The sequence below is a fragment of the Campylobacter troglodytis genome (genome assembly GCF_006864425.1).
Classification (GTDB): Bacteria; Campylobacterota; Campylobacteria; order Campylobacterales; family Campylobacteraceae; genus Campylobacter_D; species Campylobacter_D troglodytis.
In genome coordinates this window covers 1-50,695 of sequence record NZ_QHLI01000014.1, presented here as the reverse complement: position 1 = coordinate 50,695, position 50,695 = coordinate 1, and the positions used below count along the sequence as shown (strand labels likewise).

General features: G+C 36.0%; 43 protein-coding genes and 2 pseudogenes. 13 read left to right on the top strand and 32 right to left on the bottom strand.

Annotation, left to right across the window (positions count from 1 at the left end):
• Window positions 1–557: 557 nt before the first annotated feature.
• The 5 genes from DMC01_RS04540 to DMC01_RS04520 all read left to right on the top strand — a co-directional run bounded on the left by DMC01_RS04540 (window position 558) and on the right by DMC01_RS04520 (window position 2,820).
• Window positions 558–875: a hypothetical protein gene (locus DMC01_RS04540; protein WP_142693107.1), complete on the top strand. Its 318-nt coding sequence runs from the start codon at window positions 558–560 to the stop codon at window positions 873–875.
• A 47-nt stretch (window positions 876–922) separates the two neighbouring features.
• The gene (locus tag DMC01_RS04535; protein WP_142693106.1) at window positions 923–1,465 is read left to right on the top strand and encodes a hypothetical protein; all 543 of its coding nucleotides are present in this window, start codon (window positions 923–925) and stop codon (window positions 1,463–1,465) included.
• 14 nt (window positions 1,466–1,479) lie between these two features.
• Entirely contained in the window at window positions 1,480–1,692 is a 213-nt protein-coding gene (locus DMC01_RS04530) for a hypothetical protein (RefSeq protein ID WP_142693105.1), read from the top strand.
• Between the two features lie 47 nt (window positions 1,693–1,739).
• Complete coding sequence (locus tag DMC01_RS04525; RefSeq protein WP_142693104.1) at window positions 1,740–2,204, top strand: hypothetical protein; 465 nt, start codon at window positions 1,740–1,742, stop codon at window positions 2,202–2,204.
• A 370-nt stretch (window positions 2,205–2,574) separates the two neighbouring features.
• Complete coding sequence (locus DMC01_RS04520) at window positions 2,575–2,820, top strand: hypothetical protein (RefSeq protein ID WP_142693103.1); 246 nt, start codon at window positions 2,575–2,577, stop codon at window positions 2,818–2,820.
• 376 nt (window positions 2,821–3,196) lie between these two features.
• Here DMC01_RS04520 and DMC01_RS04515 read toward each other — a convergent pair.
• From DMC01_RS04515 to DMC01_RS04465, 13 genes and pseudogenes are all read right to left on the bottom strand, one after another.
• A pseudogene (locus DMC01_RS04515) lies at window positions 3,197–3,898 on the bottom strand (IS1595 family transposase).
• Window positions 3,899–4,003: 105 nt separating this feature from the next.
• On the bottom strand, window positions 4,004–4,783 hold the full coding sequence (locus tag DMC01_RS04510; protein WP_142693102.1) for an enoyl-ACP reductase: 780 nt from the start codon (window positions 4,781–4,783) through the stop codon (window positions 4,004–4,006).
• Between the two features lie 40 nt (window positions 4,784–4,823).
• Entirely contained in the window at window positions 4,824–5,420 is a 597-nt protein-coding gene (locus DMC01_RS04505; RefSeq protein ID WP_142693101.1) for a methyltransferase family protein, read from the bottom strand.
• Window positions 5,421–6,035: 615 nt separating this feature from the next.
• The gene (locus tag DMC01_RS04500; RefSeq protein ID WP_142693100.1) at window positions 6,036–7,235 is read right to left on the bottom strand and encodes a serine/threonine protein phosphatase; all 1,200 of its coding nucleotides are present in this window, start codon (window positions 7,233–7,235) and stop codon (window positions 6,036–6,038) included.
• 690 nt (window positions 7,236–7,925) lie between these two features.
• Window positions 7,926–8,735: an alpha/beta hydrolase gene (locus tag DMC01_RS04495; RefSeq protein WP_142693099.1), complete on the bottom strand. Its 810-nt coding sequence runs from the start codon at window positions 8,733–8,735 to the stop codon at window positions 7,926–7,928.
• 131 nt (window positions 8,736–8,866) lie between these two features.
• The gene (locus tag DMC01_RS13240) at window positions 8,867–9,028 is read right to left on the bottom strand and encodes a hypothetical protein (protein WP_185908698.1); all 162 of its coding nucleotides are present in this window, start codon (window positions 9,026–9,028) and stop codon (window positions 8,867–8,869) included.
• A 187-nt stretch (window positions 9,029–9,215) separates the two neighbouring features.
• Entirely contained in the window at window positions 9,216–10,385 is a 1,170-nt protein-coding gene (locus DMC01_RS04490) for a tetrahydrodipicolinate N-succinyltransferase N-terminal domain-containing protein (RefSeq protein ID WP_142693109.1), read from the bottom strand.
• A gap of 214 nt (window positions 10,386–10,599) precedes the next feature.
• The gene (locus DMC01_RS04485; protein WP_142693098.1) at window positions 10,600–11,685 is read right to left on the bottom strand and encodes an Mrp/NBP35 family ATP-binding protein; all 1,086 of its coding nucleotides are present in this window, start codon (window positions 11,683–11,685) and stop codon (window positions 10,600–10,602) included.
• A gap of 274 nt (window positions 11,686–11,959) precedes the next feature.
• Window positions 11,960–12,082, bottom strand: coding sequence for a hypothetical protein (locus DMC01_RS15820; RefSeq protein ID WP_282432250.1), 123 nt, complete (start codon window positions 12,080–12,082; stop codon window positions 11,960–11,962).
• A 490-nt stretch (window positions 12,083–12,572) separates the two neighbouring features.
• Window positions 12,573–13,727, bottom strand: a complete 1,155-nt coding sequence (locus tag DMC01_RS04480; RefSeq protein ID WP_142693097.1) for a sulfate adenylyltransferase — start codon at window positions 13,725–13,727, stop codon at window positions 12,573–12,575.
• On the bottom strand, window positions 13,705–14,592 hold the full coding sequence (locus DMC01_RS04475) for a DNA-binding transcriptional response regulator (RefSeq protein WP_142693096.1): 888 nt from the start codon (window positions 14,590–14,592) through the stop codon (window positions 13,705–13,707). Before DMC01_RS04475 ends, DMC01_RS04480 begins: the two co-directional genes overlap by 23 nt.
• A 403-nt stretch (window positions 14,593–14,995) precedes the next feature.
• The gene (locus DMC01_RS04470; RefSeq protein ID WP_142693095.1) at window positions 14,996–16,123 is read right to left on the bottom strand and encodes a bifunctional 2-C-methyl-D-erythritol 4-phosphate cytidylyltransferase/2-C-methyl-D-erythritol 2,4-cyclodiphosphate synthase; all 1,128 of its coding nucleotides are present in this window, start codon (window positions 16,121–16,123) and stop codon (window positions 14,996–14,998) included.
• 350 nt (window positions 16,124–16,473) lie between these two features.
• A complete protein-coding gene (locus DMC01_RS04465) occupies window positions 16,474–18,399 on the bottom strand; it encodes an RNB domain-containing ribonuclease (protein WP_142693094.1) in 1,926 nt (641 codons plus the stop codon).
• 274 nt (window positions 18,400–18,673) lie between these two features.
• On the opposite strand from DMC01_RS04465, the gene DMC01_RS04460 reads away from it, so the two are divergent.
• From DMC01_RS04460 to DMC01_RS04445, 4 genes are all read left to right on the top strand, one after another.
• Entirely contained in the window at window positions 18,674–19,753 is a 1,080-nt protein-coding gene (locus DMC01_RS04460) for a divergent polysaccharide deacetylase family protein (protein WP_142693093.1), read from the top strand.
• The gene (locus tag DMC01_RS04455) at window positions 19,737–20,531 is read left to right on the top strand and encodes a DNA-processing protein DprA (RefSeq protein ID WP_142693092.1); all 795 of its coding nucleotides are present in this window, start codon (window positions 19,737–19,739) and stop codon (window positions 20,529–20,531) included. The genes DMC01_RS04460 and DMC01_RS04455 overlap by 17 nt, the downstream gene beginning before the upstream one ends.
• A 724-nt stretch (window positions 20,532–21,255) precedes the next feature.
• The gene (gene ruvX / locus DMC01_RS04450) at window positions 21,256–21,642 is read left to right on the top strand and encodes a Holliday junction resolvase RuvX (protein ID WP_142693091.1); all 387 of its coding nucleotides are present in this window, start codon (window positions 21,256–21,258) and stop codon (window positions 21,640–21,642) included.
• Window positions 21,629–22,525, top strand: coding sequence for an SAM-dependent methyltransferase (locus DMC01_RS04445; protein WP_142693090.1), 897 nt, complete (start codon window positions 21,629–21,631; stop codon window positions 22,523–22,525). The genes ruvX and DMC01_RS04445 overlap by 14 nt, the downstream gene beginning before the upstream one ends.
• On the opposite strand, the gene DMC01_RS04440 is transcribed toward DMC01_RS04445, so the two are convergent.
• The 7 genes from DMC01_RS04440 to DMC01_RS04410 all read right to left on the bottom strand — a co-directional run bounded on the left by DMC01_RS04440 (window position 22,522) and on the right by DMC01_RS04410 (window position 31,370).
• Window positions 22,522–23,073, bottom strand: coding sequence for a 2-oxoglutarate:acceptor oxidoreductase subunit OorC (locus DMC01_RS04440; RefSeq protein WP_142693089.1), 552 nt, complete (start codon window positions 23,071–23,073; stop codon window positions 22,522–22,524). The two genes, DMC01_RS04445 and DMC01_RS04440, sit on opposite strands and share 4 nt — an antisense overlap.
• 245 nt (window positions 23,074–23,318) lie before the next feature.
• Window positions 23,319–24,167 (bottom strand): 2-oxoglutarate ferredoxin oxidoreductase subunit beta, encoded by an 849-nt coding sequence (locus DMC01_RS04435; RefSeq protein WP_142693088.1) that lies wholly within the window; start codon window positions 24,165–24,167, stop codon window positions 23,319–23,321.
• Window positions 24,167–25,291, bottom strand: a complete 1,125-nt coding sequence (locus DMC01_RS04430; protein ID WP_142693087.1) for a 2-oxoglutarate synthase subunit alpha — start codon at window positions 25,289–25,291, stop codon at window positions 24,167–24,169. Before DMC01_RS04430 ends, DMC01_RS04435 begins: the two co-directional genes overlap by 1 nt.
• Window positions 25,292–25,300: 9 nt before the next feature.
• Window positions 25,301–25,609 (bottom strand): 4Fe-4S binding protein, encoded by a 309-nt coding sequence (locus tag DMC01_RS04425; RefSeq protein WP_142693086.1) that lies wholly within the window; start codon window positions 25,607–25,609, stop codon window positions 25,301–25,303.
• A 39-nt stretch (window positions 25,610–25,648) separates the two neighbouring features.
• A complete protein-coding gene (locus tag DMC01_RS04420; RefSeq protein WP_142693085.1) occupies window positions 25,649–26,545 on the bottom strand; it encodes a lactate/malate family dehydrogenase in 897 nt (298 codons plus the stop codon).
• Window positions 26,542–28,740: an NADP-dependent isocitrate dehydrogenase gene (locus DMC01_RS04415; protein WP_142693084.1), complete on the bottom strand. Its 2,199-nt coding sequence runs from the start codon at window positions 28,738–28,740 to the stop codon at window positions 26,542–26,544. The genes DMC01_RS04420 and DMC01_RS04415 overlap by 4 nt, the downstream gene beginning before the upstream one ends.
• 116 nt (window positions 28,741–28,856) lie before the next feature.
• The gene (locus DMC01_RS04410; protein WP_142693083.1) at window positions 28,857–31,370 is read right to left on the bottom strand and encodes a YhdP family protein; all 2,514 of its coding nucleotides are present in this window, start codon (window positions 31,368–31,370) and stop codon (window positions 28,857–28,859) included.
• Between DMC01_RS04410 and mltG the strand changes: the two genes are divergently transcribed.
• The 3 genes from mltG to DMC01_RS04395 all read left to right on the top strand — a co-directional run bounded on the left by mltG (window position 31,327) and on the right by DMC01_RS04395 (window position 34,899).
• Complete coding sequence (mltG, locus tag DMC01_RS04405; RefSeq protein ID WP_246059015.1) at window positions 31,327–32,286, top strand: endolytic transglycosylase MltG; 960 nt, start codon at window positions 31,327–31,329, stop codon at window positions 32,284–32,286. The genes DMC01_RS04410 and mltG overlap by 44 nt on opposite strands.
• 428 nt (window positions 32,287–32,714) lie before the next feature.
• Window positions 32,715–33,203, top strand: coding sequence for a phosphatidylglycerophosphatase A family protein (locus DMC01_RS04400; RefSeq protein ID WP_142693081.1), 489 nt, complete (start codon window positions 32,715–32,717; stop codon window positions 33,201–33,203).
• Between the two features lie 334 nt (window positions 33,204–33,537).
• Window positions 33,538–34,899 carry an MATE family efflux transporter gene (locus DMC01_RS04395; protein WP_142693080.1) on the top strand — a complete coding sequence of 454 codons (1,362 nt, stop codon included), beginning with the start codon at window positions 33,538–33,540 and terminating at the stop codon, window positions 34,897–34,899.
• Between the two features lie 300 nt (window positions 34,900–35,199).
• Here the strand turns inward: DMC01_RS04395 and DMC01_RS04390 are convergent, their stop codons facing one another.
• The 5 genes and pseudogenes from DMC01_RS04390 to DMC01_RS14875 all read right to left on the bottom strand — a co-directional run bounded on the left by DMC01_RS04390 (window position 35,200) and on the right by DMC01_RS14875 (window position 39,533).
• Window positions 35,200–35,577, bottom strand: a complete 378-nt coding sequence (locus DMC01_RS04390; protein WP_142693079.1) for a hypothetical protein — start codon at window positions 35,575–35,577, stop codon at window positions 35,200–35,202.
• Between the two features lie 105 nt (window positions 35,578–35,682).
• A complete protein-coding gene (gene ybeY, locus DMC01_RS04385) occupies window positions 35,683–36,339 on the bottom strand; it encodes an rRNA maturation RNase YbeY (RefSeq protein WP_142693078.1) in 657 nt (218 codons plus the stop codon).
• A complete protein-coding gene (locus tag DMC01_RS04380; RefSeq protein ID WP_142693077.1) occupies window positions 36,336–37,562 on the bottom strand; it encodes an HD domain-containing protein in 1,227 nt (408 codons plus the stop codon). The genes ybeY and DMC01_RS04380 overlap by 4 nt, the downstream gene beginning before the upstream one ends.
• 294 nt (window positions 37,563–37,856) lie before the next feature.
• On the bottom strand, window positions 37,857–38,768 hold the full coding sequence (locus DMC01_RS04375; protein WP_142693076.1) for a radical SAM/SPASM domain-containing protein: 912 nt from the start codon (window positions 38,766–38,768) through the stop codon (window positions 37,857–37,859).
• 51 nt (window positions 38,769–38,819) lie between these two features.
• A pseudogene (locus DMC01_RS14875) lies at window positions 38,820–39,533 on the bottom strand (IS1595 family transposase).
• 484 nt (window positions 39,534–40,017) lie between these two features.
• Between DMC01_RS14875 and DMC01_RS04365 the strand changes: the two are divergent.
• Entirely contained in the window at window positions 40,018–41,283 is a 1,266-nt protein-coding gene (locus DMC01_RS04365) for an MFS transporter (protein ID WP_142693075.1), read from the top strand.
• Between the two features lie 755 nt (window positions 41,284–42,038).
• Here the strand turns inward: DMC01_RS04365 and flgE are convergent.
• The 7 genes from flgE to pyrE all read right to left on the bottom strand — a co-directional run bounded on the left by flgE (window position 42,039) and on the right by pyrE (window position 50,409).
• Window positions 42,039–44,696 carry a flagellar hook protein FlgE gene (flgE, locus tag DMC01_RS04360; RefSeq protein ID WP_142693074.1) on the bottom strand — a complete coding sequence of 886 codons (2,658 nt, stop codon included), beginning with the start codon at window positions 44,694–44,696 and terminating at the stop codon, window positions 42,039–42,041.
• A 608-nt stretch (window positions 44,697–45,304) separates the two neighbouring features.
• Window positions 45,305–45,940 (bottom strand): protein-L-isoaspartate(D-aspartate) O-methyltransferase, encoded by a 636-nt coding sequence (locus DMC01_RS04355; RefSeq protein ID WP_282432249.1) that lies wholly within the window; start codon window positions 45,938–45,940, stop codon window positions 45,305–45,307.
• On the bottom strand, window positions 45,937–47,310 hold the full coding sequence (locus tag DMC01_RS04350; protein ID WP_142693073.1) for a nicotinate phosphoribosyltransferase: 1,374 nt from the start codon (window positions 47,308–47,310) through the stop codon (window positions 45,937–45,939). The genes DMC01_RS04355 and DMC01_RS04350 overlap by 4 nt, the downstream gene beginning before the upstream one ends.
• A complete protein-coding gene (locus DMC01_RS04345; protein ID WP_142693072.1) occupies window positions 47,307–47,795 on the bottom strand; it encodes a hypothetical protein in 489 nt (162 codons plus the stop codon). The genes DMC01_RS04350 and DMC01_RS04345 overlap by 4 nt, the downstream gene beginning before the upstream one ends.
• Window positions 47,785–48,807 carry a ribonucleotide-diphosphate reductase subunit beta gene (locus tag DMC01_RS04340; RefSeq protein ID WP_142693071.1) on the bottom strand — a complete coding sequence of 341 codons (1,023 nt, stop codon included), beginning with the start codon at window positions 48,805–48,807 and terminating at the stop codon, window positions 47,785–47,787. The genes DMC01_RS04345 and DMC01_RS04340 overlap by 11 nt, the downstream gene beginning before the upstream one ends.
• A gap of 1 nt (window position 48,808) precedes the next feature.
• Window positions 48,809–49,243 carry an RDD family protein gene (locus DMC01_RS04335; RefSeq protein ID WP_142693070.1) on the bottom strand — a complete coding sequence of 145 codons (435 nt, stop codon included), beginning with the start codon at window positions 49,241–49,243 and terminating at the stop codon, window positions 48,809–48,811.
• Window positions 49,244–49,800: 557 nt separating this feature from the next.
• The gene (gene pyrE / locus DMC01_RS04330) at window positions 49,801–50,409 is read right to left on the bottom strand and encodes an orotate phosphoribosyltransferase (RefSeq protein WP_142693069.1); all 609 of its coding nucleotides are present in this window, start codon (window positions 50,407–50,409) and stop codon (window positions 49,801–49,803) included.
• Window positions 50,410–50,695 lie beyond the last annotated feature (286 nt).

The following is a 50,695-nucleotide window of genomic DNA, read 5'->3' as shown; positions in this document are numbered from 1 at the left end:
GTTTTGCTGATTTTTTCACACTCTTTGGCTATCAAAAGCTTGCTGCACAATTGCATTCACACAAGGGCGTGAAACCTTGCATAAAATGGCAATTTTGCTCACACAAATGTCAGCACAAAAACACTCTAAAATCTGCCTAAATTTTCGCTCCGAAATGTAGGGCAAAAATATATACTTATTTAACATCGATTTTACCAATCTTTCAGCCGTAATTATATCAGCTAAAAGTATCAATCGCCAATTTAAAAGAAATTGAAGCTCAAAGCAAGGGTATAAATTTAAAACATTTAGAAAAAAAGAGCAAAGGCAAGATCACAAAATACACACCCATTTTTTGCTATAATCAACACTCACAAGAACTAAGCATATTTTGTTACAATCAACTTCAAACAAGCAGAACAAAATTAGAAGATAGCACTATGAGCATAAGGACAAATTTAAGTGAAGATCTTATAAAGTAAGCAAAAGAAAGTGTTTATAAATCAAGCAAAGCAAAATTTAATAAAACCTTGCTTTTTGAATTTATCCTTTTATTAAAATAATTATTTCTAAATTAAATGGTAAAGAAAATTTTACAGCCAAATATCCCCCTAACAAATAAGCACGAGGCAAACAACAAGGCCTCACAAAAAATTCAACTCACAAATGATGATGTAAATAGAGGATATATAAATGTTGAATTTAAGCTACCTTTGAGGTTTTTAGGAGAGTGGGAGGGGAATGGACATAGTAGAGATGATAAAAATAAATTGCGGACAAATGTTTCAAATATCCTAAATGAAACCGATTTGGGCAATTTTTTGTCGCAAAATGACTTTGTATATGCCGCAGAAATCAATCAAGACGAATTGTTATTTGTGTGCCACTATCACTAGCTGAAATATTGCTAAAGGCTAAAATCTCTCAAATCAATGGATTAGAAGTGCAAAATTATTATGACGATTGGTATATTTATGGGATTTTTACATACAACATCGGCTTCTATAACATAGCTTTTGGATTGTTAAAATTAAGAGAAAATGAACATTATTTACAAATTGCTAAGAACAAAAAAGATTTTAGCGATTCTGCAGTAGCAATTTCTTTTATATCTTTTGATATGGAAAAATTTATTCAATGCTTGTCTTTAAAAGATGGTTATAATATTGGCAAGATTATTGATTATCCCATTGTTATATCCACAAACAAAAAGCAATATAATGAAAGTTTGAGAAGTTATTTTGCAAACGCACAATCTGTGGGAGGATATTTTATAGCAGAGTTATACATAAACAAAGTTTTAAAAGAAAATAATTTTGCTAATCCTATATCTTTATCTCCATTGGTGAAAAAAGATAAAAGAATTCAAAAATTTTTAGAAAGCGAAAATCTGAGACAATCAAAAATGATTTATGATTCTAAAAGCAATGTAATTTATATATCAAATCCACATAAATGGTCCCTACAAGATAAAATATCATTTTAGCCACACATACAGCAATGTTAATTTTTACTCATTTGTGGCCAAAATCAAATTTCACGCACAAGCTTTGGTGGATACAAAAGCTTATTTTGATAGATGGTATAAGGCTACTTGCTGATATGGGTATAGGCGAAGGATATGAGTTAAGTATTTATAAAGCTTACTATGATTTAAACAGTCAGCTTGTTTTAGAACAACTTAATATTCATAAAGGTAGCTTAGAAAAATAAACTACTTAGCCTACCTTTTAGTTTGTGTTAAAAAATTCTATCGCAAATTGATTGTCCCACCACTTGTGAATATGATTTATTTAAATTTTAATGCAAGGCTTACTCGCAAGAAATATATCATATTTTGGCTTAGTGTGGTGATTTTTGGTATTTTTGCTGTAGCAACCATCTTGCAAGGTATAAGTTTGACAAGGCGGTTTTTTAGAATCGCATTTGATATTAAGCATCCAAAATGGCATTTAGGCGACCTAATGACCTTATTTGCCTTTGGATTTTCAAGCATTCTTGCCGTAGCAATTCCGATCTTTTTCGTAAGCACTGCAAATCGTTTGAGTGATTGCGGGATAAGTGCGTGGTTTTTACTTCCTTTATTTGTCTTAATGTGGCTTTGGGGCGTGCATTTATTTCAACTTGATCTAGGCTCTGCATTGATCTACAAGGCAATAAGCCTTGTGTTGTTTTTTTATTTTATTATTATTTTATTCTTAGCACTTTTTGCTAAGACAAGATAACAAAATGATATAAGCTTAGAAATTAACAATTACACAGCAAAGACTTTTTGCTATATCAAAAATAAGTTTTATCACTCGTTTAACTATCATTATATGGGCTAAACATATTAATGTTAAATTTAAGTATAAAGATCCAAATTTAAGCACAAAATAAGCTTATCTTGTATTTAAAAAATTTAAAACAAAATACTAACCTTAAGCTTAAAACAAAGGGTTTTTAAGTTAGAGCCCATGAAAAACAAGGCTTTATTTGTAAATTTCGCCAAATGTATTTGTAAATTTTAAAGTATTTTTGTGTCCCTCACTTTGTAAGAAACACTTAATTTAGAGTCTAAAAATTGCTGAAATTTGCAAAAGTTCTCGTGTTTTCGTGAATAAAAATTTGCAAGAAATTCACATTTTCATCCTTACTGAGAGTGAAAAATCAACAAAACGAAGTTTCAAACAAGCAAGGCTTATTTATGAGCTGAGCGGTGAGATTGAAGATGGGATATTTTTGCCTCCTTGCATTTTCAACTGTGTAAAAAAAGGGGCAAGTTTTGTGTGTGCTAAGCATGGATGTGAGGTTAGTAAGAAAAATCTATTTTTACTTCGTGCTTTTGTAACTGCAAAGTAGTATGTGTTTTGCTAGTTTGTCTTAGATAAATTGCGTGGTATGAAGAAAATTTTATCTATCATTTAAAAGAAATTAAGAATAAAAATTTAGGACAAAATTCTAATCAAATTAAAGTTGATAAAAGAAAATTCTATGAAATTTTAGTCTAAAAACATCATCATCTATCATTATATAAGCTAAACATATCAATGTTAAATTTAAGCACAAAGCAAACTTATCTTTCGTTTGCAAAAATTTAACACAAAAAACAAGCTCCTTGGCTTATTAAAATCAGCACAAAGAGCTTAGAGCATCACAAGAGATTAAAATTTGACAAAGCAAGATAAAAGCCATTTAAGTAGCTTGCTTAAAAATCAAATTTATATTAAATTTAGGCTCAATTAAACTTAATAGGATTTTCTCTTATCAATTTCAGCAAATTTTGATGAGAATTTTGTCCTAAATTTTTCGTCTTAATTGCGTTTCTTTTAAGTGAAGGACAAAATTTTCTTTTTTGTGCTTTTAAATTTAGCAAGTGTCAACTTCGCAAATCCCCAGAAATTCACAATTTCGTTGATATGGCTTCGTCCATTTGCAAACTCATTTTTAGAGTGTTTTACCTTGTAATGTGCCTTTGCTCCTTCTGCTACGCAGTTGCAAGACGAAACGAAGCAAAAAATCCACCAAGGCACCGTAGGATTTTAATCCATCGCTGTAAATTTCACTTTCTTTAAGCTCCGAAAAGTCCTTTATAATCGGCAGTAGCTCTTTGGCAGAGCAGTGTTTGACGATCTGCGTATAGACACAACCGTTGCGTTTTAGCATTCCAAACACAGGCGTTTTCTTGCCAGCCCCACGCCCACGCTTTCCACGCACTCTGCGAGTACCAAAGTAGCTCTCACCCTCTTTGATTTCACTGCTGAGATTTTTTCGCATTCTTTGGTTATCAAAATGCGAATTTGCTTTTACACACAACTTTGTTCTGAAATTTGACAAATTTGGGCAATTTTTTAGCCTCTAAATCAATTCTTGCAAAGGGACGAGCCACAAGGCGAAGTAAAAAATAACGCAAAATGTCCCTAAATTTCTTTTGAGACAATTCGGAAACGGACTTTTATTTTTCATAGGCGTTAACTTAAAAACCTTTCAATTTGGTTTAAGTTTAATTGAGCCTAAATTTAAGATTTTTGCGAAATTCATAAGCTTACTTAAAGGTAGTGCCTCCATCTACTATGAAGGTATGCCCTGTAACCCAGCTAGCCTTATCAGAGCACAAGAAAAGACAAGCACCTGCTAAGTCCTGAGGCTGCCCCATCCTATCAAGTGGGCTTAAATCTATGGTAGCTTGTTTTACCTCTTCATAGTTTGTAAAGGCTTTTAAGGCGTCTGTGTCTATGGGTCCTCCGCTTACTACATTTACCCTTATGTTTTTGCAGCCAAGCTCACAAGCTGCATATCTTGCCATAGCTTCCACAGCGGCTTTTGCTGTGCCGTGTCCTGCGTAGTTTTCAATATGCACGAGATTTCCTGTTGAGGAGATGCTTATTATACTACCCCCTCCTATCTTTTCCATCCTTTTGGCTGCTTCTTGGGCACCTACTACAAAGGCATTGACTGTGGCTGTGAAGATATTATTAATGCCTCTTGGTTTTAGCTTCATAAATTTAGTATAGCCTCCTACCACAGCACGTCCTGAGATGATGGCATTTGAGATGAAAAAATCAATCCTATCAAAGTCCTCATCTATCTTTTCAAAAAGCTCCTTGTAGCTTTCAGGCTCTAAGATATTAAACTCATATGCCCTTGCTTTGATCTTGTATGTATCTTGCAGCTCAGTTACCATACTTGTTGCTATGTCGGCATTTGAGTTGTAAGTAAAGGCTATGTTTACATTCATTTTGGCAAACTCATAAACTATAGCCTTGCCTATGCCACGCGTTCCGCCGCTTACAACTAGGGTCTTTCCCTTGAAAAAATCTTTCATTTGCTTTCCTTTTGAAAACTTAATATTATCATAACTTTGCTTAATATGCCCCAAAAAAATTTGGCAAACATTCTAGGCTATGTAAAATACCAAGTGCCACAAAGGCTATGCCAGCTAAGAGCCAGTTTAAGGCTCTTAAAAGCTCCTTATGTAAAAAGGCAGGTCGAACCTCTATCTTTTCAGGGCAGTGAAAATTTCTAAATTTAGGCAAAAAGCGAGAGGTGTTTTGCAAAAACTCCTCATAAACAGCCCCGTAACGGTCTTTTAAATATCTTTCCTCGCTTAAAATGGTATATCGATACACAGTTAAATAAAACACAATGCTAATAAAAACGAGAATAAGCTGTGCTGTTAATGCTACAAGTCCCACAAAGGCTACAAAAGAAAAGAGATAAAGCGGATTTCTACACAGGCTGTAAGCGCCGTAATCAATGAATTTTGTGCCGTCTAGCCCCTCATTTTTCATCCCACCTATAAAAATGGTAGCATAAAGTCTTCCAACTATGCCAATAAAAAGTAGCAAAATGCCTATGCTACGAATGCCCCAGGCCACACTAAAATCCCAAGCCGTGTTTGAAATAAAAATCCATGCCACAAAAACAATGCCAAATAAATACTGCCAAATAAAACGGTTCATTCTTCACCCTTGCTAAATTTAAACTCTTTTATGCATTGATCTAGCTCATAAACTGGTCATTTTTATAAACAACTTCGCTTTTAGATCTTCACAAATTCAGTATAAAAATAGACTGAATTTTTGCCTCATTTGTCATTTTATGAAGCTCTTTTAACGCAAGATTCTAAGCCTTGTAAGAAACTAAGAAATTTAATATCTTGCAATGTTTAGCGTGATAAGATCATTAAAAGCTTAACACTCTAAGATATAAAAATCAATGCGTTTTGATAAAATCAACCTAATGCCTTTTTGCATTGAAGGCTTGTGAATTTTGCTGATTTTACCGTGGCTTTTTTAAAAACATAGCCTTCTTTAAAAACATAGAACTTTCACAAAGCCTTGTCGTTTTTTAAAGTAAAATTAGCTCATTAAAGCTATCAAGTCCTCTTAAATTCAAAACTCAACAAAGCCTTTAAGGCTTATTTATATCTTTGAAAAAATTTTTTTGACTCAATTAAACTTAATAGAATTTTCTCTTAGCCGTTTTAAAAATCTTTGAAAAATTTAAAAAAGTCTTAAAAAATTCACCTTAAACATTTTTAAAAAGTTTTGAAAAATTTAAAAAGCCCTAAAATTTCACCTTCCATACACGGTATTTTTAATATTCTTGCACTCAAAGCCATCCTTACTAAGACTTACCACGCGCAAAAAGCCCCCAGCATCTACCTTGCCCTCACACAAAAAGGCACGAGAAGCAAGTTGAATGGGTAGTTTTTGTCTATTTCTGTGTCCGAAAAGCTCGTAGGTATTAGAGGGCGTGTTTTGGCAAAACTGCTCTGCTATAAGCTTACTATCATCATAGCTTCCAATGCCCATAATTAGATCCTCAGTTGGCACGAAGCTTAGCTCTTCTAAATTACTAGGCAAGAAATTTAGCCCTCCGTGAGAGCAAAAAACTATCTTTTCATTAAATTCATAGCAAAAGCATTCCTTAAAATAAGAACAAAGCTTTTTTGTATCCTTGGGGCTAATATTGCTTCTTTTAAAATCACTGAGGGTGTTTTCGTTAAATTCCCTTGAATTTACCACCTCATCATTTGACCAACTAATCAAATGCCTTTCGTGATTTCCCTCAAGCAAGATGACATTATCTAGATCCTTAATCTCAAAAAGCCACTTAATCACCTCATCATTTTCAATGCCTCTGTCTATATAATCTCCTAAAAATACATAAAACTCATCTTTTTTGATCTTAGAAAGAGCCTTTTTAAGCACGGTAAAACAGCCTTGAATGTCGCCTATGTGGTGAATTTTCTTATAAGCACTGAGATTACTTAGCTTGTAAAGACAGGTTTTCCACTCGCTTGGGGCTAAAATTTGGTATTTTTTAGAAAGCTTTTCTTTTTTTAAAGAATAATCAATGGCTTCAAGTATATGCTCTGGGACAAAAAAGCCCTTTTGCCTTGCTAGGGCTAGGTTTTTTTGCTTACACTCCTCAAGGCTTAGTTTGTTAAAATCAATGATAAAAAGCTTGTAGCGGTATTTATTAGCCAGATCGCTATACTCTTTAAGCAAGGAATTATTAGCATTTGGAGCATTTACGATGCAAAATTCGCCCTTGCTCATTCTTAGTTCTAAAAAATCAAACAAAACCTTCAAAATCTCACTTGCATTGCGGTAATCAAGGCTTTTGTAGCCATTGCTTAAAACCCTATACCCACCTGCTAAAAATCTTAGCTCCTCTAAATCTAAGGTGTAAGGCATAAGCTCATTGTCAATCAAAAAGGGCTTTTGTCCGTTAAAATAATTTCCTCTTAAGATTAGTAAAATTCTCAACTTCATATCCTAAATAAAACTACCTTGAAATTTTAGCAAAAAAAGATTTATGATATATTAAGCTAGAAAAATTTTAAAACCCTCTTAGTTTCAAACTGAATTTAGCCTAAAATCTTGTTTTGAAAAGATCTTTAAAAATATTAATTGATTAATCTTTTGTAGCGATAATTTAAAATTTGCAAAAAACAAAATTAAAATTCAGCTTTTTAAAATGCTAAAATTTGCAAATTTATCAAAAGCAAAGCGAAAATTTAGGCTTTGTAATATTTAAATCTATAAGCTTGTTTAAAACTTTGAATTTATAAATTTTTTTCTACGATAAAAAGGGTGATATAAAGCGAAAATTCACACAAGATGTGAATTTGTCATTAAAAAATTCAAGGTGCATATAGAATACGGATTACAGAATGCAGAATACGAGCTTTTTGTCAAAGTAAATTCGCGCAACAAGTCAGCTATCTATACTCCGTTTTCAGTAATCTGCGGACGAATCTACCTTGTAAATTTTTACTCAATAAAATCTAAGATTTAGCCAAATTTCACAAAGTTGCAATCTAAGCAAAAGCACTCAAACAGTCCGCTATCTGTTCTTTGTATTCAGTAATCTACATTAACAAACCAAGCCGAATTTAAAAATCCCAAAAACCTAGCAACAATTTACAAACACATATGCAAAATAAAGGCTAAGATTTATCTCACAAACTCTTTAAATGCAAAGATCAAAGCTGGTAAAATGACAGCACCATGCGTTTGATCCTTAAATTTCTTAAAATCCACCCTGCATTTGCTTAAAAAATTTTCTATCAAGGCTGAAACAGTCATTGAGTTTGCACGGTTTTTTTCTTTTTCTCCTTTTAAAATTAAAATGTGAGGACAGTTGCTGGTATTTAATTTTTTCAAAAACTCCCCATTTCCCCACCACAAAGAGGGCGAGGCTATGAAATAGCTATCAAAAATGAGCTTGTGATTAATGAGGGCATTTAGGGCAAAAAGCCCGCCAAAGCTATGTCCGAAAAGGGCTTGCTTGTGGATCTTTGGATAGCTTTTTTTAAGGCTTGGCAAAAGCCTTGTATCTAAGAATTGAAAAAATTCACCCTCGCCACCACCCCTCTCATAGTCTTTTCCCAAAACCTTTGGAGTGTAATCCCTTGTTCTTTGCTCAACATCATAGCCCTCATTTATATCATAACCTATGCCAATGATGATGAAGGGTGTGTTTGATTTGAAATTTTGCTTTGCTAAACCGTTTAAAAGCAAGACAAAATGCTTGTTTGCATCAAGTAGATAAAAGGCTTTTGCTTCTTTTGTGGGAGAGAAGTTTTTGCTTAAAGCCTTGAAAATTTTATATCTTTTGCCTTTAAATTCAAGCATTAAGGCTTCTTTTATGATGAAACTTTGCTTTGCTTCTTGGCTTAAAGGCTCACTTTTTAAGTCCTTCTCACTTGGCTTTGAGTAAGACACACTAAGAAGAAAGATTAAAATTAAGGCTAGTTTTTTCATTAAAAACCTTGAATTTTTGTTTATAAGATTTTATTTAATAAGCTCTAAGATCAAGTTTAAATTTAGGCTTATTTAATGCTAAAACTCGCAAAAAACTACAGCGAAAATTTAGGCAAAGCTTGAATTTTCCATTAAATTAAGTCAAAGGTGCAGTATTTGGGGCTAAAATCGCTTTTGGCAAACGAGGCTAGACTGAAAACGAAGTAATCTGCCAAACGCACAAAAATCATTTTATCGTTAAAAGCCGAGCCAGTCTTGTGAATTTTATGGATTGCCACGCAGTTTTTTTGCAAAAAACTGCTCGCAATGACGGCGTGGTGTGAAAATTAAGACAAAATTCACAAAAAACGCCCAAAATTCAGCTAGAATTCAAAAAAGCCCACAAAAAGGGCTAAAATTCAAAAAATACTAAAAATTTAGGCAAAATTAACAAGCTACGAAATGTAAAACTTCGCCACTAAAATTCATAAAGTAAGCTAATTAGTGCAAAGCCTCATTCAATCTCACCGCCTTTTTATTCAAAGACACAGTCATTTGTCCTGTTTGTGAGTTCATTCTAAAATGCAGTCCGTTTAGCCTTGCAAGCTCCAAGCCCTTGTAAATGTCCTTGTCAAAGCTAAAATTTGGATTTAGTTTTGCTAAAGCACTCTTTGACTCGTCATTCATAAAGAATTTAGTCCCCTCAAGCACGGCTATACCAGCATCTACTATGCAGTTATCCCCCAAGGGCACGCCTGTAACGGAGTTTGCACCAAGTAAGCAAGCCTTGCCTATGCTAACGGCATTGCCACTTGTCCCGCTTAAAACGCCCAAGATACTAGCCCCGCCGCCTATATCGCTGCCATCACCTACTACCACGCTTGAGCTTACGCGTCCTTCAACCATACAAGCCCCTGTCGTGCCAGCGTTGAAATTCACATAGGCAGCTCCGGGCATTATAGTCGTGCCGCCAGCCAAGGCTGCTCCCATTCTCACCTTTGAGCTTTCTAAGATGCGCGTGTTATCCTCTGGAATTATGTGGGCTAGAAAGCGGGGGAATTTATCCACAAAGTCGATTTTTGGATATTTGTCTGTGATTTTTAGCTCTGCCTCGTTTAAACGAAGCCACTCAAGCTCAATGGGCTTATCCTCGCTCCAAGCAACATTTGGCAAAAGTCCAAAGGCTCCGTCCAAATTCAGGCTTCTTAAAGGGACCTTTTTCAAGGAAAGCAAATAAAGCTTTAAATACACAGCCTCAAGGCTTTTTGGCTTGTAATCCTCAAAGAGTGCCACAAAGGCAAAGCGCTCAGGCTTGAAATGCTCTTTAATGAGCTTTAAAAGCTCGACATTTTTGTGTCCGCTTTCATTTAAAAAGGGCGTAAAGCAAGAAAGCGCAAAGTCAAGGTCGCTTTTTTCCAAGGGCTGCACAAACTCGCTTTGCGTGAAATTCACACTCACGCCCCTTTGTGCAAAGGCTTCAAGCAAGATGGCTACACTTCCATAATTTTCCTTAAAATTCACGGTTAAAAAGCTAGCCTGTAAGATTTTATCAGCATTTAGCTGACCCCTATCAAGCAAGGCTATGCCAAAGGCTAGGGGTTTTTTGTAGCCTTGTTTTTGCTCGATTTTGGCTACGAAAGCCTTGAATTCATCTTTGGTTGAAATTTTCATTTTATTTCCTTTCTTTGCGGCTTGTCTTGCGGACGCTTTTAAGGGGGTGCTTCGCAAACTTCGTGCGGATGAACCACATTGTTCTATCCGCACTCGTTTGCTCGCACAACCCTTAAAATCGTCTCGCAATACTTCGCCTTGTCATCTTTTATTCAAAAAAATTCACGCAAAGCGTGAATTTTTTTACAAAAAATGCTAAAATTCACAAAAAGCCTTACCTTGTCGGCTGAATGGCTGAATTATCCGCTCCGCCTTTTGCGTTTATCTCGCTTACAAAGTCCCAAATTTTAGCAGCTGCTTGCATATATCTTTTCGCACTCTCACTTTCTTTTGCATAAAAGCTAACGGGCTTTCCACTATCTCCTCCCTCACGAATGCCCATTTCTATGGGTATGTGGGCTAGGATTTCGCATTTGTAGTCCTTTGCTAAAAGCTCTGCCCCTCCCTTGCCGAAAATGTCGTATTCCTTGCCATTATCAGGGCAGATAAAACCACTCATATTTTCGATTATACCTGCTACTGGTATGTGAAGCTTGCTAAACATATCAAGGGCCCTTTTGCTATCATCAAGAGAGACAGCTTGAGGTGTGGATACACAAACACCTGTGGTTACAGGTATGCTTTGAGCTATTGTCATTTGGGCATCTCCTGTGCCTGGTGGCATATCAAGTATCATTATATCAAGCTCATCCCACAAAACATCGCTTAAAAGCTGAGAAACAGCCTTCATCACCATAGGACCCCTCCACATCAGCCCCTCGCCCTCGCCCACAAGCACACCCATACTCATCATAAATATGCCGTGAGTTAAAATAGGCACAATCTTTGTGTCTATAAGCCTTGGATTTTCGCCCATACAGCCAAGCATTCTGGGTATGTTGGGTCCGTAAATATCAAGGTCTAAAAGCCCCACCTTTTTTCCCATTTGTGCGAGTGAAATCGCCAAATTCACGCTTGTGGTGCTTTTTCCAACCCCTCCCTTGCCACTTGAAATCATCACAAAGCTTTTAATTTGTGGGGCTATATTCTTGCCACTTTGGGAATTGCTTTGTTCTTTTGGGGGGGCTGGCTGATTTATGGTAAGCTGAATTTCATTTAAATTTAACTCTTTTAATACCTCTAAGACGCTTTTTTCAAGCTCTTGCTTGGTTTGTGGATTTGCTGAGACTATTTCTAAGATTATTTTTGCTGAATTCTCGTTTAAAATCTCAACGCTTTTAACAAAGCCATAACTTACTATGTCCTTGTTAAAGCCTGGGTATTTAACTGTTTTAAGCCTTTGTGTAATCTTTTCTTTCATCTTTGCCTCTTTGTGAATTTGCTGTGAAATTTTAAACTTTTTTTATAATTTTGATCTTGATTTGATGCAATTTTTAAGCATTTTTAAAAACTTAAAAAATGATTTTAGCAAAAAATTCTTTCTAAATTCAAAGCCAAACTGAGAAGATGGGTAAATTTAGCAAGCTTTTTGTAGATTAAGCCTCGAAGATAGAGTGAATTTATGCTTTTTATAATAGAAATTTCAAAAGCACTTTGCCATAATAAGCCTTGCAAAGCGTTTGAAATATGAAAAATCAAGCCTTTAAATCAATACCAAGATACTTTGCCCAGCTTGACAAGTGGTAGGGATTTGGGTTTTCAAGCTTTTTATACCCACCATTTAATGGTTTTGAGAGTAAAGAAATAAGATCTTCCACATAGAAGAACTCTTTGTCATATTGAGGCTTTGCAAAAGCGAAATATCTCTGTTTTATTGAGATACTTAGCACACGCTCAGTATGACAAATGATTGAGATACTTCATTTCGCTTGGTATGACAAGAATTTAAGAACTTTTTTGAATTTTTGTCATATTGAGTTTTCGTAGAAAACGAAATATCTCTTTTTGAATTACGAGATACTTCGCTTGGTATGACAAACTTTGCGTTATTTTGAGATACTTAGCACACGCTCAGTATGACAAATGATTGAGATACTTCGCTACGCTTAGTATAACAAGTATAGGCTTTTGATACTTAACTCACTTCGCTTACTTCGCTCCCTCAGAATGACAATGTTAAGTTTAAGCTTCTTAGCACACGCTCAGTATGATAAAGATTAGACACTTAACACAGCACAATACAAACAAAATTCAACACCTTGTATAAAAAAGCTTTGAATTTAAAAGCCATTTAAAATTCACAAAGCATTAAACCATATAGGTAAGCTGATACATACTTATTAGCTGTTCGTAAAGATCCTCGTCTTTAATCTTTTTTGAGGGCAATAATACATGAGGAAAGAGATCATTATAGATCATTTGGATGTTTTTAAAACGGTTAGGAAAGAGATAGCTTAGTATTAAAGCTGAGATCTCCCTTCTCATAAAGATGGTTGGAGGAATGATCCCTGTTTTTAAAAGCTCTTTCAAAGAATTTGTGTGAAATTTGATGTGATAAGAAGGTCCGTGAGGACAAGAATGCGTTGAAACGCTGATCTTGCACTGGTTGCAATACACAAACTCAGGAAGCACAGTAACCTCAATGCCAAAGTTTTTGGCTAGCTCGTCAAAAACAGTTTTTGTTTTATTATCCTCATAAAAAAGCCCAAGCCCTGCGTGATTTTGCCCCACTACGATCTGATTACAACCTATATTTTTAGCTATCTTTGCCTCTAAGATCACATTTAAGTGTGCGTTAAAAAGACTAAGATCCTTTAAGGGAAAGATAAAGATCCTCTCCTTTGGCAGATAAAGATCCACAAATTTTTCCAAGCATCTTTTTTTAAGCTCAAAGTCAAGCCCATTTAGCTCGTAAGATTCCATCAAAAAGATAACTATAAGATCAGAATTATCAATAGCCCAGCGAAAAATCCTCTCGTGCGCTTTATGTAAGGGATCAAGATTGGCTATGATGGCTGTGATTTTTTGTGCTTTAAAATGAGCCTTTAAGGAAAGAAAATCTTGCTTTATATCTTTGATCTTAGAAGCTTTAAGCTCAAAATCCCCTGCTATATAAGTTCTCATAGTTTCATCTATGTAGCAAAAATTTGGATTAAATATGCTTTTGATGTCGCCTTTGATCTGAAATTTTTCTTTAAGTTCAAGGCTTCCTACCACCTCATCTTCACAAACTAGCTTGTAGGTCTTTTTCTCACTAAGTTCATTAAAGCTTAGCTTAGGGGATGAAAAGGCAAGGGTGTAGGGGGTAAATTCACCTTCAAAGCGCTGAGTTTTAAGCACTAAATCGATCTCTTTTTGATCCATTAAATGAGTACAAGGTCCTAGCACTCCTTCTTTTATAAGCTTAAAAAGCTCTAATTCACTCTTGCTTAAAACTATACTATCTCTTCTTTGTAAGCCCATATTTCTTCCTTTTCTCCCACAAGCTCTTGCGCGAAATGCCAAGCTTTTTGGATAGATCTGTATCTGGCAGGGTGTTTTGATAGTTTATTATTACATAGCGAACATATTCATCTATGGTTAGGATCTCGTTATTAGATAGATCCTTTTCAGCATCGTTTAGATCAAGGGTTAAAAGCTCACAGTTTTCTAGCTCAGAGCTTGAATGTATAATGACTGTTTTTTTATCAAATTCTTTAAACCAATGTTTTTGATCCTCATTTTTTAAGCACTGATAGTTCATTATAAAAAGTAGCTGATTTTTACTCATAGTTCTTAAAAGCTTTTCACTTAGCTCAAATTCTTGAAGATCCACACAAGAAAAGCTAAGACTGTGAGCCTTTATGTAGTTAAATACGAAGGCATCGGCGTTGATTTGTTTGTGTGTTTTTAGCACGAAGGGAGGTTTTATCTTTTTGTAATTAAAATTTGCAAGTTTGATGGATGAGAGCTTTGAGCTTATGTAATCATTATAAGCCTTGTTTATGAGGTTAAGCTCCTTGTAGTGCTGATGGTGTTTGATCTTTCTTACAAGCTCTTCAACCATAAAGGGCTTTTGTATGTAATCACTTGCTCCCATCCTCAAAGGCTCAACAACAGTATCAACGCTTATATAAGAAACCATCAATATAATCACAGCTTGTTTATTATGTGAAATAAGCCTTTCAAAGCCTAATACATTTGTAGATAATAAAAGCACATCATAGCGGATATTTGCTTTGATTTGAGCTGTGCTATTTGCTAGCTCGCAACTATATCCTAGCTCGCTAAGCTTGTTTGCAATGCTTTGAGCTAGGTATAGCTCGTTTTCTATGATTAAAACCCTCATTTTGCACCTTTACGATTTTACACATTTTTATAAAATTTGTGTGAATTTTAGCTAAAAATTTTAGTATTTTTGTTAAAATTCAAGCCAAATTTTCACTTTTTAGCAATTTTTAGCCTGTGTATCATTTTTGCAACTTCTATCTCGCAATTTACATAGATTTTGAATTTTTGCTTTGAATTTGAGCTTCTTTTTTAAACATTATTGAAATTTTTGCCCTCATTGAAAATTCACAAGGAAACATGAATTTTCCGTGAATTTTAAATTTAAGACACAGTATTTCGAGCAAGAAAGCTCTTTTGGCAAACGAGGCTAGACTGAAAACGAAATGTCTGGCGAAGTTTGTTAAAAGCGATTTATCGCCAAAAGACAAGCCTAGCTAATTTAGAATCAAAACCTTGTAAATTCATACATAATTAACCCAATTAAAATACCTCAAATTCACATTTGCTAGCACCCCTATGCCCTCGCCTCGTCCTATAAAGCCCATCTTCTCGCTGGTTGTAGCCTTGACATTTATGCGAAACTCAGCCACTCCCAAGCATTTTGATACATTAAAGGCTATTTCTTCTTTGAATTTGGCTAATTTTGGCTGCTCGGCAATTACAGTTAAATCCGCATTTACAAGCTCATAGCCAAGCTCTAAAACCCTTTTATACACAGTTTGTAAAAGCTTCATAGAATTAGCATCTTTAAATTTAGCATCTGTATCAGGAAAAACCGTGCCAATGTCTCCTAAACTAGCAGCTCCTAAAAGTGCGTCAATTAGAGCGTGTGCTATTAAATCCCCATCTGAATGAGCCTTAACTCCCATACTTTTATGCACCTCAATGCCACCTAAAATCAAAGGACGATCTTTTCCAAAGGCATGCACATCAAAGCCATTTCCGCAAAAAATTTCACTTGTAGGTGCTGGTAGTTTAAGTCTTTTTAAATCCTCTTTAAAGGTGATTTTATGAGCCTTTTCCTCGCCTTCTACAAACCAAATTTTACCCCCCGCACTAGCCACAGCAGTGCTATCATCTGTAAATTCTGCCCCACTTTGCAAGGCTTTTTTTAAAAGTGCGGTGCGTGAAAGCTGTGGAGTTTGAATGAGTTTGATCTGCTCTCTTTTAATGGGCTCATCATTATAAAGCACTGTATCAGCTACCTTTAAGGCAGGGCTTATACACTCGGCATTCTTGGCATTTTCAATGAGCTTAAAAACTAGCTCCTTGCTGATTAAAACCCTTGCTACATCGCTTACTAGCACAAATTCGCTTTCAATCTTTTTTAAAGCATTTTTAAGGCTTTGAGTCCTACTAGCACCGCCGCTTACAAACTCATAATGAGGGGCAAATTTACGCATATAGCTTGGCTCATTAGAGGCTATAATCACCTTTTTAAAGGGGTAACACTCGCTTATATTTTTACTTGCATAAAGCCATAAAGGCTCACCACCCAGCCTTAAAAACTGCTTCTTGCAAGGCAGTTTAAAGCGAGTTGACTCCCCAGCAGCTAGCATTACAAGGCTTAGATCAAGTGCCTTTGACATTGGCTTCCTTTCTTTTAATAAATCACTGTTTTAAACATATGAGCTTTAAATGTTTTGTGGTGAATTTTTATAAAATCTTAATACCACAAATTCAAGCTTCTTTAAAAAAGCTAATTATAGCCTAAAAATTTCAAATTCACCCATACTTTGTGTAAATTTTACTCAATTTTATTGAAAGTTTTTATAGAAAAAACACAATGCAAATAATGAAATACTAGCTTTTTAACAAGATAAATTCACGCACAATTTATAACTTCTTTTGGCTATCTATCATCCTTATTTAGCAAACTAAGAAGCTAGATCTAGATTTAAACTCACACAAAAAGCTAAAATTCACAAAGCCTCTCAAGCTAAGTTTCATCTTCTAAACGTCTACAAAATCTCCCAAAAACCTTTGCCGCTACTATGTCAGCATTTGTGATTTCAAGCTCAATCTTTTCAAGTAAATTCAGTGAATTTTCACTTAAAATCACCTCACAGCCCTTAATCTCATCGTCCAGCTTGGCTATTGTAATGCCCGTGTTTTCAATGATATAAGCCTTAAAGCGTTTGCCAACTTGATTTATAGCCCATCTTGCAAATTTGCGTTTCATAAAGTCCCAAGCAACCTTATCAGCCTCCCTTTCAAGCACGCTTAAAGCTTCACAGATGCTATTTATGTTTAAAAGCAAGTATTTATAAGTTTTTTCATCATTTCTCGCCTTTAAAAGTCTGTGTAAAATTAAGTCAGAATATCTACGAATAGGGCTTGTAAAATGTGTGTATCTTTCAAAGCCAAGCCCAAAATGTCCCTCGTTTTGGCTTGCATACTCAGCCTTTTTTTGAGCCTTGATTATTAGCTTATCTACCTCTTCTCTAAGTCCCATTTCACCTGCTATGGCTTGAATTTCTTTTATAAGCTGGGCTAAATTTGGCTTGAATTTCGCATCTATGCCAAGCTGGGAAAGCTCTGTGAGTAGTTTCGTAATCTTTTTGTTATCCGCCGTGGCGTGATTTCTAAAAATACCCACCCCCTCTATAAGCCTTGCTGCTACCTTGTTTGCAAGTAGCATACAGTCCTCAATTAGCTGATGAGAGGGCGTGTCGCTTTCATACCTTGTGCCTTGCAAATGCCCCCTCTCATCAAGGCTCATTTTAAGCTCATTTGTGCGAAATTCAAAGGCATTTTTAAGCCTTTTTTTTCTTTCCTTTTGCATTTTATTTACTAGCTCGTAAAGCCAATTTAAATGCCTTAAATTTGGCTTTTTTTGCAAGATTTCATCGATTTCACCGTAGTTAAAGCGGCATTTGGAGTTGATGATAGCCTCAAAAAGCTCCTCTTTTTTAACCTCGCCACTCTCATCAAAGCTGATTTTAAAGGCAAATGCTAACCTGTCCTCGTTTGGCTTTAAGGAACAGATATTTTCGCTTAAACTTCGTGGCAGCATAGGCACAGCCTTGTGCGGAAAGTATATGGAAAAGCCACGGTTTCTAGCCTCCTTATCAGTAGCACTAAAAGCAAATACATACTCGCTCACATCGGCAATAGCCACAAACAAAGCATTTTCAGTGCTATCATAATAAATAGCATCGTCAAAGTCCTTTGCGTCAATGGGGTCTATGGTGCAAAAGGCTAAATGCCTTAAATCTACCCGTGTTGGATACATACTAGCATCGACAAAATCGCCATTTGCACCCGACTCATCAAGGCAAGTGCTGCTAAATTCATCGTTTTTGTTATAAAGGGCTAGGGAGATCTTCTCATCCACACTTTCATCGTCAATGTGTCCTAAGACCTCGATGATTTCGTTGTTTGCGTTGTTAATTTTAAGCAAAGAGCCAAGTGGGAGGGCTTTTAGGGATTTTTGACTTGCTTTTAAGGACGTGCTTAGCCCTGTTTTTATGTTCATTCCAAGCACGGCATTGCCGTATTTTTTAGTGATGACAAGGCAGGTGGCATTTGCCCTTTGTAGCACTAAGACCACCTTCGCACAAGGACGAGCTCTTTTGTAGCTTAAAAGCTTGCAAGCTACTATATCGCCGTAGTTTGCACCCCTTAAATCCCTTGCTTCGATGAGTAAATCCCTACTAAAACCCTCATCAAAGGGTCTTAAAAAGCCTGTGCCTCTGCTTGAAATGTCTATTTTACCAAAGACAAAGCCATTGTTTAGATAAAACTTGCCCTTATGCTCTTTGATAATCTCGCATTCATTAAGCTCTCTTAAATACTGCTTGAACTCGTTATTTACTTCCCTTACACTCAGTCCAAAGGATAGGCTTTTTAAAAAATCTTTCACTGTTTTTCTTTGTAGTTTTGATTGGCTCTTTTTAAAAAAATGTTGATTATATAAACTTGTCCTTTTATCAAAGAAGCTTCGTTTTAAAAAAGCTACTTTTTAAGACATTAACACACTCAGTATCACAACATACTTTTTTGTAATCATTTTATTAAAAATTCTAGCAAATTTTTAGTAAAAAGCATTTGAAAACTTATTTTGATTAAGCTAGATCTTTTTCAAAAGCTTTCAAGTTTGCTATAATATAGCTTTAAATTCATAAAAAAGAAAAAAATTGAATAAATATCTTATTTTTATATTGCTTTTTATCTTGGTGATTTTAACTAGCTTTGCTGGATTTTTGCTCTTTAATGAAAGACAGGTGCATTCTTTGCAAGTAACAGTGGCTCAAAATAATCAAGCCTTGCCTCCAAAAATACAAGAAAACAATCAAACAAAGCAAGAGGGAGGCACTATAAAAGGCTTGTTTGCTGATTATGATCCAAAAGAATTCAAGCCTCAAGCAGATGCTTTAAGGACTAGAAATGAAGTTTTTACAAGGGATACAAATACGAGCATCTTCATAGAATTAGACCTTAATAAAACTAGGCTTTTTAATCAAGATAATGAATTTTTTAAATTGCTAAAAGACTTTAGCTTTAAGGAGGAAAAAAATGTCAGCAAGGAAACAAGCTTAAAATTCAAAGAGGATAAAAGTAAGCCAAGATTAAGCATAATTATAGATGATATGGCAAGTAGCGAGCAGGTAAGATGGCTAAAAGCAAGTAAGCTAAAACTGACCCCAAGCTTTTTCCCTCCTGATAAAAATCATCCAAGAACTCATATCTTAGCAAAGGAATTTGACTTTTTTATGGTTCATCTTCCCTTAGCTGCTATGAATTTTAAAAATGAAGAGATACAAACCTTAAAGCCTGAGGATGAACAAGAGCATATAGATTTAACTGTTGATAGTGTGGTTAGGGATTTTGCTGGGATTAAATTCATAAATAATCACACAGGAAGCTTATTTACAAGCGACATAAAGGCTATGAGAAAGCTTTTTAAATCCTTTCAAAGACACGGGCTAATCTTTGTTGATTCCATAACCATAGGCTCGTCTAAGGCTTCTTTGGTGGCTAAGGAATTTGGACAAATTCCCATAAAAAGAGATATTTTTTTAGACAATGCAGATGAGGTTGATGCCATAAAAAAACAGATCAAAAAGGCTGTAAATCTAGCCCACAAAAAGGGCTTTGCCATAGCCATAGCCCATCCTAGAAAAAATACCTTCAAGGCTCTAACTGAGAGTAAGAAGCTACTTGAAACTGTGAATTTAGTGTATCTAAGCGAGGTTTTTGATGAACTTAATGACTGAGTTTCCTTTGGAGTTTAAGGGCTTAAAACAAGCTGTTAAGAAGCTTTATTACAAGGGAGATCTATCTCTTTTAAACCGTCCAAAAATAGCCATCATAGGCTCTCGCAAGATGAGTGTTTATACAAAAGGCTGTGTTTTAGAACTTGCAAGTTGTTTGAAAAATGCTGGCTTTTGCGTGGTAAGTGGGGGAGCCTTGGGCGTTGATATTACAGCACATATGGGCGCTATGCCTTGTACCATAGGTATTTTTGCAAATGGGCTTAATCAAATTTATCCAAAAAGTAATGAAAAAATCATAAGACAAATTTACACAGATGCCTTAGCTTTGAGCGAAAACGAGGGCGAGTATATGCCAAGACGCGAGGATTTTTTACTAAGAAACCGCCTTATAATAGCACTTTGTGAGCATATAATCATAGCACAAGCAGATATGAAAAGTGGGTCCTTACACAGTGCCAACCTCGCTCTAAGGCTTGGCAAAAGGGTCTATACCCTGCCTCAAAGGGTGGGTGAGAGCGATGGGACAAATGAGCTTTTAGCCCAGGGTAAAATAAAACTAATAAGTGATTTTAAGGGCTTTGCAAGGGCTTTGGCAAGTTCTTTGAATTTAGGAAATGATTTTAAAGAAGTTTGCGAGGAAGAGGATGAAATTCTAGCCTTTTGCAAAAGAGGGGTTAGCTTAAATGAGGCCTTGAAGAAATTTAAGGATAAAATTTATGAGTATGAGCTAGACGGCAAGCTTGAAATTCAAGGCGTTATGGTTAAAACAAAAATTTAGGACATTAAAATTCATTGTTTAAAAAGTCTTTTGACTTTGTTTTATGCAAAAACTGTTTTAAATTACAAAGTGTTTAAGTCTCAATTAAACTTAAACCAAGGGGTTTTTAAGTTAAATCATATTAAAAATAAAGATCCGTTTGTGAATTTTGCCAAATTTAAGGGAAATTTTGAAATATTTTTTACTTCGCCTTTTATGCCCCTTACTTTGCAAGAAGCCTTGATTTAGAGGCGAAAAAACGCTTTTGTCAAATTTCTCATCAAAGTTTGTGTAAAATTTTCAAATAAATTCACATTTTAACCCTTAAAGAGTGTGAAAAGGCTTATAAAATGAGTGCTGAGATTGAAGAGAGTAAGAGTTATTTTTACTTTGCAAAGCAAAGACACAAGATTTTGTAAAATATAGTGAGTTTGTAAAGGCACGAAATTATATCAATGAACTTGTGAGCTTTGTTACTTCGCATTACGCGTCTTGTAACTGTAAATAGAAGGGGCTTTGCAAGGTTTAAACTTGCCAAATTTAGTGGAAAAGAAAATTTTGTCCTTCATTTAAAAGAAATTAAGACAAAAATTTTAGGACAAACTTCTCATCAAAATTTATTAAAATTGATAAGATCTTGTTAAGTTTAATTGAGCTATATAATTTATTGTTTAAAAAGTCCTTTGGCTTTGTTTTATGAAAAAACTGTTTTAAATTACAAAGTATTTAAAGTGAAGGTGTGTAAATGAATGCTCTTTGTCTTGATCTTGGCTTAAAGCGAATAGGAATAGCACTTTGTGTGGATGCTAAGATAGCCTTGCCATTAAGGGCTGTTCTTAGAAAAAACGCAAGGCAAGCAGCAGCTGAAATAAGGGCTATTTTAGAAGAGCATAAAATAACAAGCCTTATAATTGGTGTGCCAAGGGGGGGCAAGAGCGAGGAGGAGATGAAAAAAAGAGCTGATCATTTTGTGGCTTTGCTTGGCTTTGAAGGAAAGATACATTTTGTGGATGAGAGCTTTACTAGCAAGGAAGCAGCCCTTTTAAGAAATAAAAATTCACGCAAAAAAGATGGCACCTTAGACTCACTTGCAGCACTTTTGATGATAAGGGAATTTTTTGGCTTATTTTGATTTAAATGCCTATCTTAAAGCACTTTATAGCAAGGATCTTTATGAGCAAATTCTTAACTCCTTTGAAAGACCAAAGGAACTATGTGTCTTTTTGAATGCCTTAAAGTGTGATGATAAGAGTTTAGAGGAGCTGTTTAAAAAAGAAGGCTTTGCCTTTCTTAGACTTGATGAGTTTTGTTATAAGCTTGCTTTTGAAGATAAATCAAGGCTTACAAGGCTTAAAGATTATAATTTAGGGCATTTTTATCTTCAAAATCATAGCTCGTATTTGGCTGCTAAAAATTTAAATGCAAGGGCAAATGAAAGGGTTTTGGATCTTTGTGCTGCTCCTGGTGGAAAGAGTATAAATTTGGCAAATTTTATGTCTAAGCTTGGGGTTTTATCTTGCGTTGAAGTGAGTAAGGATCGCTTTTTTTTACTGAAAGAAAATTTAAAAAAGTACTCAGTTGATAATGCAAGATGCTTTAACAAAGATGGCAAGATCATAGGCAAACTTTGTGCTTTAAGCTTTGATAAGATCCTAGTTGATGCACCTTGTTCAAGCTTTGCTAAGCTTGGCTTTAAAGCACAAAAAAGCTACAAGGAGATAAAAAGCCTGTCCTTGCTTCAAAAAAAGCTCTTACACTCAGCCCTAAATGCCTTAAAGATAGGAGGGGAGCTTGTTTATAGCACTTGCACCTTTTTAAAAGAAGAAAATGAAGAGGTCATAGAAAATGCCTTGAATTCTAAATTCAAGCTAAAAATGATGCCCTTGAATTTAGACAAGGCACAAAGCATAAATGCATTTTCTAGCAATGAAGATCTTGCAAATTTTGCCAGAAGGATAGTCTCTGATGAGCTTCATCAGGGCTTTTTCATAGCTAGGCTTAAAAAGCTAGGCTAGGCGCCTACTTCTTTGGCATATTTTATACCAAGATCAAAGGCCTTTGCGTTTGCATCCTTTGTTTTGGGTGGCACACTTTCAAGCATAGTTGTTTTAAGATGATCAAGATCTATGCATTTACTCATATAAGCGGCTATGGCTAGGGCTATTACAGACTGGGTGGCGACATTTCCAACCTCGTCCTTGGCTATGGTGATGATGGGAATCTTATAGATCTTCCACCTTTTATAATCTTCTTCTTTTGGATGAACCAAATTTGGATCAATGACAATGATCCCGCCTTCCTTAACGCCCTCGTTGAATTCCCTATAACCCTTATCGGCAGTTGAGAGCATAAAATCCACCTCGCCCTCTGTGGCATAAGGAAACAAGATTTCTTTATCATCTATGATAATATCAACCTTAGTAGGACCTCCTCGAACCTGTGAGGTGTAGGTGGAGCATTTAAAAGCAGACCTTCCTTCTTCTATGGCTGCTTCAGCTAGGATCTCACCTGCTGTGATAACTCCTTGTCCCCCTTCTCCTCCAAATCTTAGCTGGTATTTCATCTTAAACCCCTTTTTGAATTTTCCTTTTTTTAAAAGCCTTGAATTTTAAAATGTTCTTTTTTAATCTAAAAGCATCTTTAAAAAATTCACATTTAAATTTAATAAATGCCGTGAATTTTTAGCCTTTTTTTGAATTCTTAAAAGCACAAATTGACACTTTTTGCAAAAAGCCTTGAATTTAAAGCCTTGAATTTTAAGTTGCAAATTCAAGGCTTATAAACTAGCTCGTCTTAAAAGCACAAGGGCTATTTTAAGGCTGCTAGATCAACCATCCTTTTTTCTTTAAAGGCTCTGCGAACCTCTTCATAAGCGTGGCAATACTCAGCCCTGTCATTATCTTGATGCAAGATTCCTGTTGGAAACTTACCCTTTCTTTCCTCTTCTGTTTCTAGCTTGTCAAAGCTTGATTTATCGACAATTAAGCCCTTGATCCACTCAAGCATCTGAGTTGCCTCGCCCATTTTGTTCTTTCGTCCTAAATTTATATGACAGTTTGAAAAGACATCAACAAAGCTGTATCCATTGTGAGCTAGGGCTTTGTAGATGAGATTTTCAAGCTTGGCTGCTTCTATTACATTGCCTCTGGCTACAAAGGTAGCCCCTGCTGCCTTTGTAAGCTTACAAGCATCAAAATTTGGATCTATATTTCCCTTTTGGGCTGTAACTGTATAAAAACCTTGCGGAGTTGTGGGAGAAGTTTGTGAATTTGTAAGTCCATAAATAAAGTTATTTATAACTATGTGGGTTAGATCTACATTTCTTCTGCAACCGTGTATGGTGTGATTACCACCGATTGCAAGGGTATCTCCGTCCCCACTTACCACAATAACCTTCTTGCTAGGATTTGCCAACTTTATACCCGTAGCATAGGCTATGGCTCGTCCGTGGGTGGTATGAACGGTGTTGCAATTTACATAAGAACTCATCCTCCCACTACATCCTATGCCAGAAACAAGGCATACATCATCCATCTTCCAGCCTATCTTTTGAATGGCACGAATGATGCATTTAAGCACCACTCCGTCCCCACAGCCCCAGCACCACTGAGTAGGCATCTTATCCACTCTTAAGTATTCATCATAATCAAAAGCCATTATATATACTCCTTTACCTTAGTCATAATCTCACTTGGAGTTAGGGTTCTGCCATTTGCCCTAACAAAGGCAATTAAATCATCTCTCTTACTTGCCCTTTCTATCTCCTCTAAATACTGCCCCATATTTAACTCACAAACCATAACCTTTTTAAAGCTATTTACAACCTGTGCTATCTTCTTTTCAGCCACAGGATACAAGGTGATGGGTCTAAATAAGCCAACTTTAATGCCCTGATCCCTCAAACGAGCTATGGCATCCTTAACAGAGCGAGAAACGCTACCGTAAGCTATAATTAAAAAATCAGCATCATCAAGCATAAACTCCTCATAGGTGCAAATTTCATCAACCCTACTTTTAATCTTGCCAAAGAGCCTTTCTATATTTCTTTTAACTATCTCTCCATCCTCGGTTGGAAAGCCTATGTCTCCGTGGTGAAGCCCTGTGATGTGATAGCGATAACCCTCAAAGAAGGGATTGAGAACGGCTGCTTCATTTGGTGCTGCTGCGTAGGGCTTGTAATCTTTCTTATCTCCGCTGAATTTAGCTCTATTTATGATTTTAAGCTCATTTAAATCAGGAATTCTAGCCTTGCCATTCATATGCCCAACAGTCTCATCAAGAAGCAAAAATACAGGAGTCATTAGCTGTTCTGATAGATTAAAGGCTCGAACAGTTTCATTGTAAGATTCCTCCAAGGAAGCAGGGGCTAGGGCTATACTTGCATAATCTCCATGAGTTGGTGCCTTTGCTTGCCAAAGATCTCCTTGTGCCACGCGAGTAGGAAGGCCAGTTGAGGGACCTCCGCGCATAACATTAGCGATGACAAGAGGAATTTCAGCTATAAAAGCATAGCCTATTTGCTCAGCCTTTAAAGAAATCCCAGGACCAGAACTTGCAGTCATAGCCTTAACCCCACTCATAGCCGCACCTATGGTTACGCTTATGCCTGAAATTTCATCCTCCATTTGTATGAAGGTGCCATCATTTGCAGGTAAGAGCTTTGAAAGCTCGTGGGCTATTTCAGAGCTTGGAGTGATGGGATAGCCTCCAAAAAATCTACAACCACACTCAATGGCTGCCTTGGCAACCAAAATATTTCCAGACGCTACTAGTTCTCTCATATCAAGCACCTACACTTTCTTGTAATTATTTTGCTTGATTAAAGAAGCTCTTTCTTTTGCTTCTGGGGTAAGTTTGTTGAATTTAAACTCAGCCCTTGTAGCGACCATAATGGCAAAGTCAGGGCAATGAACCTCACATTCACTGCAACCTATACAGGACTCAGGGTGGATAACCTCAATCATCTTTCCCATAACAGCACTAGCCTCATCACGCATAGCCAAAACTCCAGCAGGACAGTAGCTAACGCAGATATTGCAAGCCTTACAGTTGTGCTCATCCACCCAAACAGGTGTATCCTTTGGAGCAATCATACTCATCTTTTCTCCTTAACCACAGTTAGTTTCATAAAATTTCCTTTATATATAATCACTTTTTCTCAAAGATTCATCAAGCTTATCTTGCTCTTCCTCGCTTAATTTTAAATCTAAAAGCTCAATGACCCCATTTAGTCCTAATCTAGCTAAAACCCCAAGAGCCTTAGCCTTTACTCCATACTGTCCTTCTAAGATAACAGTCATCACCAAAAACTCACCCGTTCTAAGAGCTTCGATCATTCTAATACAGGCGGTGGCTGGGGCTAGATAACCAGAGGTTCCAAGGTATTTAATAAGCTTTGCCCCTCCTATTTTTACCTCATTTTCTATAAATTCAAGCTCGTTTTCGCTTAAAAGCTCTGTTATCTTTTGATTTTTGTACGAGGAATGAGATTTTAAAAGCACCATATCATCATTATGAAAGCCTATGAGTTTGGTGTCTAGATCTGAATTTAAGCAGTTAAATTTCTTTGAAAGTTCGTATTTAAAACGAGCATTATCAAGCACACCTGCCATTGCTACTATCTTTTTACTCTTAAAGATCTTGCTTTCATAAAGTATGTTTAACAGTAAATCAACAGGGTTTGTAAGCAGTATGAAAAGAGGATCTGGGCTGAATTCTTTTACCTTTCTAGCACAGTCAAGCAAGATCTCTGAATTTATCTTTAAAAGCTCGGCTCTACTTTGCCCCTCTTTTCTGGTAGCCCCTGCACAAAAAATAACTATGTCACTATCTTTGCACTCTTTATAATCACTTGTGCAAGTAAGCTTGATGTCAAGATTTAAAACGGCTATGCTCTGTCCTAGATCCAAGTCTCTAGCCATAAGCTTGTTTTCATTTCTATCTATCAAAACAAGCTCAGTGCAAAGCCCTCTTAAAATCAAGCCGTAAGCTATGCTTAAGCCTACATTGCCTGTTCCTATTACTGTTATCTTCATTGTTGGGGAATGCTTGCTATTATATCATTAAAGATCTTGCTAGGACACATAATTTTCTTTGCCTTTTCCTCATCAAGCTTATAATATCCACCTAAATCAACCTTTTTTCCTTGCTCATCAATGAACTCAGCCCTAATTTCCTCTTCATTGCCACTTAATTCATCGGACACATCCTTAAAGATCATTTGAAGTTCCTTTTCATAACCCTGTCTTGCAAGCTCATTTGCCCAATACATAGCCAAATAAAAATGACTCGTTCTATTGTCATCCTCTTTTACCTTTCTTGAAGGATTTTTGTTATTTTCTAGCCAATTGCCTATAGCCTCATCAAGACACTGAGCTAGGATCTTTGCCTTGTGGTTTCTTCTTTTTTCAGCAAAAAATTCCAAGCTAGCTTGCAAGGCTAAAAACTCACCAAGGCTATCCCAGCGAAGATGATTTTCTTGCACTAGCTGTTCTACTTGCTTTGGTGCTGATCCTCCTGCTCCTGTTTCAAACATAGCCCCTCCATTAAGCATAGGCACAACAGAGAGCATCTTTGCACTTGTGCCAAGCTCTAAGATAGGAAAGAGATCTGTTAGATAATCTCTTAAAACATTGCCCGTAATGCTAATGACATTCTTTCCAGCCCTAATTAGAGCTAAGCTTTTTAAGCAAGCTTCCTTTGGACTTAGTATCTCTAAATTCACGCCTTGTTCTTTCAATCTATCCTTAACAAGCTTTATCATGATCTTATCGCTTGCCCTTGCTTCATCAAGCCAAAAAATAGCCTCTTCGTTTGCTTGTTTTGATCTATTTATACCAAGATCTATCCAGTTTATAATGGCATCATATTTTGCTTGGCAGGCTCTAAAAATATCTCCTTTTTCAAGCTTTTGCTCAAGCAAGGTATTGCCATCTGCTACTATGCGAACCGCTCCTTTGTCCTTTGCTATGAAGGTTTTATCGTGAGAGCCGTATTCTTGTGCCTTTTTTGCCATTAGTCCTACATTTGAGACAGAGCCTAATTTGCTAGGATTAAGGGTTCCGTTTTTATGAAGATCTTCTAGCACAGCCTCATAAATGGTAGCATAGGTCTTATCTGGTATAAGAGCATTGGTATCTCTTTCCTTGTTCTCTTTATCCCAAAGCTTTGCACCGTTTTTAAGCATAGCAGGCATTGAGGCATCGACAATGACATCGCTTGGTACATGTAAATTTGTAATGCCTTTTTCAGAATTTACCATAGATAAATCAGCGCCTTTGTCTAAAATTTCATTATAAAGTGCTAAAATTTCACCCTTTTTACTTGATCCTTCAATCTTGCTTAAAAGCTCACTTATGCCATTGTTTTCATTTATGCCTAGGCTTTTAAATTCAGCCTCAAATTTATCGAAAAGCTCCTTAAAATAAGTCTTAACACAGTGCCCAAAAATCACAGGATCACTAACCTTCATCATAGTAGCCTTTAAGTGCAAGGACAAAAGCAGATTATCTTTTTTACTCTTGTTAATTTGCTCCTCATAAAATTCATCAAGCTTTTTAACACTCATAAAGGAACAGTCTAAAATTTCATTCTTTTGCAAATTTAATTTATCTTTTAAAACAGTAACAGCCCCATCGCTAGCTACAAATTCTATACTTGCCACACAGTCCTTATCAAGCAAAATAGCCTTTTCATTGGAGAAAAAATCCCCATCCTTCATATAAGAAACCCTTGTTTTTGAGCCACTTTCAAAGTCTCTTACCTTGTAGGGATTGTTTTTTGCATACTCTTTCACAGCCTTTGTTGATCTGCGATCTGAATTTCCTTGCCTTAAAACAGGATTAACAGCAGAACCAAGCACCTTTTGATATTTTTCCTTTATCTTTTTTTCCTCTTCATTTTTGGGCTCATCTGGAAAATTTGGGATCTTAAAGCCCTTTTCTTGTAGTTCTTTGATTGCTGCTTTTAGTTGGGGTATGGAGGCTGAGATATTTGGGGTTTTTATTAAGATAGCGTTTGGATTTTTAACAAGCTCGCCTAGCTGAGCTAGGGCATCCTCGCACCTTTGATCTGGGTTTAAATGCTCATTAAAACTTGCTAGTATTCTTCCAGCTAAAGAAATATCAGCTGTTTGAATTCTAATGTTTGCACTGCCTAAGAAGGCCTTAACTATGGGCAAAAAAGAGTGAGTTGCAAGGGCTGGTGATTCATCTGTGAATGTATAGGTCATTTTTTTCCTTTATGTGTGAATTCTTTATCCTTTGTGATTATACACAAAAAATAATCATTTTTGGAAATTTACTTTAAATTTAATCAAAAAAAATATAATTTAAGCATTTTATAAGCTTACTTAAACATAGTAGCTGGAAGTTCTATTATGTTTTTTAGCAAGTTTATGGGTAATTTTAGGCTTTCTTTTATGAGCTGTGAGCTGAATTTAGGCTCTGCTATTTTGCCACTTACTAGAATTTGGGTTGAGATGATCTTATCCTTGCCAAGTATGATTTGATTTATGATGGGGATATTGGCTATGATCTGAGAGGCTGATTTTAGGGTTTGAAGTTCTAGTTTCATATCAATGCTGTCTTTGTTTAGATCCACAGCTCCACTGCCTATGACATCGACACTGTCTCCATTAAGCCCAAGGGCTCTTATGTGAATTTTATCCTTCATTCTTTCAAAGACTATGCCCGCTTTTTCTACCTTTAAGCCTTCTTCGTTGAAGGTTGGGCTTTTAAAAAGTATTAGGCTTGGAACTGTGTCTATAAAGCTTATTAGCTGGTTGTGAATTTTCATATCCTTGATGTAGGTGTCATTAAAGCTGATATTTCCTGTAAAATCATCCTCACTTGCTCCTTTTATATGCAAGTTAAACTGTCCGTTTTTAACAAGATCTTTGCGAAAAAAGTCATTAACTATGCCCTCATCTGCCCCATTTATATCAACAAGAAATTCATTTTTATTCCTTAGTAGCTTAAAAGTAGCTTGTTTCTTGCCAGCTTGCAAGCTTATATCCCTTTCTTTTATCTTAATATCAAGCTTATCAAAGTGTAAGCTCTTATCTAGCTTAGTTAAAAGTACGCCGGCATTACTGGCTTTTAAATCTAGCTCATACTCTTGCTTTTTATTCACAGCAGAAGGATCAAGCTTATAATAAAGATTTTTGAGATTTGCTTTGATCTTGTTTTTATTCATATTAACAGTTATTAAACCACTCTTAGAGCTTAGATCAAGCAAATCTCCTCTTTTTTTCACAGTAAAATCATCCTCATAGGCACTAAGATCGCTTCTTAATAAATCTTCCTCAAATCTTGTTTTGTTTAAAAGCACTAAGTAGTCATTAAAATCTTGAGTGCTAAAAGAAAGCCTTTCTATGTTTTGAATTTTAAAATCTTGCATAAGCTTAGAATGTTCTTTGAATTTCTTAGCATTTAAAAGGCTAAAACTAAGTCCCTTTGTGAAATTTAAGCTTAGATCCAAGGATCTTGCATTAAGTACGACATCTTTGTCATAAGAAAGATCAAGCTCAAGCCTTTGCCTTGGCAGATCCAAAAGATCCTTAAAATAAAGCCTTGAAAGCTGGGTATCAAATACCCCATTTTTTTTGTTTAGATCCAAACTAGCCTTAAAACTAGCCTCTAAAAAATCATTTTTAAGCTCAAAATTATCAAAGAATAATTTTCCCCTTTCAAGCCTTATTTTTCCCCTTGGCACAAAGAAATTTGCAGTGATAAACTTAGAATCATTAAGCTCAAAGCTAGCATTATAATCTAGCTTTGTTTTATCAAAAAAGGGAAGTTTCATATAAAAATCGCTTTTAAGCTTGCCAGAAAGCTGAGTAAATGGAATGTTAATCTTATAAAGCCTTAGTATATCTTGCATTTTTTGATCTAGTATAAGCTCGTTTGATTTAATGTTCATAAAAATGCCAGTTTGCTTGGCTTTAAGCAGATCATAAATATAAAGCTCACTTTGATCTAATTCTTTGTCATCAAAGCTTGCCTCATCAAAAATAAAATCAAGCCTATCGTTGTTTAATTTAAGCTCTACATAAGGAAATTCAATGCTTGTAATATTCTCATCCAAAAGCACAGTTAAATTCCTAGCAAAGCCCTCTCCTACAAGCTCTTTAATCACAGTCTTTTTGCCAAGATCAAGCCTAGCTCTTACATAATCAAGATGATAAAACTGAGCCACAGCCCTTGTGCCTACCCATTTGATGAGATTTTTACCAAGCCTTGAGTGTTTATCTAAAAATTCAAAGATCTGCCTTAAATTTGCTATTTGTGTTTCTTTTATAATGAAATTTAAGCTTTTGGCATCATAGCTTAGATCAAGCTCAAATTTAAGCTTAGTTGAGTTTGAGCTTAAGTTTATATTGTATGTTTCTTTTTGGGTGTCTATGTTGATTTTACCGCTTATCTTAGCTTCTATGCCTTTTAAAAAAAGCTCTTTTATATCAGCACTTATGTTATTATCTTGCCTTCTTAGATGAAAGCTTGTGCTTAGTAGCTCATTTTCAATGCTTAAATCCTCATCTTTTAGACTAATCGTAACTGTGTGGGTATTAGCATGAAGGCTTTGAATGTGAATTTCTTGGAAAAAAAGATAAATGTATTTTAAATTTTCTATAAAATTTGCAAGTTCTTTAAGCTCAAAGCTTTCCACCTCTTCTTGATTAAAAAGTTCAATTTTTTGTGCCCTTATTGTGAGTTTTTTATCTAATTTTATATATAATTGCTCTACTGCAAAAAAATGAGTTTGTATGCTATCGAATTTAAGTCCTATCTTAAGGACGGTAAAGAGGATTAAAAAAATGATAAAAATGCTTGCTAGATACCACAAAATCTTTTTTTTCATCTTTACTGTCTTTCTTTTATTTTTCATAGGCATTTTGTATTATTTGAGTTTGCCCTTTAAGAGTAAGTCTGTGGTTTATATACCTCAGGGTTCTGTAAGTAAGATTATAGCTAGTTTAGGTAAAGAAGGGTATCAGGTTTCAAACATAGACGCCTTTGTGCTTCGCTTCTTAGGACAAGCACAAGCAGGATGGATACAAATAGGAGAGGAAAATCTTACTAGGATAGATTTTTTACGCAAACTTACCACAGCAAAGGCTGCCCTTGAAAGCATCACGCTTATACCGGGCGAAACCACACTTGTTTTTTTTAGACAGCTTGCCACCCAGTTGAATTTAAACGAGGATAAGCTTTTAAGCGAATATAAAAAAAGAACTCCCTACTTAGAGGGTATGTTTTATCCAGAAACTTACAAGATACCAAAGGGCATAAACGAGGCCTTTTTGGTGGAGCTACTTTTAAGCTACTCAAAAAACTACTCCCAGCAAGCCTCGCAAAAGATCTTTGGTGAATTCAATGAAAAAAAATGGCATCAATATGTCATCACAGCTTCTATCATTCAAAAAGAGGCTGCTAGTAATGAAGAAATGCCCCTTGTAGCCTCTGTTATTTATAACCGTCTTAAAATAGGAATGAAGCTTCAAATGGATGGCACCCTAAACTATGGGCTTTTTTCTCATACAAGGATCACGCCTGAGAGGATTAGAACGGATGAGAGCTTTTATAATACCTATAAATTTGAAGGACTTCCAAGGGAAGCCGTTTGCAATGTATCCTTAAATGCCATTAGAGCAGCTATCTTTCCAGCAAAGACTAATTATCTTTATTTTATGAGAGATAAAAGCACTGGAAAGCATATATTTAGTTCGAATTTAAATGATCATAACAAGGCTGTTGAGGCACAAAGGGGCAAGTAAAATTTTAATTTTTTATGCAAAGTTAAAACTGTTAAAGTATAATCTAAGTTTTTCAAAATTAAAGAGCGTTTAAACGAGCCTTAAATTTTAAGCCCACAAATTTTAAGTTTGCATTTTTAACTTAGAGCTGATTTGTTAGCTTAAATTCAAGTTGTAATGTGGCCTTTAAAGGCGTTAAATTTTAAAGTAAGTTTTGTTGTTTTTAGCCAAGAAGCTAAAATTCAGCTAAGAAGATTTAAAAAAGATCTTTTAAATTTAGGCTTTAAGGCTTATTTTTCAAAAGAAAAGGTGAATTTGCGTTAAAAGATCGGCACACCAAAAAATAAAAAAGCCAAGCTTAATTTTAAGCCTTAATTATTTTAAAAGCTAGCTCAAAATAGCTTAAGCAAAAAGCAATAAATTCAAAGCCCAAATTCAAAGGACAAGCAGTGCAAAAACTTTTTTTAACCTTTTTTTACTCAGGTTGCTCTCAAATCGCCCCTGGTACCTGTGGCTCTTTAGCTGCTTTGATACCTGCTTATTTGATCCTAAAATATCTTAGTATTGAAAGCTTGTTCTTGCTTTCTTTTTTGATCTTCTTAGTTTCCATTAAGATCATAGATAAATATGAGCAAGAAAGCCTCACCCACGATGATAAACAAATAGTCATAGATGAGGTGGCTGGGCTTTTTTTAGCCCTTTCCTTGAGTGCTTGGGCTAGTGCTTCTTATTTTAGCCTTCTTCTTGCCTTTGTGCTTTTTCGTCTCTTTGATATAGTAAAGCCTTCCATCATAGGCAAGGTAGATAAGAAGATAAAAGGAGGGCTTGGGGTTATGGGCGATGATATGTTAGCAGGGCTTTTTGCTGGGCTTTTAAGTGCTATTATTTATGGCTTTGGGCTTAAATTTGAGCTTTTAGGCTGGGATATTTTGCTTTAAGGCTTTTTGATAAGCTTGGGCTTACTTGAATTTAAGATGCCCTTTTAGACAAAAAGTATTTTGGATCTAAGCAAATTAGCTTTTAAAAATTCACAAAATTAAATTTTTAAGCTTTTTGTAGGCAAAGAAATATGCCCTGTTTCAAGCTAGATAAAAACTCTTTTTATAAACAAGATTTTAAATTCAAGGCTTAAGGGGCTAGAAAATTTAGCTAATTTTAAATTCAAGGCTTAAAGGCTAAATTTAATTAGCTTAAATTTAAAGAGGTATTCATAAAGATAAGGCAAACTTAAAGCAAAGTAAACAAGCAAAAATATAAATTTATGGATAAATTATGCAAAAAATAGATCTAAAAAATCAAAGCATTTATAAGCTTTATTTTCGTTATTTTCTGCCCTCACTGTGTGCTATGCTAGCCCTTTCTACTTACAATATAGTAGATGGGATCTTCTTAGGTCAAAAGCTAGGAGAAGAAGCACTTAGTGCTGTTGGGATAGCCTGGCCTGTTTTTCCTGTGCTAATAGCCTATGAGCTTTTATTTAGCATAGGTGCAGCTAGCATAGCCTCTTATCATTTGGGGCGAGGCGAGGAGGAAAGGGCTAGGGAGGTATTTTCTACTGTTTTTTATTTTGCCCTTATAAGTGGGGTGCTTTTTGGGTTTGTTTTTTATGTGTATTGCGAGGAAATAGTGATCTTGCTCGGAGCAAGTGAAAAGATAGCCCCACTTAGTACTGAATTCTTAGAGGTCATCTTTTTAGGCTCTTTTATCATAGTCTTACACCCCCTGCTTGACATCTTTGCTATGAATGACAAAAGACCTACACTTGCTATGATAGCTATGATAGCAGGAGCTTGTAGCAATGTTATTTTAAACTATATCTTTATCTTTATCTTTGAGTGGGGGCTTTTTGGCTCAGGCCTTGCCACCATACTAGGACATAGCATAGGCTTTTTTATCTTACTAAGTCATTTTTTAAGAAAAAGAGGACAAATTTATTTCATCCTTGCCTTTAAATTCAAGGATCTTTTTAAATCCGCCCAAAACGGAGTAGCCCAGGCCTCAGCAGAGCTAAGTGCTAGCATAGTAATGCTAGTTGCAAATCACCTCTTGGTGTCTTTGGGAGGCGATAGGGCTGTGGCTATTTATAGTGTTATTATGTATTCAGGGATCATCTTTTTTACCGTCTTGCTTTCAGCTTCTCAGGCTATTCAGCCCATAGCTAGCTTTAATTTTGGAGCAAGAAGCTATGAGAGGCTTTTAACTGTGCTTAAATTTTCCCTTATTTTTGCCTTGGTTTTAGGCTTGATACTTTATGTTTTAACTGTTAGCTTTAATGAGTATTTGGTTATTTTATTTTTGAAAAAGGACGAGTTTGGAGGCTTTGATACTGTTTTTATGCAAGATGCCATAAATGCTATGGGAATTTATTTCATAGGCTATATAATTATGGGCTTTAATATGAGCCTTGCTAGCTTTTTTCAAAGCATTCAAAGACCACTTAGCTCTTTCATAATAACCCTTTCTTATACCCTCGTTTTTATGCTGATCTTCTTTGCTATCTTGCCTAAGTTTTATGAGATCAAAGGTATATGGCTAAGCTCACCTGCAGCTCAGTTTTTAAGCTTTCTTGTGGCTTTTTTGGTGCTTTTTTACGAGCTTAAAAGGGGGGCTTTGAAGAAGGATAAATGGCTTTGAATTTATATCTTCTTTGCTAGATTAGAGAGAGTTTCAAGCTCGAATTTAACTAAGTGGGTTGTAAATAGTAAGTGAGAGTAAAATGGCAAGTAAAATTCACGTAATATTTAAATTTATGCCTTCTTTGCTGGGTTTTAAATTTTAGCTTTAAGCTTGAATTTGGTTAATCAAAAGCAAGATTGCAAGTAAAATTCACGCAAAGGTTAAATTTATGCCTTTTGTGTTGAATTTATAATGGCTAGTGAGGGTTTGAATTTTACAAACTGTATGCTAAATGAAGTGCAAGTTTGCAAGTTAAATTCACGCAAGGCTTGAATTTAAATGCCATAAATTTGACAAGACAAAATACAGCTTAGATAAAGTGGATAAGGGAACTTCACACAAAATGTGAATTTTAATGATATAAATTTGACAAGGCAAGATAAAATACAGCTTAGACGAAACGACTAAGTTAAATTCACACAAAGTGCGAATTTTAAGACTATATAAATTACCGAAAACCGATGATAAAATTTCACACAAAGTGCAAATTAACTGTGAATTTAAGAAGACCAACCAAGAGGCTTTGGTTTTATTTGTTTTTAAATCAAAGTTAAACTTGCAAGAATTTTGACAAAAGCTGAGAAGGTATTTTGAGTGGATTTTTTGTGTTTTTGCCAAAAGCTTGCTAACAAACATAAAGCAAGGCTAGACACCGTAGCTTTTAGCACTTTCATTTTTCTAAGTTTTTTAAACAGTTACAAGGCTAAAACACAAAAGCCGACAAAACAGCAAACGCAAAAACTAAGGCTCATTTCTTATAATCAAGCTTTCAGGTAGCTTAAACTCAGTTATTAACTCCCTTTCCATCTGCCTCATTTGCCCCTGATCTTTTTCATGATCAAAGCCAAGCAAATGTAAAACACCGTGCAAGAAAAGCAAGGCAAATTCAGCCTCCTTGCTATGTCCTAGCCTTTTTGCCTCCTTACTTACTGCATCCTTGTTTATGACTATGCTTCCAAGTGGGATTTGCGGTAAGCTGTCTAGCATAGCCTTGTTTTTTATTTGTTTATCTTTTGCTTGCAAGGTTTTATCTTTAAGAGGATTTTGTGAGCTTAAACTTTTATCCTCTCTTAAAGACTTATGATCTAAATTCACAGTTTCTTCTAAATTCTCAAAGGGTTCTAAAATTTGTGAGTTTTGATGTAAACTTTTATCCTCTCTTAAAGCCTTGCTGGGTAAATTCACAGTTTCTTCTAAGCTCTCAAAGGGATCCAAAAGAGGAAAGGAAAGCACATCAGTTGTCTTATTTATCCCTCTTTGTTCTAAATTCAAAGCCCTCATCGCCTCCTCATCAAGCACTGTTAATTCTATGTCTTTATCCGTTAGCTTTGAGGCAATTTGTCTTGCTAAATTCAAAGCAAGCTCAAATTCTTTTAAATCTTGCTCACAAAGTATCATTTTTGTATCTTAAACTCAGCCACAAAGTCCTCGCAAAGGCTAAAGAAATTAACTCCGTCAATGGTTTTGTTATCCTTAAAAAACTCAAACATACCCCAAAATCCATTTTCAAGCTCCTTTGATTTAACCCCATAACTAATGCTAAGCCCAGCCTCCATAAATGCAGCTAATTTATCGCAGTGTTTTAAGGCCTTGCCGTCTATGGCTGCATCTTCATTTGTATTAAAAGCGCTTAAACTCCCACTGCAAAGCCCTGCTTGATTGTTACGAAAGGTTCTATTTTCAAACTCATTTTTCACAAAAACCCCATTTTGATCCTTGCGGATTCCTAAAAGATAGGCAAATTCAGCCCTAAAATCACCTGGCACAAGGGGCAAAATTCTATCATTTATAAGCTTCATCTCATAGTCGTTAATTAGGCTGTGAAGTCCTTCTACTCCATACTTCACAGGGCTTATTATGTCTCTTGTAAGGCTTTCTGGCAGATCGTGAAAAAGAGCGCAAAAGAAGTTATTTTCAAGCCTTTTATCGCAAGCTTTTATTTTAAGTGAGTAAAAATAGCTTAAAATTGCCACCACAAGCATATGCCCTAAGACCGCAGTTTCTGGTATGCGAGGGGTTTGAGCCCATCTTTTTTGAAAGCGAAGCCTTCCGCTTAGATCTATGATCTTAGCAAGTTTTTGATTAAGTGCGATTTTTCTAGCACCTATTAGCTCGTAATAATCTTCTAATTCCTCATCAACCTTGGCCTTAATCTCCTCAATATCAGCTAAGAAGGTGCTAGTTTGATAAACTATATTAAATTCCCATCTTGTCGCAAAATAAGAAGCTGCCTTTAAGATCAGCCTTTCTTTTGCAAGGTCTTTACCCTTTAAATAGCTTTCAAAACGAGTTAGAAATTCGCCCTCTTCTATGTTTTTACACATAAATTCAAGCTTACTTAAAACCCAAGCATTCACCTCGTCCTTTTTTTGTCTGAGAATTTCTCTATACACATCAGGGCGAATGTCAGTTATCACAACCCTACTTAAAAACTCAAAGATAGCACCCTCAATGAGAGCTTTCATATTTACATCTTTTTCCATCTTGGCTATGAAATAAGCTATGATAAATTTATGCGCTTGCTTGTCAAGTTCTACAAGCTCTGCCATCCTTGGATAATCATTCCATCGGCTTATACTAGCAGCTTTTAACATATGTTCTATGAGAGAAACAGTTATCATTTATCCCCTTTTTGTGAATTTAAGCTTAAATTTGCTTTATATTTAAACTGTGAAGTTAAGCTTAAATTTATTTTACATTTAAATATTATGTGGTTTTAAAGTCCACAAAAAAGTGGCTTAAAATTATACCTTAAAAAAAATTATATATTAAAACCAAGAGCAAGCCTAGTTTGCAGCATATAAAATTCTAATTTTATTATAGCCAACACGAAAAAGATCAATATCTTTTAAAAAGCTTATTTTAAGCATAAAGGCTAAATTCTAGCATAAAATTCTAAAGCCTTGCAAAGCAAACTAGTTTAAACCTTTCAAGCTCGTTTTACTTGGTCCAAATTCACAGCCCCTGCACAGCCTTTCTACAAACTCACCCCTTTCAAAGCCTCTTTTCATAGCCTGAGCCCTTGGTGTATTTAAGATCTCGTTTAATTCTTGTTTTAAGAGATTTCCAAGGGCTATTTCCCCTCTTGTATCCATACAGCAAGGCACAACCGTGCCATTACTTAAAATGCCTATTTGTTTTTTTAAACCGTGGCAGCTTTTTTTAAAAATATTGCTTTGCTTTGAATTTAAAGGCTTGTTGTGAGCATCTTTTAAAAAATCCTTGCTTGAATTTGCCCAAGAAAACCTCCTTGCTTGATGCAAGATGAGGCGGTTTGCAAGACGGTTTTTAACAGCAGATCTATTTATCTTAATCTTAAATCTATCTTCTAAAAGGCTATAAATAGGCTCGTTTTGAGATGAAAAGATAAGATCGGCTTTTAAATTCCAAAGCCTTAAATTCACAAAGCCTTGATTTTTGCTTTCTACATAGCTATGCAAAAAGGATAAAAGAGGATCAAAATAATCCCAAAATTTGATCCTTTTTTGATCCAAAAATGAGATCAAAGAAAAATTAATCTGTCTTAGATTCTTGCTTTTAAGCAACAAGGCTTGATTTTCCTTGCTCATATAAAAGCCACTTGTGGTAAGCTCTAAGGGCATTTTGTGTGCTTTTGCCACTTCGATAAATTCCGCTAAATTTGGCAAAATGAGTGGGTCGCCTAACAAATGAAAGGCGTAAATTCTGCTCTTTTTAGCAAGCTTTGAGGCTATGATCTTAAAATCATCAAGGCTCATAGCCCCCCTAACTCCCTTAACGCTAGGACAAAAGCTACATTTAAGCCCACAAAGATCGCTTAATTCTATATAAATCTTTTCAAAACACATCTGAATCCATAAAATTTTTTAAAGATAATTTTAGGCGATTGATACTTTTAGCTAAAATGACCTAGGATTTTTCCTAAGCCATTTTAACAAAATTTTATACAAATTTTCATTATTAACCTTGACATTATATCGAAATTCACTCTCCTTCAAATGAAGGTAGAAAAATTCCCTTGCCGTGAAACTGACTTAATCTAGCCTTTGTAAGGTCCTCAGAAATTCACAATTTCGTTGATATGATTTCGTCCGTTTGCAAACTCGTTTTTAGAGTGTTTTACCTTGTAATGTGCCTTTGCTCCTTCTCGCAGAGTTACGAGTGCGTAGCACGAAGTAAAAAATCCACCAAGGCACCGTAGGATTTTAGTCCATCGCTGTAAATCTCACTTTCTTCAAGCTCTGAAAAGTCCTTTATAATCGGTAATAGCTCTTTTGCAGAGCAAGTGTTTGAGCGTATAGACGCTAGCCTAGAGTTTTAGCATACCAAACACAGGCGTTTTGCGACCAGCCCCACGCCCACGCTTTCCACGCACACCACCGAAGTAGCTCTCACCCTCTTCGATTTCACCACTCATTTTAGATATTTTTTCGCACTCTTTTGCAATTAAAAGCTTGCTGCACTATCCTATTAACACAAGGGCGAGAAACCTTACACAAAACGGCGATTTTGCTTACACAAATATCAGCACAAAAGCACTCCAAAATTTGTCTAAATTTCCGCTTTCAAATATAGGGCAAAAATATATACTTGTTTAACATCGATTTTACCAAGCTTTCAGCCGTAATTATCTCAGCTAAAAGTATCAATCGCCTAATTTTAACACAGTTAAGAACTTCTAGTCTTAAAGTGCTTAAAAAAATTTGCTTGAATTTTGCCTCAATTTTAATGTTTTTTTAAAAGCTTTGTGTATTTTTTTGTAACCGTTTAAAAGCCTTGCTTGTTTTGTGGCATTTCTTGTGAAAAAAATTAGCTATTTCCACAAAAAAACTCTTCTAAGTCGCAATGCTTTGTTAAAGAATTCACCCCTTGCGTGAAGGTGAATTTTTTGCAATTTACATATTTATAGACAAGGAGTAGGGTTATCTTAATAAACAAGGAGTAGAGTTTTTCAAAGCCTATTTAAAATTTACCATTTGTAACAAAGGCAAAAAAACAAGGGCTAAAAATATCTTATTATTTGTAAATTTTTTAAGCCTCATAGTAAAATTTAGCTTAAGACAACTTAAGTGGTCGATTTCTTATTAAAGGATAAAAATGGACAAAGAACTCACAAGGGCTCAAAAAATTCGCTCCATCATAGCAGCAAGTAGTGGAAATTTAGTAGAATGGTTTGATTTTTACATTTATGCCTTTACGGCTGTGTATTTTGCACATAATTTTTCAAGCTCAGATAATCCAACCATCCAGCAAATTAGTGCCTTTGGGGTCTTTGCTGCGGGATTTTTTATGCGTCCTATTGGAAGCTGGGCCTTTGGTTCTTTGGCTGATAAAATAGGGCGAAAATCCTCAATGGTCTTTTCTGTGATCTTAATGGCTGTTGGTTCTTTTATGATAGCAGCCCTTCCTAGCAAGGAAAGCGTGGGGGATCTAGCCATTATCTTGCTTTTAATCGCAAGGCTCATTCAAGGACTAAGCGTTGGCGGAGAGTATGGCATAGCAGCGACTTATCTTTCCGAGCTTGCTACTGAGGGAAGAAGGGGCTTTTATTCCTCTTTTCAGTATGTAACCCTCATCGGAGGGCAGCTTTTGGCTGTGGCTAGCATTAGCATAATGCTTTTGTTTTTTAGCGAGCAGCAAATGAATGATTATGCTTGGAGGATACTCTTTGTTGTGGGTGGGCTTTTGGCTTTGGGGTCCTTATTTATTCGTTCTATTATGAGTGAGAGTGCTACCGAGCTTGACAAACACGAGGATAGGGGCAGTTTCAAAGCCCTTTTTAGCACATCTTGGAAACCTTTTTTAATCATCATAGGCATTACAGCAGGAGGCTCACTTACCTTTTACACCATCACAACCTACACAAAGACCTTTATGATAAACTCAGCTGGCTTTGACAAGACCCTATCAAACAACATAATGCTAGCAGCCCTTTTCCTACTAATGATCATGCAGCCCTTATTTGGCTTCATTGGCGATAAGATAGGGCATAAAAATTCCTTGCTAATCTACGCCCTCTTAGCCCTTGTTGGAATTTATCCTCTCTTTACTGTTTTAAAAACAAGTGCCAACACACCTCTACTTGCCTTTTTTTGCATACTAGCACTCTTTGTAATCTTAAGCTTTTATACCTCTGTGGCTGGAATTTTCAAAGCAAAGCTTTTTCCTGAGCATGTTAGAGCCTTAGGCACAGGGCTTTCTTATGCCATAGCAAATGCAGTTTTTGGGGGTTCTGCGCCTTATGTAGCCTTGCAGTTTAAAAATTACGGCTTTGAAAATAGCTTTTTTATATATGTGGCTTTGATGATGGTGCTTGTATTTTTTGTGGTTTTACTCTTGCCTAAGAAGGCCTTGCTGGATTAAATCCACAAGGCTAATTTTTAAATTTTAATCAAACTAAACCTTAAATTCATAAGCACAAAGCTAGTTTAAATTCAAAGCCTTAAATTCAAGGATTTAAATTTGGCTTTTTTCAAAAAATGTTGATTTGTCATTTTTAGCCTATGGGCGAAGAAGGCATTAAATTCAAGGTGTTTCTAAATTAGTTCATTCTTGACTTTGCTTAGTATGACAAGAATTCACATTTATTTTGTCATACTGAGGGAGTAAAACGACCGAAGTATCTCTATTTTAAATTTGAGATACTTCGCATTCGCTCAGTATGACAAGACATAAGTTGAGATACTTCGCATTCGCTCAGTCCGACAAATATTGTGTTATTTTGAGATACTTCGCTTTCTGCGAAAGCTCAGTATGACAAGAATTCACATTTATTTTGTCATACTGAGGGAGTAAAACGACCGAAGTATCTCTATTTTAAATTTGAGATACTTCGCATTCGCTCAGTATGACAAGACATAAGTTGAGATACTTCGCATTCGCTCAGTATGACAAGAAAAGTGTCAGTCCCACACAAATTTACTCACAAAAAAACATTTCAAAAAAGCCACAAAACCTTTCAGCTCACCAAAAAGCTAAGCTGAAAGCCACCAAGCCAAGTCCGACAAGGCAAAATTCAGCCCACCAAAAAGGCAAACTGAAAATTACCGAGCTCAGTCCGACAAGCACAAATTGAGATACTTCGCTACGCTCAAGTATTGCAAGCCCAAAAGCCTCAACTATTGCTTCAACTGAAGCAAGGTATTAAGCATCTGATCGCTTGTGGTTATGGTCTTTGAGTTTGCTTGATAGCCTCTTTGTATGACGATGAGGTTGGTTAAAGACAAACTCAAATCCGCATTTGAGGCTTCAAGGGCTGAGGTTTGAAAGGCTCCACGCCCTCCTGTTCCTGCTGTGCCTATGGTTAGCGAGCCTGAGTTTGAGCTAAGTCTGTAAAGATTGCTTCCCACATCTTCAAGTCCTGAGTCGTTTGTTACATTACCCATAGCGATCTTGCCTAGAAAGAGATTTATACCATTAGTAAATGAGCCTATGATATTTCCTTCTTGATCAACTCTTGTGTTTTCCATACCCTGTCTTAAAACCCCCGGAGGATAGCCGTCTGTATCTTGTTTGGCAAGGGCTGAGGTTTGATCATTACTTACAAGTCCGTTAAAGGCTCCACCTGCTCCTAAATTCAAGCTTACTACTTGATTTGGTGCTGAGCCGTTGTTACCACTGAAAGTAAAGGTTGTTGGATCATATGAGATCAAAGAGCCATCATTGCCAAAGCGAACAGAGCCTACGACTATGTTGTTTCTGCCAGATCCTGTTACATTGAAGGTTGCGGGCTCATCAAGGCGAAGTATCATTTGCCATTCATTACCCCCATCCACTGTGGTATTATGCTTGGTCCATTGCACCCTTAAAAGATGCTTTGTGCCAAGGGAGTCATACATTTGCAAGGAGGTTGAAAAAGAACTTAAAGCTATCCTAGATGAGCTTTTTGTCTGAGTTCCAGCGGCTAGGGTGCCTTGCCAGGCACGAAAGAGTTGGGCTAGGGCATTGTTAGAGTTTACAAGTCCTGCATCATCTTTGTAGGTAGTGATCTGATAAGCCATATCCCTTGCTTGTATGCCATCAAGATTGGTAGCTTGATTACCAGGATTATAAATGCCTGTAAAGATTTGTCCTGCACCTCCACCTGGGTTTGCGTTTATGATGGCATCTCGAACTGTGTTAAGATTGCTTTGCTCATTTACATTAGTCCATACATACCGTCCTGTGCTATCTACTGTTAAGGTAGCCTTTTCATTTAGATCATCTCCTATACGAAAGCGTCCGTCTCCATTGTAATCAACCCCATACCTAGCATCCCTTTGTATAAGCTCTCTTAGATCCTCAGTGGAGTGAAATCTTCTTGCTAGGGTTCCTGTGGTAGTAAGCAGATCCCCATTTAGCACCTCTACATAGTACTGTGAGGCTGGATCTGTGAAGGTATTTGAGCCTGCGTCAAAGTTTCCATTAAAAAGAGGACCTCCGTCTGGATTTATAATGGGTCTTATATCTACCGTGCTTGAGGTGTAGGTGTATTTGTGAGCTGTGATTACTTGGATCTGATTAGCACCTTGATTTCCTTGGCCGGCCGGTGGATCTGCTATTAGCCAGGTATCAGGTGCTGCTACTCTTGATTGGGTGTAGGTTCTATTACCTTGCTGTGGCACAGCTGAAATTTGCCAGCTTTCACCTGCTGTGTTTGCAGGTTGCACTAACAAGTTGATATTTTTCATATTATCAACCTCTCCGTTTGCGTTTGTATTTACAAACTCAATTCCCGATCCATCTATCTTTCTTTGAGCCCTAACCCCTGTGCCAGCCCTTGTGCCGTTAGCTGTGGTGAATTCATTGATGTAGGTGATGGCTGCATCAAGGCTTCTTATGTTATCATTTTGTATGGCTACTCCGTTTAGGGTGATGTCAAGTCTAACTGTTTGATTGGCATCCCCCCAAAAGACAACCCCGTTTCCAGCTCCTGCTGCACCTTGTTCGATTATGTTGTTAGGATCATAAACGGCGTGTCCTCCTGTGTTGGTTACAAATTCAGTGTCTTTGAAGCTTACCCAAAAGCCTTGATTTTCTCTTAAGTTTAAGCTCTCATAGCTACTGGTATTATAAACAGCAGCAAAGTCAATACCCTTTTCTGTTACATCAAGGGCATTGTTTGAGTTGGTGTAAAACTCGGTGTTTCCTTGGTCGTTTTCATCGTTTGGCTGACCTGTATCTACTCTGTAACCGTGCACTGAGTCAAGGGTGTAGATAAAGCGACTTGTTTCTTGGGAGATTCTTCTTCCGCTATTTAGGGTGGCTGTGAGTGAGATCTCTGAGCTTGGATTTGCTGGTAAGCTCATAGCAGGATCCCAGCTTAAATTCCCAGCAGGTAAGGCTGTATCAATGATGCCAGTAACCGCATCTCTTAACCAGCCTTGCACCACATAGCCTGAGTTATTGACGAAATTTCCAGCTGCGTCAAGATTAAAGGCTCCGTCTCTTGTGAGATACTGGGTGTTTCCTCCATCAGGGCTTACTAGAAAAAAGCCATTTCCACTAATGGCTATGTCGTAATTTCTGTCTGTCCTTGAGACATTGCCTTGAGAGTGAACTCGCATTGTGGAGTTAGCATTCACGCCCAGTCCTATTTGCATAGGGTTTTGTCCGCCAAGTCCTGTGGTGGTAGGCTGGGTGGCAATAGCCATAGTTTGAGAAAACATAGAGGCGTAGTTTACGCGAGAGTATTTAAAGCCTGAGGTATTAACATTGGCTATGTTGTTACCCTCGACATCCATACCGATTTGGTGCATTCTGAGTCCGGACACGCCAGACCAAAGAGATCTCATCATGTTAAATCCTTTATAAAATATTGTTTGATGGATATAAGCAAGAATTGTTCCAAAGTTAAGTTTGAATTTGCCTTGTGAAGTTAAGCTTTTAAATGTAAATTTGTTTGAAAACACAAAATGCTTGTGTGAATTTACATTTTTGAATTTAAGTTTTTGAATGTGAATTTTTTGAAAACACAAAATGTTTGTGTGAATTTAAAGTTTTGAATTTAAGCTTTTTTTAAAACGCTTTGTGAATTTTAAGCTTTTGAATTTAGGTTTGTTGAGTTTTTAAAATGCAAGTTGAAGTGAGAATTTTTGTGAAACTTGCCTTGTGAATTTTAGGCTTTTGAATTTAGGGTTGTTTGAAAAGTTATTGTGTGAATTTAAATTTTTAAATGTAAATTTTTTTGAAAACACAAAATGTTTGTGTGAATTTACATTTTTGAATTTAAGTTTTTTTAAAACGCTTTGTGATTTTTAGGCTTTTAAATTTAGGTTTGTTGAGTTTTTAAAATGCAAGTTGAAGTGAGAATTTTTGTGAAACTTGCCTTGTGAATTTAATAAATTCATGCAAATTTAAAATCACTTACACCGTAAATTCTTAATAAATTCACAGTGAATTAAAGCTACTCCTTTCCATCAAGTATGGGCACAAAGACGCACTCATCAAGCACTTCTTTGCGAATGCCTTTTGGGGTTTTCATAAATTTGGTTATATACTGTTTGTTATTTTCTAGCATAGGAGCTACTAGGATGCCATTTTCACTTAGCTGATCAAATAAGCCCTCAGGAACGGTCTTAGCATAGGCTGAAAATAAGATCCTATCATAGGGAGCATATCTAGCCCAGCCAAGCTGTCCGTCTGCGTGAAGGACGAAGATATTGTTTAATTCTAAGTCTTTAAAGGCTTTTTTGGCACTATTTGCTAGTTTTTCTATGCGTTCTATGGTAAAAACCCGCCTAATTACCTTGCTTAAAATGGCAGCTTGATACCCACTGCCACAGCCTATTTCTAAGACATTATCAGCCAATTCAAAGTCAAGTGCCATAGTCATCTTAGCCACAGTTAAAGGAGAGCTAAGCCACTGATAAGCCATAGGCAAGGCATTAAGATCATAAGCATGTGCTTTTAAAGGAGAAAAAAGCTCTCTGGGAATAGAGCAAAATGCCTTAAATAAGCTCTCATTGATGGGGAATTTGGCTGAGATCTCCTCTGCCATATTTTTACACTTTCTTTGTTCTATTTGATCTAAAAAATTCACTGTTTAGCCTTTTTAAGAAGGGTTCTTTTGAGTTTTTGAAGTTTTGGGGATAAATAAAGCTTGTAAGAACTTGGTCTTTTTATGCTTTTAAGCTTCTCATCAAAGAGATCAAGTTGGGCCTGGGCGTAATCTTTACTCTCTTGCAAGCTTGGCAGCTTATAAACCAGCCTTCCTTTTTCAAAGATGGGAACTAAGAGCTCTTTAACTGTGAATTTATCATCACTTACTACCTCATCAAACAAGCAAAGCTTGTCATACACAGCCTTTTTGCCATCAAAAAAGCGGTAAAGTCTTTTGTAGTGAGGATTTGAGATCTTATTGATGGTGTCGCTTATTTTGATCTTAGGGATTAAAAGTTTGCCATCTTCTACAGCCACAAGCTTATAAACACAGCCTAAAACAGGTGAGCTTTTAGCCGTAATAAGCCTTTCTCCCACTCCAAAGATGTCAATCTTTGCCCCACTTTTCAAAAGCCTTGAAATTTCAAACTCATCAAGTCCCCCACTGGCTATGATCTTGCAGTTAAAAAGCCCCTCTTTGTCAAGTTCCTTTCTAGCAAATTTAGAAAGCTTGGCTAGATCGCCTGAATCAATTCTAATGCCAAAGTCATAAATCCCCCTTGGAACAAGCACCTGCTTGAAAGCCTTTATGGCATTTTTAATGCCTCTTTTAGCATCATAGGTATCTACAAGCAAGATAGTATTGTGCGGATAAAGCTCACAGTATCTAACAAAGGCTTCTAGCTCGTCATCAAAGATCTGAACCCAAGAATGAGCCATGGTGCCTACTGAATTTATGCCAAAAAGCTTTTCAACCAAGGCGCAAGCTGAGCTAGAAGATGAGCCTATGAAGGCTGCCCTTGCTCCGTTAAGTGCTGCGTCTATGCCCTGGGCTCTTCTTGAGCCAAATTCAAGCACGGATCTAGAATTTGCAGCCCTAACTATGCGAGAAGCCTTTGTGGCTATGAGGCTTTGATGATTTAGGGTAAGTAGGATAAAGGTTTCAAGTAATTGAGCTTGAGGAGCACTTGCTCTAACCACCAACATAGGCTCATTTGCAAAGACTATCTCTCCTTCTTTGACAGCAAAAATATCCCCATCAAAATGAAAATTTTTCAAATAGCTCAAAAACTCCTCATCAAAAAGCTTTTTTGAGCGCAAAAATTCAAGATCGCTCTCATCAAAATGCAAATTCTCAACAAAGTCAATGATTTGCTCCAAGCCAGCCGCTATCACAAAGCCTCCCTTATCAGGTACCTCGCGAAAAAAGACCTCAAAATAGCAAATCTTATCCTTCCAGCCATTTTTTAAGTAGCCATAACTCATAGTAAACTCGTAAAGATCGCAAAGTAGGCTTAGATTTTGTTTCATTTATTTACTCCCAATTTGGATGAATTTAAGCTTAGTTTTTGTGAATTTTGAAATTTAATTCTTGGAAACTTTGAATTTTTAAATTTAATGCTTAGATCTTGTGAATTTTTTGGCTTAAGATCTGCAAAGCTTGAATTTTTAATAGCTTTAAAAAAATAATGCTTTTTGAAAAAAGTTTTACTGGCAAGGGTTTTTGAATTTCTTAGCTTACAAGGTAAAAGAGGCATAATTCTTGCCTTTAAGGCTAGAAAGTTTGCCGTGAATTTAAGAAAAAATTCAGCCCTTAAAAAGAAAGCCTTGTTTTGAATTAGTGTGGCTTGTAGATTCTTTTTTAAACTTGCAAGAATGCAAGATAAGAGAAACAAAAAGCTCATTTTATATAAGCGTCTTTGCAAGGACTTGCTTGAAATTCTAAGCAAAGAAAAATTCACAAAAGACAGTATTTTTCTTTTAAGAAAAAAACTTAAAAAATCTTTAAAAATCATCAAAGCTAATGCTCCCTTTTGAGTAGTTTGTAACCTTGCCCTCAAAGAAATTACTCTTTTGATCGTTGAATTTAGCAAAATCATCGACCCATTTTATGGGATGCTTTGCATTGTAAATTCTAGAAAGATTAATGGCAACTAGCCTTTGATCTATGAGATAGTGGATGTATTCTTCTATAATCTCATCTGTAAAACCCATGATCTGATTTTGAGTGATATACTTGCCCCATTTAATCTCAAGCTCACCAGCCTTTTTAAACATATCATAAATTTTATCTATGTTTTCTTCGTTGAAAAGATCAGGCCTTTCCTTGCGTGTGGAGTTTATCATATTTTGAAACAAAAGTAGATGAGTTATCTCATCTCTTTGGATAAATCTTATCATTTGAGCAGAACCTAGCATCTTGCCAGCCCTTGCAAGGGCATAAATAGCAGTAAAGCCGCTGTAAAAATAAATGCCTTCTAAGATCTGATTTGCCACCATAGCAAGTAAGAGCTTGTTATCATCCACATCCCCAGCCAAATCCTCATAAATGCTTGAAATGAAGTCATTTTTTTCACGCAAGGTAGAATCGTGTTTTTCCATCTCATAGATAAGATCGGTATTTTCACAAATGGCCTCAACCATCACAGCATAGGACTTTGAATGATTTGCCTCCTCGTAGGCTTGACGGGTTAAGACAGCGTTAATCTCAGGTGCTGTTATGTAGGGGTTTATGTTGTCTGCTAGGTTATTTGTTTGAAAGCTATCCATTGAGATAAGCTGAGACCAAACCAAATCGTACATTCTTTTTTCAGCCTTGGTTAAATTCGTGCGGTAATCTAGGGCATCTCTGGTGGTATCAACCTCCTTTGGAAACCAAGTGTTTGCTTCCATTATGTCCCAAAGCTTTAAGGCCCAGACATACTTAGCCTTGGTGAAATTTAAGATGCCGTGGGGATTTCCATTGAAGACCTGTCTTTGGCTTAAAGTTTCTTCTGAGTTTGGATTATAAATTCTTTTTTTTTGCATACTAAACCTTTCTAACTATGCAGGTTTGACTAAGTAGATCGTGCAAGGTCAAACCGTCTTTTCTCAAAAAGCTCATCAAAAGCCCAAAAAGCAAGGACGAGCCTAACAAAAATACTATATATCTTAGCATTATCCTAAAAAAATTTGCCTTTTTGCCTGTCTTTCTTTCAATTAAATAAAGCTCGTAAGCTCTAAGACCCGGACTTTGAGCCTTTATGCTTAAAAAAAGCCCTTGAGTTAGACCAAAAAAAGCACAGCAAATAAAGATCGCAATCTGATTAGCCAAAAAGGCTTCTTTTGAACCAAGTATAAAATACCAAAGGTATAAAATAGGCACATAAATCAAGAAAAGATCAATCAAAAAAGCCTTTGCTCTTTCAAAACGAGAGGCTAATCTTGCCCTTTGTTTTGGTTTATTTTCAGTTTTGTCTTCCATGTAATTTCCATTAAATTTTACTTTAATTTTTCTTATTTCTTGCTAAAATAAGGATAAATCATACAAAATTTGTTTATTTTAGGACGGTTTATTGGCTTAAATTTGCCACTAAGCTTGTTTAATTTGACAAAAAAACTTAACTCGCTGACTAAGACAAAGAATTTTTTGATGATAATTTTTTCTTACTCTTGCTTATTTTTAGAACCTTAAAGCGTTGAATTTTTTTGCACTAAGTATCTCAAAACAAAGTTTTTCCTACAAAGCTTAACTCCTTTATGAAACGAAGTTTCTTTGTCAAACGAAATTTCTTAGATAAAGCCTAGCTTCTTTATAAAATGAAGTGTTTTTATCAAATGAATTTTCTCGGACAAAGCCTAGTTGCGTTAGAAAACGAAGTTTTTTCTGCAAAGCTTAGCTATTTTGACAAAAAGCTTCTTTGATAAAACAGAGTTTCTACTGCAAAATAAGCTTTTATAGCAAGATGACAAGCTTATGTCTTTACACACAAGAAATAATATCGCCTTATCTAATAAATTTCAAGGCTTGTAAATGCTAGGCTAATTTCCTCTACTTCCTGGCTTTATGGCAACTGATCCTTGCTTACACAAAGGACAGTTGCTAGGCTCATAAATTTCAAAGTCGAAATTTCCAAGGGCAAAAAGTGGCAGATCGCTTGGCAACTTAGCATTTGGCTTTGGGCTTGTTTTTAAATTACTAACCCCACAAAAGCCACGGTTTGCCAAGGCTGCAAAGCCAACTATAACGCCTCCAAGCTGCTCTAAGACAAGAGCACTTTCAAGCGCTGAGCCTCCTGTGGTGATTATATCCTCGCAAATGATGAATTTCTCGCCCTTTTTCACCTCAAAGCCTCTGCGAAGACTCATAAGCGAATTCACTCTTTCTGTAAAGATAAATCTTTTCTCGCAAGCACGGGCAAGCTCATAGCCTGCAAGTATGCCACCAAGAGCAGGCGAGCAAATGGCATCAAAATCAAGGGCTGTTCTTTCAATGATGAGTGCTAATTCCTTGCAAAGTCTTTGTGCTACAAGAGGACTTTCAAGCACCCTAGCGCTTTGAAGATAAAAATTTGAATGCTTGCCTGAGCTTAATAAAAAATGCCCCTGCAACAGTGCCTTATTTTCTTTATAAATGGTTTCTAAATTCACGCTAGTTCCTTGAAAAAATTTGCTAACTTTTTATAAAATTCAAAGGAGCTTATGAATTTTATAAAAATTCAAAGCCTTTGTTTAAATTTAACAGCATTTATGTCTTTTATTTACAGAGTTTAAAAAAACTCATAAAAGATAAATTTTGGCTCAAGATACTCTAATAGGATTTTCTCTTATCAATTTCAGCAAATTTTGATGAGAATTTTGTCCTAAATTTTTCGTCTTAATTTTGTTTTTTTTAAATGAAACACAAAATTTTCTTTTTTTATGCCCCTAAATTTAG

What these genes read in the sequence shown, in the direction of transcription:
- DMC01_RS04540 (WP_142693107.1), top strand. Translation starts at nt 558, where the DNA reads ATGGTAAAGAAAATTTTACAGCCAAATATCCCCCTAACAAATAAGCAC.
- DMC01_RS04530 (WP_142693105.1), top strand. Translation starts at nt 1,480, where the DNA reads ATGTTAATTTTTACTCATTTGTGGCCAAAATCAAATTTCACGCACAAG.
- DMC01_RS04510 (WP_142693102.1), bottom strand. Translation starts at nt 4,783, where the DNA reads ATGAAAGATTTTTTCAAGGGAAAGACCCTAGTTGTAAGCGGCGGAACG.
- DMC01_RS04505 (WP_142693101.1), bottom strand. Translation starts at nt 5,420, where the DNA reads ATGAACCGTTTTATTTGGCAGTATTTATTTGGCATTGTTTTTGTGGCA.
- DMC01_RS04495 (WP_142693099.1), bottom strand. Translation starts at nt 8,735, where the DNA reads ATGAAAAAACTAGCCTTAATTTTAATCTTTCTTCTTAGTGTGTCTTAC.
- DMC01_RS04490 (WP_142693109.1), bottom strand. Translation starts at nt 10,385, where the DNA reads ATGAAAATTTCAACCAAAGATGAATTCAAGGCTTTCGTAGCCAAAATC.
- DMC01_RS04485 (WP_142693098.1), bottom strand. Translation starts at nt 11,685, where the DNA reads ATGAAAGAAAAGATTACACAAAGGCTTAAAACAGTTAAATACCCAGGC.
- DMC01_RS04480 (WP_142693097.1), bottom strand. Translation starts at nt 13,727, where the DNA reads ATGGGCTTACAAAGAAGAGATAGTATAGTTTTAAGCAAGAGTGAATTA.
- DMC01_RS04475 (WP_142693096.1), bottom strand. Translation starts at nt 14,592, where the DNA reads ATGAGGGTTTTAATCATAGAAAACGAGCTATACCTAGCTCAAAGCATT.
- DMC01_RS04470 (WP_142693095.1), bottom strand. Translation starts at nt 16,123, where the DNA reads ATGTCAAAGGCACTTGATCTAAGCCTTGTAATGCTAGCTGCTGGGGAG.
- DMC01_RS04455 (WP_142693092.1), top strand. Translation starts at nt 19,737, where the DNA reads ATGAACTTAATGACTGAGTTTCCTTTGGAGTTTAAGGGCTTAAAACAA.
- ruvX (WP_142693091.1), top strand. Translation starts at nt 21,256, where the DNA reads ATGAATGCTCTTTGTCTTGATCTTGGCTTAAAGCGAATAGGAATAGCA.
- DMC01_RS04440 (WP_142693089.1), bottom strand. Translation starts at nt 23,073, where the DNA reads ATGAAATACCAGCTAAGATTTGGAGGAGAAGGGGGACAAGGAGTTATC.
- DMC01_RS04435 (WP_142693088.1), bottom strand. Translation starts at nt 24,167, where the DNA reads ATGGCTTTTGATTATGATGAATACTTAAGAGTGGATAAGATGCCTACT.
- DMC01_RS04430 (WP_142693087.1), bottom strand. Translation starts at nt 25,291, where the DNA reads ATGAGAGAACTAGTAGCGTCTGGAAATATTTTGGTTGCCAAGGCAGCC.
- DMC01_RS04425 (WP_142693086.1), bottom strand. Translation starts at nt 25,609, where the DNA reads ATGAGTATGATTGCTCCAAAGGATACACCTGTTTGGGTGGATGAGCAC.
- DMC01_RS04420 (WP_142693085.1), bottom strand. Translation starts at nt 26,545, where the DNA reads ATGAAGATAACAGTAATAGGAACAGGCAATGTAGGCTTAAGCATAGCT.
- DMC01_RS04415 (WP_142693084.1), bottom strand. Translation starts at nt 28,740, where the DNA reads ATGACCTATACATTCACAGATGAATCACCAGCCCTTGCAACTCACTCT.
- mltG (WP_246059015.1), top strand. Translation starts at nt 31,327, where the DNA reads ATGATAAAAATGCTTGCTAGATACCACAAAATCTTTTTTTTCATCTTT.
- DMC01_RS04410 (WP_142693083.1), bottom strand. Translation starts at nt 31,370, where the DNA reads ATGAAAAAAAAGATTTTGTGGTATCTAGCAAGCATTTTTATCATTTTT.
- DMC01_RS04395 (WP_142693080.1), top strand. Translation starts at nt 33,538, where the DNA reads ATGCAAAAAATAGATCTAAAAAATCAAAGCATTTATAAGCTTTATTTT.
- DMC01_RS04390 (WP_142693079.1), bottom strand. Translation starts at nt 35,577, where the DNA reads ATGTTTGTTAGCAAGCTTTTGGCAAAAACACAAAAAATCCACTCAAAA.
- ybeY (WP_142693078.1), bottom strand. Translation starts at nt 36,339, where the DNA reads ATGATACTTTGTGAGCAAGATTTAAAAGAATTTGAGCTTGCTTTGAAT.
- DMC01_RS04380 (WP_142693077.1), bottom strand. Translation starts at nt 37,562, where the DNA reads ATGATAACTGTTTCTCTCATAGAACATATGTTAAAAGCTGCTAGTATA.
- DMC01_RS04375 (WP_142693076.1), bottom strand. Translation starts at nt 38,768, where the DNA reads ATGTGTTTTGAAAAGATTTATATAGAATTAAGCGATCTTTGTGGGCTT.
- DMC01_RS04365 (WP_142693075.1), top strand. Translation starts at nt 40,018, where the DNA reads ATGGACAAAGAACTCACAAGGGCTCAAAAAATTCGCTCCATCATAGCA.
- flgE (WP_142693074.1), bottom strand. Translation starts at nt 44,696, where the DNA reads ATGATGAGATCTCTTTGGTCTGGCGTGTCCGGACTCAGAATGCACCAA.
- DMC01_RS04350 (WP_142693073.1), bottom strand. Translation starts at nt 47,310, where the DNA reads ATGAAACAAAATCTAAGCCTACTTTGCGATCTTTACGAGTTTACTATG.
- DMC01_RS04345 (WP_142693072.1), bottom strand. Translation starts at nt 47,795, where the DNA reads ATGATTTTTAAAGATTTTTTAAGTTTTTTTCTTAAAAGAAAAATACTG.
- DMC01_RS04340 (WP_142693071.1), bottom strand. Translation starts at nt 48,807, where the DNA reads ATGCAAAAAAAAAGAATTTATAATCCAAACTCAGAAGAAACTTTAAGC.
- DMC01_RS04335 (WP_142693070.1), bottom strand. Translation starts at nt 49,243, where the DNA reads ATGGAAGACAAAACTGAAAATAAACCAAAACAAAGGGCAAGATTAGCC.